The sequence below is a fragment of the Mycolicibacterium rutilum genome (genome assembly GCF_900108565.1).
Lineage (GTDB): Bacteria > Actinomycetota > Actinomycetes > Mycobacteriales > Mycobacteriaceae > Mycobacterium > Mycobacterium rutilum.
Genome location: NZ_LT629971.1, coordinates 5621995 through 5678608 on the forward strand (window position 1 = coordinate 5621995; position 56614 = coordinate 5678608).

A 56614-nucleotide genomic window follows, 5' to 3' on the forward strand; every position below is an offset into this window, starting at 1 on the left:
GCGGCGCAGGCCCGGGCGATGTGGGCGGGGCCGTCGGCGTTGACCGCATGCGCGCGGGCCTGATCGGCTTCGGCGGCGTCGACGGCGGTGAACGCGGCGCAGTTGATGACGACGTCGCCGCCCTCGACGAAACGCGCGGCCGCCGACGCGTCGGTGATGTCCCAGTCCGCCGAGGTCAGGGCCAGCACCTCGCGGCCCTGTCGGCGGGCCTGAGCTGCCAGGACGCGGCCGACCATCCCGCCCGCGCCCGCAATAACGATTCGGCCAGACTCGGAGAAAGACACGGTCACGAGTCTGGCACGCCGACTCCGGCTACCCGGTCAACGCCGCTGTCGCCAGTAGCCTGGGCTGATGCCCGGTCGAATGCTGCGCGTCATCGCTGTGTCGGCGGCCCTGGCGGTCGTCATCGGGACGGGCGTGGCCTGGGGCAAGATCCGCTCGTTCGAATCGGGCATCAACCACATCTCGCCGGTGGCGCTGGGCGAGGGCGGCGAGGACGGCGCGATCGACGTGCTGCTGGTCGGCATGGACAGCCGCACCGACGCCCACGGCAACCCGCTGTCGGCGGAGGAATTGGCCACGCTGCGCGCCGGTGACGACGAGGCCACCAACACCGACACGATCATCTTGATCCGCATCCCCAACAACGGGAAGTCCGCCACCGCGATCTCGATCCCCCGCGACTCGTATGTCGAGGCGCCCGGTGTCGGCAAGATGAAGATCAACGGCGTCTACGGGTCCGTGCACGCCGAGAAGATGATCGAACTGGTCGAGCAGGACGGCGAGGACCCCGCGCAGGCGCAGCCGCAGGCCACCGAGGCCGGCCGCGAGGCGCTGATCAAGACCGTCGCCAATCTCACCGGCGTGACCGTCGACCACTACGCCGAGATCGGCCTGCTCGGCTTCGCGCTGATCACCGATGCGCTCGGCGGTGTCAACGTCTGCCTGAAAGAGGCTGTGTACGAACCGCTTTCGGGAGCCGACTTCCCCGCCGGCTGGCAGAAGCTGAACGGTCCGCAGGCTTTGAGTTTCGTGCGTCAGCGCCACGACCTGCCGCGCGGTGACCTGGACCGGGTCACCCGTCAGCAGTCGGTGATGGCGTCGCTGGCCCACGACGTGATCTCGAGCAAGACGCTGTCGAGCCCGGCCACGCTGAACCGGCTCGAGGACGCCGTGCAGCGCTCGGTGGTGCTCTCCGACGGTTGGGACGTCATGCAATTCGCCGAGCAGCTGCAGAAGCTCGCCGCGGGCAACGTCGCGTTCGCCACCATCCCGGTGCTGCAGGAGAACGGCTGGAGCGACGACGGCATGCAGAGCGTGGTGCGGATCGATCCGGCCGAGGTCAAGAGCTGGGTCGACGGCCTGCTGCACGACCAGGACGAGGGCAAGACCGAAAAGCTCGCCTACACCCCGGACAAGACCACCGCCGAGGTCGTCAACGCCACCGACATCAACGGCCTGGCCGCCGCGGTGTCGGCGGTGCTGACCAACAAGGGGTTCACCCCCGGCCCCACCGGCAACCACGAGGGCGATCCGGTCAGCGGCAGCCAGGTGCGGGCAGCCAAAGCCGACGACCTTGGCGCGCAAGCCGTTTCGCAGGACCTCGGCGGACTGCCGGTCGTCGAGGACCCGACGGTGCCCGCGGGCGCGGTGCGGGTCGTGCTGGCCGCCGACTACTCGGGACCGGGATCCGACGGCACCGACCCGACGACCGCGACCGCCGATCCCGTCGCCATCGGTTCCACCGAGGCCGCGCCGCCGCCGTCGCCGATCCTCACCGCGGGTTCCGACGACCCGGCGTGCGTCAACTAGACGTGGCGACACTCAGTTCGGCGATCCTCGATCCGCTGATGGCATCGGACCCCGCCGGTCCGCGCATCACCTACTACGACGACGCCACCGGTGAGCGCATCGAGCTCTCGACGGCGACGCTGGCCAACTGGGCGGCCAAGACCGCCAACCTGTTACGCGACGAGCTCGGCGCGGGACCGGCCAGCCGCGTCGCGGTGTTGCTGCCCGCACACTGGCAGACCGCCGCGGTGCTGTTCGGAATCTGGTGGATCGGAGCCGAAGTCGTGCTGCCCGGCCCGGGGATCGAGGCCGACGTCGCGCTGTGCACGGCGGACCGGCTGACGGAAGCCGACGCCGCCGTGGGCATGGGCGAGGTCGCGGTGCTGTCGATGGACCCGTTCGGCAAGCCCGCCCCCGACCTGCCGGTCGGGGTGACCGACTACGCGACCGCCGTGCGGGTGCACGGGGACCAGATCACGCCCGAACGCTCGCCGGGACCGGCGCTGGCCGGCCGCAGCGCCGACGACGTGCTGGCCGCCGCCCGGGAATCGGCTGCGGCACAAGGTCTTACGGCAACAGACCGGGTGCTGTCGAGCGCGCCCTGGGGCAGCGCCGACGAGCTCGTGCGGAACCTGATCGCCGTGTTCGCCGTCGGCGCCTCGCTGGTGCAGGTCGCCAACGCCGACCCGGCGGCCCTCGACCGGCGCAGGCAGACGGAGAGGGTCACCCGCGGCTGACGCCGTCCATGACCTGGGTGTGCTGGTGCGGGTGCCCAAGCGTCCCGCCGACATCGCGCGCCGCATCGAGACCGCCCGCGCGCTCTATCACCGCCTGGCGTCGCTCCGGAACTGACGAGCGCCGTCAGCGGCGCAGCACGAAGGTCAACCGGTCCAGATAGGCGTCGACGTCGGCGATCACCGAACGCGTCGTGTGCACGCTGATCGCCACCGTGTCACCGATGCGGTGCACGCCGTGCGTCAGCCCCATCATCGGCATCAGCGACGGGTAGGACGCGGTGAGCACCACCGGGCAGCCGCCGAAGCTCAGATCTGCCTCCCCCCGCTCGACACTGGACACGACCGTGTTGCCACGCACCATCGACCAGTTGTCGTCGGGGTTTAGGCGCCAGACGCCCGCCCAGCGCACCGGTGCGGGCACCCCGTCGAAGGCCAGCCGCGCGTCGGCCGGCATCTGGGCGTCCCGTCGCCGAATGCTCATCAGGTCCTCGATGATGCGGGCATACCGTTCGGCCGTCGTCGGGGCGTCGGGATACAGGCCGACGCCGTGCACGGCGAAGTGGTTACGCGCCGTCGGCTTACCGGGTTTGGCGATCGCCACCTCGGCCGTGAGCGCCGACACGTCCTCACCCTGGTCCCTCAGGTGCCCGGCCAACGCATCCGACACCGCGACGAGCGCCCCGACCAACACCGTCGGGCCGGGGAGTTGGTCGCGGTGACACGCGACGGTCCGCAACACGCTCGGACCGTGCGGCCGGGCGTTGGTGCTCAGCGCCGGCACCGGCGGCTTCTCCGGCGGGAGCTCCCCGGATTCTCGGCGGCGCGCGAGCCGTTTGCGGACCCGGTACGCATCGACGACGTCACGCAGCGGACGGGTCCGGCCGGCCTGCTCGACCGGCACCGGCGCCGCCGCCCGCCCGAACAACTGCGCGGCCAGCGCCGCCGTGCGGGTGCCGTCACCGAGCGCATGCGTCATCTGCAGCACCACCACGGTCGCGACACCGTCGTGCCCCGGCACGTCGCGCACCTCGCGGAAGACGTGCAGACGCCAGGTGTTCCGCCGCGGGTCCAGTTGGCGCTGCATCAACCCGGCCAGCGAGTCGAGGACCTGCTGCCAACCCAGGCCGGCCGTCGGCCACACATCGACGCTGTGCGACCCGATCGGAGCCCCCGAAACCCAGTCGGGGAAGCGCAGATTGAGTGTGTGCGGCCGGACCCGCAGCCCGAAGTCGGCACACCGGCGCGCGCGCTCGAGCACGTCGTCGACGGCCTGCTCGACGGAATCGGGGGTGCCCGCGAACGCATAGGCCAGGAACTGGTCGGTGGCAAACTTCGTCGCCAGCCAGTACCACATCGCGTCCACCGGACGCATGGGTTCCACGGCCGCCGTCGGCGGCGGGGTCACCATGGTCTCCATGCCGTCCAGTCAACCAGTTCGCACCGGCCCCGGCACGGCCACACGTGGCGAGCAGCAGCACGCGCCGCTGAGCTAACATGCGGGGGCCGGGGCGAAGCAGGCGGCGACTGGTCAACGTGTCTTCGCAGCGGGCGATCGCGACGCCGTGCTGGACGAGGAGAAGAATTGACCAATCTTCCGCTGGTCGGTCACGCGCGTCCCGAAGTCCAGCGCATCCTCGACCGGTACGTCCATGCCTACCTCGGCGAGGCATCGACACTCGTGATCTCGGCATCGCGGTTCGATTCGGTGCACTCGCACGCCGGGTGGTCGGTGACCGACTGCGCGACGCGATTCGAGACGCTCCCGGGTTCGCCCGAGGCCCACGGCCCGACCGCACAACTGGTCATGGAGACCTCGGGGACGACCGGCGAACCGAAGCTGGTCCGCTACTCCAAAGACGTGATCCGTCGCTGCGCCGAAGCGATTGCCGAGCGCCTCGCGCTCACCGCCGATCGCGACTACGTCGCACTGGTCAATCCCCGCTTCGCCTACGGGATGTCGATCATCCACAGCCATCTGGCCGCCGGGGTCCCCGTACGGTTCTGCGCGCCGCCGGTATCGCTCGACGCGTGGACCGACTTCCGCCGCAGCCTGCGGCCGAACTCGTCGGTGTATCTCCTTCCGCACCAGTCTTTTCTGCTCGCCCAGGATCCGAGCTGGTCGTTCGAGGGCGCCGTCGAACTGATCTTCGCCGGCGGTGCGCTGACCGAGTCCATGGCGGCGAAGCTGCGGCCGTCGTTTCCCCACGCCGGTGTCACCAACATGTACGGACAGGCCGAGTTGGGCCCGCGCATCGCCATCGGCCACGCGACGCTCGCGGACTTCCGCGAGGGCGACGTCGGCACACCGCTGCCCGGCGTCCGGATCCGCATCACCGGCGAGGATCGCGTCGAGGTGGCCAGCGACTACCGGATGCTCTCCTACGTCGACATCGCGGGCGGCGCAGAACCGACCACACCCGAGTGGTGGCCGACCGGCGACATCGGCCGGCTCACCGCCGACGGCCATCTGCACGTGCTCGGCCGCAGCGCCGCCGACATCAACTTCCTGGGTAGCCGTATCGAGCTCTCGGGGCTGCGGCGGCTCGTGCGCGCGGTCGACGGGGTGCTCGACTGCCGCGCCTCGGCGGTGGAGCACGCGGTGTACGGTCAGCAGCCGTCGCTGCGGGTCCTCGTCGAGACGCCCGACCCGACGGCCGAACGTCGGATTCGCAGGGCCCTGGCCGCCGAGGTGGGTAGCAGCGCCTCCGCCGTACTCATCGACGTCGTCGATGTTGCAGGACTGCCGGATTCGGGAAAGCTCTGAGGGAACGAAAGGACGCCAGGTGGCCGCGGATTGGGACGACGTCAGACAACGGTTGCTCGACCGTGTCTTCTACAGCTTCGACGAGCGTGACGTCGAGGCGTCCCAGGATCTGCACGCCGACGGCTACCTCGACTCGCTGGCGGTGCTGGTCACCCTCGGCGTCCTCGAGGAAGAGGTCGGCGAGGGCGTCGCGGTGGAGGAGGCGAAGGTCTCCGACACCGCCTCGATGGCGGCGCTGAAGAACCTCTACCTGCGGCTGTGCGACAGGGTCACGTCAGCGGAGTAGCGCACGCGACATCACCACGCGCTGAATCTGATTCGTGCCCTCGTAGATCTGGGTGATCTTGGCGTCGCGCATGTAGCGCTCGACCGGGAAGTCGGTGGTGTAGCCGTAGCCGCCGAACAGCTGGACGGCGTTGGTGGTGACCTCCATCGCCACGTCGGAGGCGAAGCACTTCGACGCCGAGGAGATGAAGCCCAGGTTGGGTTCGCCGCGCTCGGCGCGGGCCGCGGCGGTGTACACCATCAGCCGCGCCGCCTCGATCTTCATCGCCATGTCGGCGAGCATGAACTGCACGGCCTGGAAGTCGCCGATCGGCTTGCCGAACTGCTTGCGTTCCTTGACGTATGCCACCGACGCGTCGAGCGCGCCCTGCGCGATGCCCACGGCCTGCGCGCCGATCGTCGGGCGGGTGTGGTCGAGGGTGGCCAGCGCGGTCTTGAAGCCGGTGCCGGGCTCGCCGATGATCCGGTCGCCGGGGATGCGGCAGTCCTCGAAGTACAACTCGGTGGTGGGCGACCCCTTGATGCCCATCTTCTTCTCCTTGGCGCCGACGGAGAAGCCGGGATCGTCCTTGTGCACCACGAACGCCGAGATGCCGTTGGCGCCCTTGTCGGGATCGGTCACCGCCATCACCGTGTACCAGGTGGAGTGCCCGCCGTTGGAGATCCAGCACTTGGCGCCGTTGAGCACCCACTCGTCGCCGACCGACTGCGCGCGGGTGCGCATCGACGCGGCGTCGCTGCCCGCCTCGCGCTCGGACAGCGCGTAGGACGCGACCGCGTCCCCAGCGGCGATCGACGGCAGTACCTGCTTCTTGAGCTCTTCGGACCCGCGCATGAGCAGACCCATCGTGCCGAGCTTGTTGCAGATCGGGATCAGCGACGACGAGGCGCACACCCGGGCCACCTCTTCGATCACGATGCAGGCGGCCACCGAGTCGCCGCCCTGGCCGCCGTACTCCTCGGGGATGTGGATCGCGGCCATGCCCGATGCGGTCAGCGCGGCCAGCGCCTCGTCGGTGTAGCGCGCCTTCTCGTCGACGTCGGCGGCGTGCGGGGCGATCTCCTTGTCGCACAGGTCGCGCATGACGGCGCGCAGCTCGTTGTGCTCGTCGGACAGCTGGAAGGCATCGAACGACGGGTTACTGATCGACATACATGCTCCTCGTTACTCGCCAGTAACTTTACTCTGGCCGACGACCGCGATGCGGCGTGGGCCAGGCTACTCCCCGCGCTGACCCCCGAGCAGGCGCTCTCGCAGCGCCGCGTCCTTGGCCAGCACGGTGTCGTGCAGGTCGGCCTGGAACTGCGCGACGCGGGCCCTCAGCGCGGTGTCGGCGGCGCCGAGGATGCGCACCGCGAGCAGCCCGGCGTTGCGGGCACCGCCGATCGACACCGTGGCCACCGGGACCCCCGCGGGCATCTGCACGATCGACAGCAGCGAGTCCAGACCGTCGAGGCGGGCCAGCGGGACCGGCACGCCGACCACGGGCAGCGGCGTGGCCGAGGCCACCATGCCGGGCAGGTGGGCCGCTCCCCCGGCGCCGGCGATGATGACCTCGATGCCGCGTTCGGCCGCGGTCTGGGCGTACTCGAGCATGCGGACCGGGGTGCGGTGCGCGGACACCACGCCCACCTCGAACGGCACGTCGAACTCGGCCAGCGCGTGCGCGGCGTCCTCCATCACCGACCAGTCGCTGTCGCTGCCCATGATCAGGCCGACGCGCGGCGCAGGAGCGCTACTCATGTGGGTCCCATCCGTCCGTCCATTCCGCGTGCGACAACCAGTGTGCCGCCCTGGTGGCGCGTTCGCGTACCGCGGCGACGTAGCCGTCGTCGTCCGCCGAGCCCGTCGCTGCGCCGATGATGTTGACATGGCCGATCTTTCGGCCGGGCCGCTCCGCCTTGCCGTACAGGTGCACCTTCGCGTCCGGCATCCGGGCGAACAGGTGGTGCAGCCGCTCGTCCATCGTCATCGCCGGACTCTGCGGCGCCCCAAGCACATTGGCCATGACGGTGATCGGGGCGATCGGCCCGGTGTCGCCGAGCGGATAGTCCAGCACCGCGCGCAGATGCTGTTCGAACTGACTGGTGCGCGCGCCGTCCATCGTCCAGTGGCCGGAGTTGTGCGGGCGCATCGCCAGTTCGTTGACCAGCAGCGCGCCGTCGACGGTCTCGAACAGCTCGACGGCCAGCACCCCGACCACCCCGAGCTCGGCGGCCAGCTTCAGCCCCAATTGCCCTGCCGCCGAACGCAAATCGTCGTCGAGCCGAGGCGCCGGGGCGATCACCTCGACGCAGATGCCGTCGCGCTGCACGGTCTGCACGACCGGCCACGCCGCGCCCTGGCCGAACGGCGAGCGCGCCACCAGGGCCGCCAGCTCGCGTCGCATCGCGACCTTCTCCTCGATGAGCACCTCGGCGCCGCCGGCCAGGTAGCGCTGCGCGGCGTCGCGGGCGTCGGCGACGTCGCGGGCCAGGGTCACGCCGCGGCCGTCGTACCCGCCGCGCGCGGTCTTGAGCACGACGGGCCCGCCCACCTCGGCGGCGAACGCGTCGACGTCGGCGAGGTCGCGGACCTGAGCGAACCGCGGCATCGGCGCCCCCAGTTCGGCCAGCCGCCTGCGCATCACGAGCTTGTCCTGGGCATGCACCAGCGCCGACGGCGGCGGCGCGACGTTGACGCCGCCGGCCACCAGCTCGTCGAGCAGGCCCGCCGGCACGTGCTCGTGGTCGAAGGTCAGCGCGGCCGCACCCGCGGCGACGCGGCGCAGTGCGTCGGGATCGGTGTGCTCACCGAGCACGACGTCGGGGCTGACCTGCGCGGCCGGGTCACCGGCGTCGACGGCGAGCACGCGCAGCGTCTGACCGAGCGCGATCGCCGCCTGATGGGTCATCCGGGCCAGCTGGCCACCGCCGACCATCGCCACCACGGGCGGCCCACTGGGGTTCTGCGACACGTCCCAATGGTGTCATGACCAGCCGCCCGGGCACCCGCCCGCATACCCGTCGCGACCTGCGCGGGTACGCGTAGGCTGCGTAATTTCCGTACACTGCCCTGTTGTGTCCTTCACCGATGCGACGATCGCACGGCTGCCGCGTCCGGTACGGCCGTACTTCGAACGCCATCACGAACTGATCAAGTTCGCGATCGTCGGCGCGACCACGTTCATCATCGACACGTCGGTGTTCTACACGCTCAAGCTGACGGTCCTCGAGCCCAAGCCGGTGACCGCGAAGATCATCGCCGGCATCGTCGCGGTGATCGCGTCCTACATCCTGAACCGCGAATGGAGCTTCCGCGACCGCGGCGGGCGTGAGCGCCACCACGAGGCGCTGCTGTTCTTCGGGTTCAGCGGGGTCGGCGTGCTGCTGTCCATGGCGCCGCTGTGGTTCTCCAGTTATGTGCTGATGCTGCGGGTGCCCGAGGTCAGCCTGACCGTCGAGAACATCGCCGACTTCATCTCGGCCTACATCATCGGCAACCTGTTGCAGATGGCGTTCCGGTTCTGGGCGTTCCGGCGCTGGGTGTTCCCCGACGAGTTCGGCCGCAACCCGGACAAGGCGGTCGAGTCGCTGACCGCGGGCGGCCTGGCCGAGGCGATGGAAGAGCATCACGAGCACCACGTGGCCGAGCAGGCCGACGAGGGGAATGTCACCCCGCTGCGGACCCGCCGCGCGCGGCGCCTGGCTCAGCTCGGCGACTCCTCCGAGCCCAGGGTGTCGAAGACTTCGTGATACAGCAGCGAGTGGACACGTTCCACTCGCGGGATGTCGTAGAACTCCAGCGGGTCCTGCGCGGCTGACTCGATGATCAGCGTGCCGGTGCGCAGGATCCGATCGAGCAGACCGTGCCGGAACTCGACGCTGTTGATGCGCGCCAGCGGGATGTCGATTCCCGACCGGGTCAGCACGCCGTGCCGGAACATCACCCGGCGGTCGGTGATGACGAAATGTGTTGTCCACCAGTTCAGGAACGGCCACACCGTCAGCCACCCGACGATCACCAGCCAGATCGCGGCGATGACGATCAGCACGACGTTGCGCGCGGTGGGTTCCCAGTCGGTTTGGTTGACGTAACCGGCGCCGAACGCGGCCAGCGCGGTCACCACCAGCAGGATCAGGATCGGGCCGATCAGCCGTTTCCAGTGCGGGTGGCGGTGCAGCACCACCTGCTCCTCGGCGGCCAGCACGTTGTCCGGATACCCCATGATCAGCACTTTATCGGGGAAACTGATCTTGGCATGCGCGAAACAGCCGGCAAAACGCGGGCGGGCGCATTGCCGAGGCAGCCGATGACCCGACCCGGAACGCGATGTCTTTCTAACTTAAAGTTGCGTCATGCGAGAGGTCCTGACGCGCAAGGCGTTCACCGCGGTCGACACCCTCCTGTCGTCGGGACGGGCGGTCGCGCGCCGGGCGCTGGGCGCCGCCCGGCAAAACGGTCAGCGCTACGTGGACCTTCAGGATCGCGCGTGGGCGACCGATATCGCGTTGTCGCGGCAGATGCTGCGGAACATGCAACAGGCCAAGTGGGGTGATCTGCTCTGGGGTGAGGACTGGGCGTCGGGCCAGGTGCCGCTGATCCACTGGAAGGGCGTCCCGAACATCAAGGACCCCTACGACCTGGCGCTGGTGCCCCTGCTGCTGTCCGAACTGAAGCCGGCCACCGTCCTCGAACTGGGCAGTTACGTCGGCGGCAGCGCCCTGTGGATGGTCGACCTGCTCGAGAGCTTCGGCGTGGACTCGCAGATCGTGTCCTTCGACATCGACATCAGCCGGGTCGTCGTGGAGCACCCGCGGATCCAGTTCGTCCAGGCCGACTGCACGAAACCCTCGACGTTCGACGGGCCGTGGTTCGACCTGCCGCATCCCTGGCTGGTTATCGAGGACGCGCACGTCAACACCTACGAGATGCTCGAACACTTCCACCCGCACCTGCGGCCCGGCGACTATCTGATCGTCGAGGACACCGCGTTCATGATCGACAAGTACCAGGCCCTCGAACGCTTCGCCGGCAACCATGCCGGCGACTACAAGGTCGACACCCGGTTCACCGACCTGTGGGGCTACAACGGGACGTTCAGCTTCAACGGCTATCTGCGGCGGATGTGAGCATCACCGCGGGCAGCCGCCGCTGACCGGCTTGTCGGCGAACCGGTCGGCCAGCCAGGCCAGCGCCGCGGTGACGTCGATGTCGTGGTGGTCGCTGCCGGGCTGGAACTGTGTCTCGACGGTGCCGCCGATGCGGCACGCCCGCGCGATGGCGTCGCGGGTCCACTGCTCGTCGATCGAGGCGTCGCGGCCGCCGAAGGCGACGAACAGCGGTGCGCTCAACGGTCCCTGGGGCACCGCCCAGTCGCGCAGGTAGCCGCGCAACCGATCGGCGGCCTGCGGTGTCGCGGGCGCGAGGTCGCCGGGCCGCACCGCGCCCTCGGCCTCCGGCCTGCGGTCCTCGACGTCCCCGCGGCACGCGGTCAGCACGTCCCAGTACTGCGCGACGGCGCCGCGGCGGTAGTCGTCGCGGGCCAGGTCGGGATGGATGCGGGCCAGCGCCTCGAGCGTGGTGGCCAGCGACCGGGTCTGGTCGATGGTCATCGTCCCGGCGAGCGCCTTGTCCACCAGGCCCGACATGTCGGCGGCCGGTGCGATCGCGGCCGCGCCGACGAGGTCGAGTTCCGGCGCGTAGCCGGCGGCCTGTTCGTCGGCCGACCAGGCCGCCGCGCCGCCCTGCGAGGCGCCGAACGCCGCCCACCGCGACGACACGCCTGTGAAGACGTGCCGCAGGGCGCGCACCGAGTCGATCACGTTGTACCCGGCGGTGCGGTGGTCGAAATAGCGGTGCGGCCCCGGTGTGCCCAGCCCCGCGTAGTCGGTCACCGCGACCGCGTAGCCGCGGTCGACGAGCCCGCCGACGAACCCGATCATGCCGCGCAGCGTCGGGGATTGCGACGGCGCGCACTGCTCGTCGATGCCGGTCGTGGGGTGGGCGAACCCGATGACCGGCCAGCCGCCGGCGGGCGGCGGGCCCGCAGGAACGAAGACCATGCCGGTCACGTCGGTCTGGCTGCCGTCGGCCGCACCCGACCGGTAGGTGACCGACGCGCGCTGCATCCGGCGCTTACCCGAAGCCGTTGCGGCGGTGGGTAATTCACGCACCGTGACCACCGAACCGGGACCGGGGGTGTCGGCGGCGGACGGTCGGTCGTCGGCCGCACCGCGCAGCCGTGGCCAGATCACCACACCGGCGGCCACGATCAGCACCGCGGCGACCAGGGCGATGGCCCACCGATTCCGTCGCATCCGGCCCCGCCTACGCCTGGGGCCGCAGGTGCACGATGTCGCCGGCCGAGATGGTCACGGCCTTGCCCGCCGTGTCGACGAGCAGCCTGCCCTCGTCGTCGACGTCGACCGCGGTCCCGACGATCTCCTGATCACCCGGCAGGATCGCGCGCACCCGCTGACCGAAAGTCGCGCTCTGGGCGCGGTAGTCGCGGTGCAGGGCGCTGTCGGCGCCCGCGTTCGCCCGCCACGCCGCGAGGCGGTCACCGAGCGCGCGCAGCAGGTCCGCGACGATGCGGTGACGGTCCGGGCGCGTCACGCCCAGCTTGGTCAGCGACGCCACCCCGTCGAGCGGCACCTCGTCGGCGGCCAGCGAGACGTTGAGGCCGACCCCGATCACCACCGCCTGCTGGCCGGGCGCGACCTCGGCGAGGATGCCCGCCAGTTTGTCGTCGCCGGCCAGTACGTCGTTGGGCCACTTCAGCGCCGCCTCGACGCCGAGCGCGGCGACGGTGTCGATCACCGCCACCCCGGTCATCAGCGGCAGCCAACCCCACGCGCGGGTCGGCACACCGGACACGTCGACGCCGACGGACATGATGACCTGCGCGTGCGGCACGCCCGACCAGCTGCGGCCGCGCCGGCCGCGGCCCGCGGTCTGGTGCTCGGCGATCAGCACCGCGCCGTCGATGTCGTCGTGTTCGGCCCGCGCAAGCAGGTCGGCATTGGTGGACCGGGTCTCGGCGATCACATCGAGGCGCCGCCACACCGGCCCGAGCACGTCGGCGCGCAGCGCGGCGCCGTCGAGCGGGACGCGGTCAGCAGTCATTGGGCGCGGGTTTCCCGGCGAAGCGGTCCGCCATCCAGTCGAGCATGTTGAGCGCGTTGGCGGGGTTGTGCCCGGCCTGGGGATCGAACCGCACCGTGATGACGCCGCCCATCGTGCAGGCCCGTTCGATCGCCCCGGCCGTCCAGGCCGCGTCGATGTAGGGGTCCTTCCCGCCGTACCACACGTAAAGCGGTGCGCTGAGCGGCTTTTGGGGAAGCGCCCAGTCCTGCAGATAACCGCGGAGCCGGTCGGCGGCCTGCGGGTCGCGTGGCGCGAAGTCGCCGCCGCCCAGCTGTTTGACCGCGGTGCCGCGCCGGTACGCGCCGGCTTCGGTGCAGTCGGACAGCACGTTCCAGTAGTGCGCGGCCGCGCCGCGCCGGAAGTCGTCGCGGTCCAGGTCGGGATGCAGCCGCGCCAGCGACTCGACCACCATCTGCATGACCGGCCGCTGCTCGGTGGTCAGCGTGCCCTGCGCGGCCTTGTCCACCAGCCCCGAGATGTCCGCGGCCGGTGAGGACGCCAGCGCGCCGACCAGTTTCAGGTCGGGCGCGTAGGTCGCGGCGAGTTCGTCCGATGCCCACGCCGCGCCGCCGCCTTGGGAATCGCCGAGCGCGGCCCACCGGTCGGACACGTCCGGAAAGGTGTGGCGCAGCGCGCGCACCGCGTCGATCAGATTGCGTCCCGCGGTCGCCGAGTCCGAATAGGGATGCACGCCTTTGACGCCGAGGCCTTGGAAATCGGGCAGTGCGACCGCGTAGCCGCGCCGCGCCAGCACCCGCACCACGTTGACCAGATTGGACAGCGTCGGCGACAGCGACGGCCCGCACTCCCCCTCGATGCCCAGGGTGCCGTGCCCGAACGCCACCACCGGCCAGCCGCCCGCGGGGGCTTGGCCGCGCGGGGTGAACACCGAACCCGACACCACGGTCGGCGCGTCGTCGTCTCCGGACGTCGAGCGGTACACCACCCGGGCCGCGACGAAGTCGCGACCCTCGATCGTGCGGGTGACGCCCGGCATGGTGGTCGCGGTGATCAACGACCCCGGCCCGGAATCGGTGAGATCCGCGGACTGCACGGGCACCGGAGGGCCGCCCGAGGACGGGAACTGGTTCAGGAAGCGTGAGACCACGACGGTCGCGATGGGTTGCAGGTTGGCCGCCGCGACGACCCCGAGCACCACGACGATGACGACACCGGCCCACAACGCTGTCGCGCGCAAACCGCCGCCGCGTTGGTTATTCATGACCTCCGTAGTATGGCCGACGGCGCGCGGTCAGTACGCGCCGGAGCCGACGGCCACCGTGCGGATCGTCTTGGCCGCGATCAACAGGTCGTTGGTGATCGACCAGTTCTCGACGTACGAAAGGTCAAGGCGCACCGAGTCTTCCCACGACAGATCCGAGCGTCCGCTGACCTGCCACAGCCCGGTGATCCCCGGCAGCACCAGCAGCCGGCGCCGGACCTGGTCGGTGTAGGTGTCGACCTCGCGGCGCAGCGGCGGCCGGGGGCCGACCACGCTCATGTCGCGCCGGAGCACGTTGATGAACTGGGGCAGCTCGTCGATGCTGTACCGGCGCAGCAGCTTGCCGATCGGGGTGACGCGCGGATCCTCGCGGATCTTGAACAGCACGCCGCCCGCGCTCTCGTTGATGTGGATCAGGCTGTCGATCTGCTTGTCGGCGCCGTCGACCATGGTGCGGAACTTGATCATCTGGAACGGCTCGCCGTCGAGGCCGATGCGCTCGGAGCGGTAGAACACCGGTCCCTTGCTGGTCAGCTTGATGGCGATCGCCGCGAGCAGCATCACCGGCAGCGCACACATCAGCACGGTGATCGACACGCAGACGTCGAAGGCGCGCTTCTGCAGCTTCTTGGTGCCGCTGTACTGCGGCTTCTCCACGTGGATCAGCGGCAGGCCGGCGACCGGCCGCAGCGTCAGCCGCGGCCCGGCCACGTCCACCACGCCCGGCGACACCACGAGGTCGACGCCGAGCTTGTCCAGATCCCAGGACAGCTCGCGGACCCCTTCGGGGCCGAGGTGGTCGGTGGTCGTCAGCGCGACGGTGTCGGCGCTGGTCTCGAGGATCGCCTCGTGCACCTGGTGCTCGTCGCCGAGGACCGGGATCGAGCCCACGCCCGGAACGTCGAAGGTGCCGCCGCTGGGACGCCCGGTCAGGCACACCCCGACGACCGAATATCCGTACCACCAGCCCCGCGACAGCGACTGCACGAGGCTGCGCACCGCGCGGGCATCCCCGACGGCCAGGACGTTCTGCACGCACTTGCCCTTGAGCCGCTTGCGGGCCAGCACGCGGCGGCACAAGCTACGGCTCAGCAGCAGGCCGAGCAGCCCGAGGGGCAGCGCGACGGCGAGATAGCCACGTGCATATTCCGGCCGCAGGATCATCAGCCCGACCGCGATCACCCCGACGGTAGCCAATGTGGCCGAGAACACACGGCGGTATTCCTCGACGCCCGCGCCGATGATGCGGGGCGACCTGGTCCGGTAGGCAGCGAGGAGGCCGAGCCAGATCCCGGCGACGATGATCGACAGCATCGAGTAGTAGGAGAAGACCGCGTAGTAGGCCGTCGGCGCGTTCAAAACGCTTTCCGGACGGCCAAGTCGCACGACCTGGGCGACGATCATGGCCACGACGACCACGACGGCGTCGGTGGCGATGAGGGCTCGGCGGTACCGCTGTTGCCAGGCCATCGCGGTCGCGGCGCGCACCTCGGTCAAGCGAGCGTTCGCGGGTGCGAAGACCTCTTCTGCCACCGACACGGCTCGACCTACCTCCTGTTTGCTGGCGGTTCCGCAGCTAATTGCGCTCGCTGCTGCTGGTTCACTATGTCAAAGTTTGCTTGACTACGCCACATATTCCGCAAAGTGGCTGGTCAAGAGCAATCGCCCTGTATTGCTGCCTTCGCGAAGCCAGCAAATTGATAGGCGTAGGTCAGCTCCCACTCGGGAACCGAGAAGTCATAGGACCTCGGCACCGCCGTCATGACGGTATCGTCAGCGTGCCCGGAATAGCACTGCCGAAACACGAAGCGTGCGCGGGGCAGGTGATAGCGCCACGTCACCACGATGATCGTCTCCCAGGACCGCTCGTCGGCCAGCTCGCGCATGGCGATCGCCTCGCCCCTGGTCGTCAACAGGTCCGGCCGCACGCAGATCACCTCGACGCCCCGCTCGCCGTCACACACCCGGCTCATCACGTCGTCGTCGGCCGGGTACGGGTTCGACAAGACTACGGTTCCGGCCCAGCCTGCGCGCGCCAACGCGATCCCGTGCTCCTCCCGGCCGTCGTGTTCACCTGCGAGAACCAGAATGGCGTCGGCCTTCTGCAATTCGTCGCCGGCGGCGTTGGTGAACAACACGAAACCCGCCACGGTCAGGTCGATCAGCACGATCACGACCACCACCGCAACGGCCTCGAACGCGATGCGGGCGGTGTCAGTCGATCGCATACTCCGCGAGCCTGTCGGCGCACATCTGCTGGTAGGCGGTCCACATGCCCAGGCCCATCCGCCGCTGGCCGTCGGCGTTGTAGTGCCGGTCCGCGCCCCCGTTGATGCAATTCCGGGCGCCGGGAATGAACGCGGTGTGAGCAAGTCGATTGGGCGTGTCGACATGCACGGCATTGACCGCTGAATAATCCTTGTGGCTCAGTTCCATCTCCTCGGGAACCATTTGCCCGAGCAATACAGGCAACCCAGTTCCGTAGCGAGACCGCAAGTCGTTGATCATGTAATCAAGCTTTGCTTGGTAGACCGATCCGGCCATCAGCGGTACGTCGGTCTCCCCCTGATGCCACAGCACCACCGGGACCTCGCTGCCCGGGTACCGGGACAACACCGTGTCGATAGCGGACACGGCGCGCTGGTAGAGGTTCACCCGGGTGCGGGTGTCGGCCGGATCCCAGGTGTAGCCGTTCTTGGGGGTGAACGACGTGTCACCGCGGGCGCCCGGGATCAGCAGCACCGTGCGACCCGTCGCGTCGGCCAGGTGCCGGGCGAAGGTCGTGCCGAAACCGAGACCCTTGGCCGGGATCTCGTGCAGCAGCGGGTCGACGGCGAGCACGGCGCTGCCCTTGGACGGTCCGCACATCGCCCACTGGTGCACCCGCGGGTGCGGTTTGTCGAGGCCCTCGAGGTCGAGACCCACTCCCATGCCGAACGCGTTCGACTGGCCCAGCACCGGCACCACGAGGTAGGGCGTGTTCGGCGGGTCGACCGGTGTGCCGCGCGGGGCGATCAACCGTTTGACGACGCACTTGGCTTCCACCAGCAGCTGCCGCCACAGCGCGCTGTCGCCGTCAGGGTTGCGTTGGGCACTCATCGGTCACCGGCTTGTTCGCGAACCGGTCGGCGATCCAGCCGAAGTGGTCCGTCAGGTCGACACCTCCGTGCCCCTTCGTCGGGTCGAGCCGCCATGACACCTTCCCGCCCAGCGCGCACGCGCGGGCTAACGCGTCGGTGGTCCATTGTTCGTCGATGAACTCGTCTCGTCCTGAGTAGACCACTGCAAGGGGTGCCGACAACGGCCGATGCGGTAGCGCCCACTTCGCGAGCAGGGAGCGCAGCCGGTCGGCGGCGGCGGTCGAGGCCGGCACCAGGTCCTCGGCGCGCAGTTCGTCGGCGGCGGCGTCGCGGTCGGCGACCATCGGACCCGAGCACGCGTTGAGGATGTCCCAGTACTTCGCGGCCGCGCCGCGCCGGAAGTCGTCGCGGTTCAGGTCCGGATGCAGCCGCGCCATCGACTCCACGATCGCGACGAACACCAGCTGCTGGTCGGCGGTCATCGTGCCGTCGCGCGCCTTGTCGACGAGCCCGGCCACGTCGGCCGACGGCACGTACGCGACGGCGCCGACCAGGTCGAGGTCCGGTGCGTAGCCGGCGGCCTGCTCGTCGGCGGCCCACACCGCCCCGCCGCCCTGTGACCCGCCGATCGCGGCCCACCGGTTGGACACGTCGGGGAACGTGTGGCGCAGCGCGCGCACCGAGTCGATGATGTTCAACCCCGCGGTGCGCGGATCGGGATAGGGATGCACGCCCTCGTGGCCGAGGCCCTGAAAGTCGGCGAACGCGACCGCGTATCCGCCGGAGACCAGCGCCGCGATCGGTTCGCCCATCCCGAGCAGCGTGCCCGACAGCGACGGCGCGCAGGGTTCGTTGATGCCCGTGGTGCCGTGGCCGAACGCGATCACGGGCCACCCGCCGGGCGGGGGTGCGCCCTTCGGGGTGAACACGCTGCCCGACACCTCGGTCTCGGCGCCGGTGTCGCCCGACGTCGACCGGTACACCACCCGCGCCGAGTTCACCCGCTGGCCGTAGTGGGTGTGCGAGAACTCGGGCATCGTCATCGCGCTGATCAGCGAGCCGGGCCCGGTGCCCGACAGGTCGGCGGTCGCGATCGGCTCGGGCTGGCCGGGCGCGGGTTCGCGCCACGACGCGACCAGATTCCAGGCCACCGGGACCAGGCCGATGACGAGGACGACGGCGGCCGCGATGCAGACGCCGATGACGATCTTGCGGAGCATCACGCCCATCGGGCTCGGTAGCGCTTGGCCCAGTTCATCGCGGGCTGCTCGACGAGGTAGTACGTCACCGTGGACACCGCAAGGGTCACGGCGAGGACCAGCGCGGCGTTGCGCAGCATGCCCGGCACCGTGTCGCCGGCCATCAGCCCCCACCGGCCGAGCACGATCATCAGTGGGAAGTGCAGCAGGTAGGCCGACAGCGACACCTTGCCCACGAACCGCATCGGGGCGGTGTCGAGGACCTTCGCGATGCCCGACGCCTCACCCCTGGCGAGCGGGGCGACGATGATCAGGATCGCCAGCGCGCAGGCCACCGCGATGCCCGACGTCGCGTACGGGTTCGCGGTCGCGATCAGGAACAGGAACACAGCGGTCGTCGGCAGCATGGCCAGCACGCTGAGCAGCCGGACCTTGCGGCTGATCCGCTCGCCGAACGCCTTCTCCTCCATCGCGACCACCACGACCGCCGCGATCATGCCGAACGCGAAGGTGTCGGCGTTGGTCAGGAAGCACTTGGTGAACACCGCGACCCAGTTGTCGCCCCATTGGATGACGGTCGGGTCGGTGAGGCCGGAGGCCTCGATCGCCAACGGCACGAATGCGCGCCCGATGAACCCGATGACGATCAGGATCAGCGGTGCCAGCAGCGCCAGCCGCAGCGGCCGGATGGCGGTGCGCTTGCGCAGCGCGAAGAGCAGCACACCGAGCAGGGGCAGCGACGCGTAGAACGCGTACTCCAGCGTCAGCGACCACGACGGGTTCAGGCCGGTCTGGAAGTACTGCGGGATGTAGGACTGCATCAGCGTGAGGTTGGCCAGCAGTTGCCACGGGTCGGTGATCATCCCGGTGCCGTCCTCGGTGCCGAGCGGCTGCATCGAGGCGTTGCCGATGTAGGCCGCCTGCAGGACGAAGTTGACCAACAGGAAGATCGCCAGATAGCCCGGCAGGATTCGGGCGATGCGGTGCAGCGCGAAGTTCTTCGTGCTCGGCAGCCGCGCGGCCGGGCGTTCCTTGCACAGGTTGCGGGTGTAGGGCAGGAACAGCAGGAACCCGCTGAGCGCGTAGAAGAAGATCAGCGACAGCCCGAGCAGGTTGGTCTTCCAGGCCGCTGCGGTGTCCGGCGAGTAGTGCACGGTGACGTGCATGATCGCGACGCCCAGGCAGGACAGCCCGCGCGCCCCGTCGAGACCGATGATCCGCGCCCGGGTGCCCGCGACGCCGAGGTCGGCGGGGGTGGTCGCGGTCCGCGGTTCGGTGGTCATCTGTCGTCTCCGGTGGTCACTGTCCGTCTCCGGTGGTGTCGCCGCTCACGGTCGGCTCCTGTTCGGTGGGTTCGGCTCCGCTGTCGTCGTAGGTCTCGTTTCCGGTCGCCGCTGGTTCGGTGGCGTCGATCCCGGCCTCGGCCTCAGCCTGGTCGGGCGGCGGCGCGGTGAACTCGGCGCACGTGTCGGTGGCGGGCAGCCCGGCGAACCGGGCGGCCAGCCACGCGAACGTCAACGACACGTCGAGGTCGTGGTGCCCCCTGTCGGGTTGGAACTGGATGTCGATGACGTCGCCCATCGCGCATGCCGCGGTGAGTGCACGTCGGGTCCATGATTCCGGCAGCAACTCGTCTTTGCCACCGAACGCGACCATCATCGGCGCGGTCGCCGGCTGGCGCGGCAGGCTGCGCTCGCGCAGATACGCCTCCAACACCGCCTGCGCCTCGGGGGTCGCGGGCCGCAGATCGTCGGCGGTGATGGCGTCGATCGCGGCGACGCGGTCCGCGACGTCGGCGTCGTTGCACGAGGACAGCACGTCCCACTTGTCGGTGACTACGCCGCGGCGGTAGTCGTCGAGGTTGAAGTGCGCACGCTCGCGCTGCAGCGAATACAGCAGCAGCTGCAGCGCACCCTGCTGTTGTTTGGTCAGCGTTCCGGCGCCCGCGTCGACCGCGAGCCCGGTCAGGTCGGTCGGCGGCGACAGGCTGACGGTGCCGAGCAGCGCGAGCCCGGCGCCGTACTGCCCGGCGAGTTCGTTGGCCGCCCAGGCCGCCTGGCCGCCCTGCGACAACCCGACGGCCGCCCAGCGATCGGAGACGTCGGGGACGAGTCGACGCGCGGCGCGCACCGCGTCGATCACGTTGTGGCCCGCGGTCACCGGTTCGAGGTACGGGTGTCCGCCGTCGCTGACGCCGAGCCCCTGATAGTCCGGCACGGCGACGACGTAACCGCCGGCCACCAACGCCTCGACCGTCGCCGACGCGCCGAGCAGGGTCGACGACCGCGACGGCGCGCAGTCGGCGTCGACGCCGGTGGTCGGGTGGCCGTAGATGATGACGGGCCAGCCGCCTGGCGGGGGCTGGCGCGACGGCACGAACACCGTGCCGCTGACGTGGGTCGGTTCACCGTTGAGGCCGGTCGAGGTGTACTCCATCCGGGCGGCCAGCGACGTCACCGATTTCAGCCGGCGGTCGATGTTGGGCAGCGTGCGGGCGGCGATCAGCGCGCCGGGCTGTTCGCCGGCGCCGCTGGTGTCGGGGCGCAGATCCATCCCGGCGGCCGCGTCGTCGGGCGGTGCGGGCGGGGTTTCGGGTCGCTGGCAGCCGGCCACCACCAGGCAGACCGCGAGCAGTCCGCACAGCGAGGCCACCAGCGGGCGCCGGATCATTCGTGGCTCACCGCGCCGAAGTCGTCGATGACGCGCCCGACCTGGCGGCGGTCCAGCAGCGTGTCGCGCACCAGTCCGACGGCGAGCACGAGCAGCGCGCTCACCGCCAGCCCGACCGCGGCGGCCTCGGCGACCATGGTGCTCATCGACCCCGGCCGCGCCACGGTGGCGCCGTCGTCCACCGTGACCAGTTCGGTGTCGGCGGTCTCCACGGTGGCCAGCTGCTTGGACAGCGCGACCATGTTGTCGGCGACGGCCTCGGCGGTTTCCTTGGCGCGCTGCGGATCGGTGCCCATCACCGAGACGTCCAGCAGCACCTGCGTGTCCGGCAGCACGGAGATCCTGGCGGCCAGCTCGTCCGGGGTTTCGGCCAGCCCGAGCTGTTCGATCGTGCGGGTGGTGACCTGACCGCTGCGCGCGAGCTCCAGATAGGTGGGTGCGCGCATCGCCGCGTTGAGCTGCCCGTAGTAGGCGTCGATCGTCGTCGCGTTGCCCGGCGTGATCACGAACAGTTTGGTGGTCGCCTGGTACAGCGGCGGGCCTGCGTACCAGTGCAGCCACCCCGCCAACCCGGAAAGGATTGTGGCGCAGAGGATTATCAGCCAGCCTCCGGCCAGGATGCGCAGGTAGTCCCGTACCCGGGGGACGAACGCCGGCGACTTCACGTGACCCCCTGGCAGGAGTCGGCGAGCTGCTGGCCGTCGAACCGTCCCATCAGCCAGCTCAGTGCACTGTTGATCACCTGGTCGTTGACCGGCTTGGTGTCGCCGATACGCCGCATCACCTCGACCGCGTCGCCCTGCTTGCACGCCGCGACGACCGCGTTGTCGATCCCGGTTCCGGGCACCACGGTGTCACCGGTCCCCCAGATCACCAGCACCGGTGCGGATCCCGGTGTCGGCAGCGGCGACGGAAGAGCGGCCTCGCTGAGCCGCCTGCGCAGATCGTCGGTCGCGGCGAGATCGCGGGGACGCAGGTCGTCGGGCGCGATCCGGTCGAGTGCGCGGACCGCCTCGGTCGGGTTCCCCGGAGCGCAGTCGAGGATCTCGTTCCAGCGCTGGCGCGCCAACCCGCCCCGGTAAGCGTCCAACTGGAAACCGGGAGAGGCGGCCAGGCTCTGCAGCACCATCATGTAGAGCCGGACCTGTTCACCCTTGGTCAGGGTGCCCGCCGCCGCGGCGTCGGCCAGCGGGGAAAGGTCGGCGTACGGCGACACCGCCACCGCCCCGACCATCTCCATGCCGTTGCCGTAGCCGCCGGCCCGCTCGGCGGCCGCCCACGCCGCGAGCCCGCCCTCGCCGACCCCGAAGGCCGCCCATCGCGAGCTCACCTCCGGGGACACCCGGCGCACGGCGCGTGCCGCGTCGATCATGTTGTTGCCCAGCGTCGCCGCGTCGATCACCGAGTGGCCGGGCCCCTCGAGGCCGAGCCCCTGGAAGTCCGGCAGCGCCACGGCGAAGCCGCGGGACAGGAAGGTGACCATCTGCGCGGCGTAGCCCCAGAAGTCGGGGGCGCGCGACGGTGCGCACTTGTTCATCACCCCGGTCATCTCGTGACCGAACGACACCACCGGCCAGCCGCCGGGCGGAGGCGTGCCCGGCGGAACCGCGACCACGCCGGTGACCTGGGTGGGTGTCCCGGCGCCGGAGGTGGACCGGAACACGACCTTGACGGCCGCGGCGTTCGCGCTGTCGAACGACGCGTTGTCGACGACCGGTTCGACCCGCACCAGCGAGCCGGGTCCGTCGTCGGTCAGGTCCGGCGGCGGCAGCGCCGGCGCGCCGGCGAACTGCGGGGTCAGTTCACGCGACGGCCGGTCGTAGGTCGTCGGCGGGGAGGTGTCGCTGTGGCCGCAACCCGACAGCAGCGCCGCCACCACGGTGGCGAGCGCCGCACTGGTGCGCCATCGCACGCTCAGGAGGACCCGTGTCGGGACCGCGACGTCTGCTGCGGTCCGGCGCTGCCCACCAGGCGGCCCTCCCCGATCTTCTCGGTGTCACCGGTGGCGGCACCGAAAGCCGCACCCCCGCGGCGGTTGTCGTCGGTCGTGCGGCTGCTCGCCGTGTCGCGGGCGCCGCGGTCACGGCCGGGGTGGTTGCGCAGCTGGTCGAACGTCACCACGGTGCCGAGCACGGTCACGTTCGCGCCGCGCAGCGCGGTCAGCGCCCGCCGCAACGACGTGCTGGTCGTGTGCCGCAGCCGGGCCACCAGCAACGCGCCGTCGGAGAGCGCGCCCACCACGGCGCCGTCGCTGCACTCGTCGAGGGCCGGCGTGTCGACGACGACGTAGTCGAAGGACTCGGCGAGCTCGTCGAGCAGGCCCTCGCTGTAGTCGGTGGCCCACAGTTCACCCGGGCGCGGCGCGGCCGGTCCGGCGGGCAGCAGCGAGATGGTGTGGTTGCCGACGGGGATACCGCGAACAAGTCCGTCGTCCACGTTGTGTTCGCCGACCAGGAGCGTGGACAGCCCCTTGGTCTGCGCGGCGTTGCGCATCGGCACGGTCAGCGGCAGGCGCGACGCGAGCGTCGGGTTGCGCAGATCGCCGTCGACGAGGACCACCGACTTGCCGGTCTCGGCGAACGCCGCGGCGAGGTCGACGGCCACCGTGCTGCGGCCGTCGCCGCGCGACGGGCTGGTGACCGCGACGACCTTGGGCGCGCGCTCCCCCTTGGCCGTCGTGCAGAAGCGGAGGTTGGTGCGCAGCTCGCGGACCGCCTCGGGATACGCCCCGTCGCTGGTCAGGTCGACCACAGCCGTCCTGGTCCGCACGCGGCTCGCGGGCAGCGCCCCGATCACCGACGAATCAGCTTGGCGCTCAACGGATTCCCGGCCACGCAGCCGCTTGTCGAACACACCGATCAGGATCGCGGCGATGATGCCGATGGCCAGGCCGGCGAGCGCACCGAGGCCGATCCGCAGCGGGAGGCTCAGCCCGGCGGGTTCGGTCGGGTAACCCGCCTCGTCGACGACGATGGCGCCGGCCGCCGGGGTGCCGCCGCGGCGCGAGGTCTCGAGCTCGCTGACGAGGTTGACGAGTTGGTCGGCGACGGCGTTGGCATACGACTGCGCCTGGGCGGGATCAGGGTCGGTGACGCTGACCGACAGCAGCACCGTCTTGGGTCCCGCGGCCGCGGAGATCTTCGCCCGCAGCTCCTCGGCGGAGATCGGCGCCTTGAGTTGGTCGACCGCGCGTGCAGCGACCTGTTCGCTGGTTGCCAGCGAAGCGTAAGAATTCACCCGGTCGATGGAGAACAGATTGTTCTGGTACGCCTCGGTTGCCGTGGTGCCATTCTGCGTCGCTACGAAAAGCGTCGCCGTCGACTGGTACTGCGGCGTGATCAGCTGCGACGTCGCGAAGCCGACGAGCCCGCCGAGGACCGTGAGGATCGCGATGACCCACCAGTACCTGGCGAATATCCGCAGGTATTCCCTGATCTCCAATGCCGTACCCCTCATTACTCTCGTCGCGACGTTTGACAGGCTAGCCCTCGGGCACCGGATATCCCGAGCAGACACGGACGGCTGGCGGTTTGAGCTTAGCTGGCGAAGCTGAGAACATGGCAATCGTGAACGCCCGCGGCGATCTGCCACGCAATCTTCTCGTAGGCCTGGCGATCGTTGCTGTGGCTCCGTTAATGGCCTGGTTGGCCGTTTCCATGGGCCGGTTGGCGTTGTTGGCCGTCATGGGCGTGATCGCCGCGGTCATCGCCATTTATGTCGGGCTTCGCCACCCGCTGTGGTTGTTCTGGGCGCTCGCCTTCACCACCGGCGCGCTGCCGTTCGGCCAATTCCCTGGCGTCAACCTGCCGTTCTATCTGCCGCTGGCGTTCGGCGTCGTCCTCGCCGTTTATCTGCACCCCAGAATGGCGCGCGGAATGCATCCGCTCGAGGTCGCGACCTGGGCGCTGATCGTGTTCTCGGTGATCTCGATGCTGGTGACCAGCATCAGCATCACGAGCATCATCATGATCGTCCGGTGGGCGCTGGTCACGCTGGTGGCGGTGGCGCTGATGCGGTTGGACAACGAGGACCTGGCGAAGTTCGGCCGGATCTTCGTCTACGGCTCGGTGCTCAACGCGCTGTTCGGGCTGTACATCGTGGCGCTCGACCGGGATCAGAGCGCGTTCCGCTACCTGCGGATCTTCGGGTACGCGCCGGAATACACCGCGCCCCGCTTCGCCTACTCCGAAGGCGGTGCGGTTGCGCTCATCCGGCTCGGCGGCACCTCGGTGGACCCCAACGGGGAGGGCATCGCGTTGGCCGCCGCACTTGCGGTGTCGTTCATCGTGTTACGGGGCTGGACCCGGATCTGGCTGACCGGCATCCTCGGCCTCGCGCTGCTGCTGACACTGAGTCGGGCGTCGATCTTCAGCGTCGTCGTCGGGTTCCTGCTGGTCCTGGTGTTCCACAAGATGCGCACCCGCGACCGCGTGCTGAGCCTGGCGGGGCTGAGCGCCGTCGTCGTCGCCGCGGCGTTGACCCCGTCGATCCGGGAACGGTTCGTCAGCGCGTTCTCCAGTGACGACCGCGGGGCCACCGACCGCATCGATTCGCTGCGCGAATTCCCGCACACCATGTCGGGGAATTGGTGGTTCGGGCTCGGTTGGGACCGGCCCGAATACACCGACGGGAATTTGGCGTTCGTGCTCAACCACGTGTCGAATGCGCCGCTGTTCACGATTTACCGCGGCGGGATCTTCACCGGAATCGTTTTCGTGACCATCGCGGTGATGGGCTGTGTCTACGGATACCGCGCAATTCGCTCGAATTCGATGCCCGCCGCCATTTTCGGCGGAATCTTCATCGGATTCTGTGTGGTGGCGCTGCAACTCGACCATCCGGTGGCCGGTAGTCCGCCTGCCCAGCTGAAATTCGCTATCTTCGTCGCATTCCTGGTCTACCTCGATCGGGAGCGAAGCAAAGCGCCGCGACACGACGTTGATCTTGAACGGGAAAAGGATCTCGTTCCGGCACACTGAGTGCGCATTCGCGTTCTCGTGAACGCGATCCGGTCATCGGAGGTCTCGTGCGCGCTCACCGCATTCGGCGGCCCCACCGCATCCGCACTCTGATCGTCGCGCTCGTCAGCGGCGTCGTCACGGTCGCCGCGGTGGTGATCGGAATGCCATCCGACGCGCCACGGCGAGTGGTGGTGGCGCCGAGCGCCAACATCGAGCCGCGGCCCACCACGATCGGCTTCGCCGACGCCGACGTCTACGGGATGAGCCAGGCCGACGTCGACCGCACCATGCGCGCGATGGGCAACACCAACGTGGGCACCGTGCGGTTGATGATCCCGTGGGCCGGCGTGGAACCGATCCAGAACCAGCTCAACTGGTCGATGGTGGACAAGACGGTCAATTCGGCCGCGGCGCGGGGCATGTCGATCCTCGGCTTCATCAACTCGACGCCGGCGTGGGCGGTGGGGCCCGGTGGGCTGCCGATCAGCGGCAGGCCGGCCTCACCGGCGGTCTACGGCGAGTTCGCGGCGAAGGTGGCCGCCCGGTACAAGGGCAAGATCGCCGCGTACGAGATCTGGAACGAACCCAACTCGGCGCAGTTCTACTCCCCCACCCCGGACCCGGCCGGCTACACCGAGCTGCTGCGCGCCGCCTATCCGCGGATCAAGGCCGTCGACCCGTCGGTCACGGTCATCGGCGGGGTGGTCGGCTCGGTCGTGGACTGGGGCAACATCACCTGGAATCCGGTGCGGTTCGTGCAGGGCATGTACGACGCCGGGGCCGCGGACTACCTCGACGCGCTGTCGTTTCACCCGTACCACTATCAGCTGAAGTTCTCCGACGGTGTGCCCGTTGCCAATTCGGCCGCCCAACAGCTGATCGACATGCGCCAGATCATGGTGGCCAACGGCGATTCGGGCAAGAAGATCTGGGCCACCGAGTACGGGCAGCCGACGTCGGTGGTCGACGAGGCCGGCCAGACCGCGTTCCTCAAGGACATGTGGACCAAGTGGCAGGAGATGCCCTACACCGGCCCGCTGTACCTGTACACCACGCGCGACCGCAAGACCGGCAGCACCAGCGACCAGGACACGTTCGGGCTGCTGCGCACCGACTGGACGCCCAAGCAGGCGCAGCAGGCGCTGCAGTTCGCCATCCCGGCCGGGCCGGCGAAATCGCCTGAGTTCACACGGTTCGCGGCGGTCACCGACGCCGCGCACGGGACGGTGCTCAGCCCGGTCTTTCGCGCGGCGCCGACGGTGTGGGCGCAGCTGCGCACCGTCAACGCGCTGTTCGAGATGCCCTCGGGCATGGTCACGTCCCCGCGGGCGGTGGCCCGGGTGGCTCTGGCCCGCAAGGGTGTGCCGAAGACGCCGTTCGCCAACGGCTTCCAGGATTTCGACGCGCCGAACGCGTTCCGGGTGTGGTGGTCGGAGGCCACCGGCGCGCACTGGGCGAGCGCCGCGTTCGCCCAGGCGTATGTGCCGCAGTTAGGGCTGGCGACGAGCGACGAGACGTATCTGAACGGTCTGAACCGGGTCGATTTCGAGCACGGCTACATGACCTGGCAGCCGTGGATCGGCATCAAGGTCTACCTCAACTGAGCGGCGTCTTAGGTCTGCGGTACACCGCGATCGAGAAGCAGATCAGCAGCAGCGCATCGGTGATCGACGTCGCGATGGCCGCGCCGATCGCCCCGCTGAACGCCAACGCCGCCACCAGTGCGAGCTTGACCGGCACCAACCCGACCGCCGACGCCAGCCTCAGCAGGTCACGGCGCTGCGTGTAGAGCACCACCTGGAACACCGACACCACGACCCTCAGCCCGGCGAACAGCGACATGATCATCATCGCGACCGCCAGTTCCCTTGGCGCGGGCCAGAACCACATCACGACGCCGACGGTGAGCACCGCGGTGGCGCCGACCACCGCCAGCACCAGGGTGTTGCGCAGCGGCGGCCCGGCCGAGACGTCACCGTCGGCCTCGCGCAGCTTCTCGTGATAGCTCATGCCGAACGACTGGCCGGCCGCCGCGACCGCCGCACACACCACCCAGGTGAGCGTGTAGTAGCCGACGGTGGTGCTGTTGGTCAGCGCGCCGAGCAGCAGCACGTCGCCCTGCAGATACAGTGCGGTGCCGAGCATCTCGCCGGTCAGCGCGGCCATCAGCCGCGGACTGCCGGGCAGCCCCGGCCGGTGCCCCCACACCAGCCGCGCGCCGAGCACGATGATGACCAGGTAGGGCACGCACCACAGCAGGCTCGCGGTGAGCAGCTGCGGATCGGGCGCGACGAACAGGTAGGTCGCGCCGAGGCCGACGGCCACCAACTGGCGTGCGGTGTCCATTCGCCAGAACTTGTCGGGGTGGCCGTCGCGCGCCAGGCGGCTCTTGACCACGTTGAAGGTGATCTCGCCACCGGCGACGATGATGCCGAACCCGGCCACGTAGCTGATCGGCAGCAGCAGCAGGCCGGTCGCGATCAGCGTGACCCCGAGTAGGTAGCGCGTGGTGCGTTCGGCGAGGAACCGCTCCTCGGACTCGCGGATCGCGCGCACCGAGAACGAATTGTCCAGCGACGGACCGACGATCGAGTTGAGCGCCACCGCCATGCCGTACATGCCGTAGTCGCTGATGCCGAGGTGGCCGACGAGCGCGGTGACCCAGAGCAGGCCCAGGCCGCGGGTGCCGTAGATCCAGAACATCGACACCAGCGTCTTGGCGATGTTGCCGAGGCTGCGTGTGGTGGCCATCCGGTCAGCGGCCCCCGGGCGTGGGCCCGCTCAGCAGGTCCTGCCAGGCGGCCGCGAACGACTCGGCGATCCGCTCCGGGGAGCGGGCGTGCCGGCACTTCTCGGCGTTGGCGCCGATTTCGCGCAGCCGCGCCTCGTCGTTGACCAGCGCCACGATCGCCGCCGTCAGTTCGCCCGCGACCTCGGCGGGCGTCGCGTCGGTGTCGGTGCGCACCACGACGGCCCCGGTCGACTCGCCCAGTTCGGTCAGCGCGCCGTAGGCCGTGCAGACCACGGGGGTCCGGTAGGACGTCGCGTGCGCGACGGCACCCGACGCCGGATACGTCTCGGCGTACCAGTGCCGCTTGTTGTAGGGGATGACGATCGCGCGCACGGATTCGAAGAACGCGTCCTCATCGGGGCCGTCCACCGGGCCGACGATCTCGACACCCGCACTGGGCTTGAGGTTCTCGGTGCCGCGGCCCGCCACGCGGATCAGGATGTCGTCGGGCAGCGCACGGCGGATCCGCTCGATCTGCTCGAAACCCTTGCCCCGGTACACGTGCCCGAAGAACCCGACCGCCTTCTGCCGATCCTCGGCGGGCAGCACGTCGCGCCGCTTCTTGACCAGGTGTGGGACGTAGACGACGTTGGTGCGCGGATAGGTGATGGTGATCGACCGCGAGCCGATCTCGCTGAGCGCGAACAGGGTTCGGCGACCGTTGACTGCGCCCTCCAACGCACGCAACACCGGGCGCAGCGGGTAGTGCAATGCGTGCATCAGCACCCGGTGCTCGGCGACGAACCGGGTGCGCGCCGGCCACCAGGTGCCCTGCGGCGGGTCGTGCACGGTCGCGGTGACCGGCAGGGTCTTGTGCCCAACGATCGACCAGAACGGGCCAACGCCGCCTGCCGCGAGTTCGGCGTGTACGAGCACGCGTCCGCCCGGGGCGTCGCGGGCCGCGTCGGCCACCGTCTTGCGGTACCGCGCGATGTCGCGCACCCCGTCGCCGCCGGGGCCCGCGGTGCGCACCTCGACGACGTCGCCGAAGTAGGGCCGCACCGCACCGACGAAATGTTCCGAGTAGTCGCCGACGGCGGTCTGCCCCTCGGCCGGACCCACGAAGACGAGGCGGAAGTCTGCGAGCAGCTTCGACATCGCCGCGTCATGTCCCCCGCGCGCCGCGCAGCGCCTCCGCGCTGCGCTTGCCGGTCGGCTTCGCGGGGTTCCCGGCGACCACGTCGAGTTCGGCGATGTCCTTGATCACCAGCGAGTGCGCCGAGACGACGGCACCGCGGTGGATGAGGCTCGGCAGGATCATCGCCCGGTTGCCGATCCACACGTGGTCCTCGACGACGGTGGGGATCGGCACCGGCAGGAAGTCCGGATGGTTGATGTCGTGTCCGCCGCCGAGCAGGTGCACGTCGTCGGAGATCTCCACGTTGTCCCCGATCCACAGCCCGCCCCTGGCGTCGAGCAGGCACCGTGGCCCGATCACGGTGTCGTCGCCGATGGTGAGGAACTCGATGTTGAGCACCTTGGTGTTGCGCCCGATCTTCGTGCGCTTGCCGATGTCGGCGCCGCACCGACGCAGGAACCCCTGCCGTGCGCGCTGGCTCGGCAGGTGGCCGAAGACGAGGTTGTAGCCGAGCTCGGCGAGGTAGTTGAACAGTTTGCGCCGGAAGGTCATGCCCTCCTGCAGGATGTCGATCACCCGGCCCTCGTCGTTGTACACCCACTCCGGTGGAGGCGGGATCTTCAACGTCGGCGCGGCCGCGACCTTGCGGGCCACGTCCTCCGGGTCTGCGGTATCCGGTTCCTTTGGCACCGACCTACTCCTGTTCTTCGAGACTGGGATCGCTGGATGGCTCGACTCAGCCGTCCCGGCGCTTTCGCCTCCGGTCGAGCATGCGCGACCACTCCCTCGCGTAGGCCGCGGCGGTCTGTTCGGCCGAACGTTCACCACGTACCCGGTCGGCGTTGGCGGCCAGTGTGCGCATGCGCCCGTCGTCGTTGAGCAACGACTGGATGGCCGGCGAGAACCCGGCGGGCAGGGTCTGCGGGAACGTCGTGCCCATCGGCACCACGACGGCGCCGGTGTCCTCGTTGAACTCGGCCAGCGAGCCGTATCCGGTGCAGACGATCGGGGTCTGGTAGGCCAGCGCGTGCGCGGCGACCGAGGACGCCGGGTAGGTCTCTGCGTAGAAGTGCCGCTTGCCGTACGGAATCGCGATGGCGCGCACCGACTCGAAGAACGCGTCCTCATCGGGGCCCTCGACGGCACCGAGGATCTCCACCCCGTCCTGGCGGGGCAACGACTCGGTGCCGCGCCCGGCGACGCGGATCACGATGTCGTCGGGCAGCTCCCGGCGGATCCGGGCGATCTGCTCGAAACCCTTGCCGCGATAGACCAGTCCGAAGAACCCGACGGCCTTCGGCCGTTCGTGCGCGGGTTTGATCGTGGGCCGCTCGGCCACCAGGTACGGCACGTAGGCGGTATTGGTCTTCGGATAGGTCATCTCGATGGACAGCCGGCCGATCTGGCTGAGCGCGAAGATCGTTCGCCGCCCGTTGACCGCGCCCTCGATCACCCGCGACAACGGCCGCAGGGGGTAGTGCATGCCGTGCATGAGGTACTTGTGCTGGGCGACGAACCGGGTGCGCGCCGGCCACCAGATGCCCTGCGGCGGGTCGTGCACCGTCGCCGAAACCGGAACGTCGCGCAGGCCCGCCGTCGACCAGAACGGTCCGACTCCGCCTGCGGCCAATTCGGTGTGCACCAGCACCCGTCCCGGCCGTCCTTGCGCGACAGCGCTTTTGACGGCCCGACGGTGTTCGCGGATGTCGGCCAGGCTCTCCTTGCCCGGCGCGAGCGTGCGGCGTTCGACGACCTCGCCGAAGTGCGGGCGCAGCGCGCGGATCAGGTTCTCCGCGTAGTCGCCCACCGCGGTCTCGCCGTCGGCCGGACCCACGAAGACCAGCCGGTAGTCCTTGAGGTCGGCCATGGTCACCAGAACGGCGCGCGGAACCTGCCGCTGTACTTCAGTGCCTCCGGGTCGCGTTTGGCGATCACCCGCGCCGGGTTGCCACCGACGATCTCGAGCGCACCGACGTCCTTGATCACCACCGCTTGGGCGGCCACCACGGCACCGCGGCCGATGTGGCACGGCAGCGTCATGGCCCGGCTGGCGATCCACACGTAGTCCTCGACCACCGTCGGGTTGGGCACCGGCAGGAAGTCGGGGTGGTTGATGTCGTGCCCGCCACCGAGCATGTGCACGTCGCTGGCGAGAATCACGTTGTTGCCCAAGTAGAGACCGGCGCGCGCGTCGAGCATGCAGCGGGCCCCGACGCAGCAGTCCTCACCGATGGTCAAAAATTCGATGTCGAGGATCGTGGTGCCCCGGTTGACCGACGAGCCCTTCCCGATCGTGGCGCCGAACAGCCGCAGATACGCCAGCCGCACGTGATGCGACGGGATGTAGGTGATCAGCATGTTGTAGAGCAGCTGCCCGACGCGGTTGCGCGCCTTGCGGAACAGCCCCATGTCCTGCATGCGGTAGTTGTCGACCCGGCCGTCGGGGCGCAGGTCGTATTTCGGCGACGGCGGGATCCGCAAGCCCGGTGCCGCCGCGAGCTTGCGGGCGACGATCTGCGGATCGGTGACGGCCGGCGGTCGACTCACTGGGCGTGCTCCTGTTCCGGGTCCTCGGCGCGACGGTCAGGTCGCATCGACAGCTGCCAGCTCGTCGACGGCCGCATGCAGTTTCTCGGCGAAGCGTTCCTCGGTGAACTGCTCGACGTGGCGCCGGATCTTGTCCGGGTCGAAGGTCGCGTTCTCGAACCGGTCGAGCGCGGCGGCTATCGCGCGCGGTTCGGGCTCGTCGAAGTACATCCCGGTCACACCCTCGTCGATGGTGTCCAGGAAACCGCCGAAACGCAGTGCGACGCTGGGCCTTCCCCATACCCCGGCCTCGATCGGGGTGAGCCCGAAGTCTTCGTAGCTGGCGGCCAGCAGCGCGCGGCAGTTCTTGTACAGCCACGCCATCTGGCCGTCGGTCAGGTCGGAGAGCATGGTGACGTTCGGCGTCTTCATCGCGGCCAGCCGCTCGGCGTCGGGCCCCTTGCCGACCACCACGAGGCGCCGGTCGGTGTCTTTGAAGGCCCGCACGATCACGTCGACGTTCTTGTAGGGCAGCAGCCTCGAGACGACGAGATAGAACCCCTCGTCGTCGGCGGGCAGCTGCGGCACCGGCTCGGTGGTGAAGCTCTGCGACATGGCGACAGGGGCGAACAGCACGTCCGAGTCGATGCCGTAGGTCTCCTTGATGCGGCCCTGGATCAGCGTCGAGATCGCCAGGTACTTGTCCGATCCGTGCGCCATCCGGCGGTCCCACGCCTTGAGGTAGGGCGCGGTCAGCGCCAGCCCGGCCCGCTTGAGCAGGCCGCTGTCCTCGCCGAGGTACTTGTCCGACAGGTACAACCACCGCGCGGGCGAGTAGCAGTAGATCAGCTTGCGGCCGCGGGTGCGAAAGCCGTGCGCCCAGCCGCTGGTGCTGGTGAGCACGATGTCGGCGTCGACGAACACCGAGTTGGCGACGGCGGGCAGCACCGGCAGGAAGGCGCGGTGGTGTTTGCGCGCGAGCCCGACCTTGTTCAGCCCGGAGACCCGCACGTCGAGATCAGCGAACTCCGGGTAGGTGGTCGACGGCTCGTAGAGCATCGTGTAGATCGGTGCGTCGGGGAACGCTTTGCTCATCGAGAGCACGATTTTCTCCGCGCCACCCAGCTGCGTCAGGTAGTCGTGCGCGATCGCCACCTTGGGGCCGTCGACCCCGTCATATTTGCGATTCGATTGCACGCTGATAAGCCCCTTGAACGGCGAGTTGGTCGTTTGCCGACGAATAGCTACATGTCTGATCCGATCGGAACGGCACTAATAGAACCGCAAATCGGTCGTGGTCACAAGCTAATCTGCGCTGACACCATATACGCGTGCGAGAGCCGCGACGTGGACGACGCACCGCGGCGCGTCTCCCGCGAGCGGAATCGTCGCAGGTAGAGCGGCTGACCGGGCGGGAACCTGGGGTTTCGTCGATGACCGCGGCGCATTCGTGGATATCGCGGCGCGGGCCTTCGCTGGGCGTCGTCTCGCGGAGCGAGGAAACCCGTTCACCGGGTATAGTGTGGCGTTCAGCAAATAACCTCCGGAAGTGATCACATGGGAATTGACGACTTCGCCAGCACGGTGATGAGCCGTGACGGCCAAGTTGGATACACCGACCTCGACACCCTGTGGAAGGGCTACGACGCCTTCGTCCACGACCTCGCGCAACGCGAGGGCGTCAAGCGGGTGGCCGAACTCGGCGGTGGCGCGAACCCGATCATCGGCGACGCCGAGCGGTGGGGATTCGCCGATCACCGTGTGGTGATTGACATTTCGGCCAACGAGCTCGCCAAGTCCGCCGGTGACATCGAGACGCGGGTGGCCGACCTGTGCCAGCCGATCACCGAGGAGCACAACACGTACGACCTGTTGTTCTCGAAGATGTTGTGCGAGCACCTGCCTGACGCGCGCACGTTCCACCAGAACTGCTTCAACCTGTTGCGGCCGGGCGGCTTGTCGGTGCACTACTTCCCGACGCTGTTCACGTTCCCGTTCGTGGTGAACAAGCTGATCCCGGAGAAGGCGGCGCTCGCGGTCGTCGACAAGCTGCAGCCGGGCCGGCTGCAGATGGGCAACATGGACAAGTTCCCGGCCTACTACCGGTGGACGACGGGCCCGACCAAGCGCGCGATCCGTCGGTTCGAGAGCGTCGGATTTCAGGTCGAGCAGTGGCACGGGGCGTTCGGGCATCACTACTACCACGTGATCAAGCCGCTCGACGCGATCGAGCGCGCCAAGACCCGGTTCCTGCTCAAGCACCCGGTGCCGGCGCTGACGAGCTTCGCCGCGGTGGTCCTGCGCAAGCCTGCTTAAGGAGACATTAAGGCCGTTCGTTAGCATCGTCTTTCATGACGAGCGTTAGCGAACAGTCGGTCGAGCCGTCGGGCGAACACGAGATCGACATCCACACCACCGCGGGCAAGCTGGCCGATCTGCGTAGGCGGGCCGAGGAGACGCTGCACCCGGTCGGTGAGGCGGCGGTCGAGAAGATCCACGCCAAGGGCAAGCTGACCGCTCGCGAGCGCATCCTGGCGCTGCTCGACGAGGGTTCGTTCGTCGAACTCGACGCGCTGGCCCGGCACCGCAGCACCAATTTCGGGCTCGCCGACAAGCGCCCGTTCGGTGACGGCGTGGTGACCGGCTACGGCACCATCGACGGCCGCGAGGTGTGCATCTTCAGCCAGGACGTCTCGGTGTTCGGCGGCAGCCTCGGCGAGGTGTACGGCGAAAAGATCGTCAAGGTCCAGAATCTGGCTATCAAGACCGGCCGCCCGCTGATCGGCATCAACGACGGCGCCGGCGCCCGCATCCAGGAGGGTGTGGTGTCGCTGGGCCTGTACAGCCAGATCTTCCACAACAACATCCTGGCCTCGGGCGTGATCCCGCAGATCTCGCTGATCATGGGCGCCGCGGCTGGCGGCCACGTGTACTCCCCCGCGCTGACCGACTTCATCGTGATGGTCGACCAGACCAGCCAGATGTTCATCACCGGTCCCGACGTCATCAAGACCGTCACCGGCGAGGACGTCACGATGGAGGAGCTCGGCGGCGCTCACACCCACATGGCGAAGTCGGGCACCGCGCACTACGTCGCCTCCGGTGAGCAGGACGCGTTCGACTATGTGCGGGAACTGCTGAGCTACCTACCGAGCAACAACCACGCCGATCCGCCGCGGTTCTCCGAGCCGGTGCCCGAGGGCCCGATCGAGGAGAACCTCACCGAGGAAGACCTCGAGCTGGACACGCTGATCCCGGATTCGCCGAACCAGCCCTACGACATGCACGAGGTGATCACCCGCATCCTCGACGAGGACGAGTTCCTCGAGGTGCAGGCCGGTTACGCGCAGAACATCATCGTCGGGTTCGGCCGCATCGAGGGCCGGCCGGTGGGCATCGTCGCCAACCAGCCGACGCAGTTCGCCGGCTGCCTGGACATCAACGCCTCCGAGAAGGCGGCGCGGTTCATCCGGACCTGCGACTGCTTCAACGTGCCGATCGTGATGCTCGTCGACGTGCCCGGCTTCCTGCCCGGCACCGGCCAGGAGTACAACGGCATCATCCGGCGCGGCGCCAAGCTGCTCTACGCCTACGGCGAGGCCACGGTCGCCAAGATCACCGTGATCACCCGCAAGGCCTACGGCGGCGCGTACTGCGTGATGGGGTCCAAGGAGATGGGCGCCGACGTGAACGTCGCCTGGCCGACCGCGCAGATCGCGGTGATGGGCGCGGCCGGTGCGGTCGGGTTCGTGTACCGCCAGCAGCTCTCCGAGGCGGCCAAGAACGGTGAGGACGTCGACGCGCTGCGCCTGCAGCTGCAGCAGGACTACGAGGACACCCTCGTCAACCCGTACGTCGCCGCCGAGCGCGGATACGTCGACGCGGTGATCCCGCCGTCGCATACGCGCGGGTACGTGGCGAACGCGCTGCGGCTGCTGGAACGCAAGATCACGCAGACGCCGCCGAAGAAGCACGGGAACATCCCGCTGTGAGCGGAGCGAACGATCCAGCTTCAGTGAGTGATGCAATCGAGAAGGCGGCCGACGTGAGCGACGAGAAGCACGAGGCGCACATCCAGGTGCTCCGCGGTCAGCCGACCGACGAGGAGCTGGCCGCGGTGCTCGCCGTGTTCGCCGCCGCCTCCGGGGCGCCGGCCGAACCCCGCGAGCAGGAAGAGAACCTGTGGGGCCACCCGGTCGACCGGCTGCGGTATTCACCGTTCAGCTGGCAGAAGGTGACCCTCGTGGAACGGACGCACATGCGCCGTCGATGACGCGGGTCATCCTCGCGTCGGCGTCGTCGGGCCGCCGAAAAGTGTTGCGGCAGGCCGGAATCGATCCGCTGGTCATCGTCTCCGGCGTTGACGAGGACGCGGTGGCGGCGAGCCTGCCTGCGACCGCGACCCCCGCCGACGTGACCGTCGCGCTGGCGACCGCCAAGGCCGACGCCGTGGCCGCCGAGCTGGATCCGGCGCTGGCGGCCGACAGCGTGGTCATCGGCTGTGATTCGATGCTCTTCCGCGACGGCGAGTTGGTCGGCAAGCCGGCTTCGGCCGCGGCCGCGCTGGCCGGCTGGCGCACGATGGCCGGGAGCTCGGGCGTGCTGCACACCGGCCATTGCGTGCTGCGACTCGACGGCGGCGCGGTGGTGCACCGCGTCGCCGAGGCGGCCGCGACCACTGTCCACTTCGCGCGTCCCAGCGACGAGGACCTGACTGCCTACATCGACAGCGGCGAGCCGACGGCCGTGGCGGGCGGGTTCACGCTCGACGGCCTGGGCGGCTGGTTCATCGACGGCGTGGACGGCGATCCATCGGCGGTCATCGGCATCGGACTGCCGCTGATGCGCTCACTCCTCGAACGCTGCGGGCTGTCGGTCGCGCGGCTGTGGTCGGCCAATCCGGTCGGCGACTAGCTGTCAGCACACCGACGTCTTCGCGGCATCGACGTCATTTGATGTTGCTGAAAGGAACAAGGCGGCTTTGCACAGCGGCCTGATATTGACGCTCGGACCGTCCCACGCGATTGATCGCCGATTCGTCACAATGGACAAATAACGAAGTTATCCCGGCGCTGCGGCATCCCCACCATTAATTTGCGACCGCGTCAGCCCCCGCCTGCGGCAAACTCGATGCAGCGACAGCGGCATCGACCGTGCACAACGGCCCCGGCCGTTCCGGCCAGGATGCTGTCCCCCGCGCCCGCCGACCGCCCCGACCGCGGGCCCGTGGCACCGCGCCGGCACCATGAATTGCCTGATCATGAAGCATCCGGCAGCACAGCGGTCGACGAGGCCGCCATTCTCCCCGGCCTGCGACTGTGGTAATTCCCTCGGCGATCAGCCGAACCGGCCATGCTGCGGTAATGTCGCTGAAACCTCATCCCAGCGAACTCGGTGTAGTGACGAAGACATTCGCTGATGTTGATTTCAGAGTTCAGTTCGCAGTTCGCAGACCGGCGTGTCGCCAATTCCGGTGACGGCACTCCAAACCCGAAATGGCTCCATATTGCGGAATTGTCTGGAAAGATGTCATTATCTTTGCCAATCGGTTCTGACGCGCAGCCGCGGCAACCTATCTCCGGGCTTCTCCGGGAAAGGACTCTGCAATGGGTGGGAGACACAACGTGCACAAAGAGCGCAGCCATCGCGTCCGCGCTGCCGTCGCCATGGGCGCCCTCGCCGCGGCGGGGGCCGCGTTCGGCACCGAGGCACTGAGCACCGCGCCGGAGTTGCCGGCCAGACCGATCGGCGCCTACGCGACGCCGAACACCCTCTACGCGGAGACCATCCGGCTGGTGAACTCGTCGGAGCCGCTGCTCTTCGGCTCGGCCGCCGCACCGGCGCCGGCCGGCGGCGCAGACGGTGACGGGCCCGCAACTCAGGCAGCGGCCGCTCCGGCGTTCAATCCGGGCAAGGCGCTGTTCGACGGGATCGTCGACTACTTCACCTATCCGGTCCACTACGACGATCAGGCGATCGCCGGCTTCCCGCACTCCGCGCGAATCTATTTCGAGCGGCCCTGGACGATGGTGACCACGCCACTGGCCACGATCTCTGCGGCCCAGGCGTGGACCAACGTCGGCGCCGGCTACATGGCCAAGATGAACCTGATCGGCCCGACGATGGACGCCACGTTCCAGCGCGCCGTGCGGGAGATGGCGGCGATCAACACCGCGCAAGATCCGTTCGCGGTGGCCCAGGACGTCGTGCGTGTGTTCGTCCGCAACGGCGAGGCGCCGGGTGAGCACGGCGGCGTGCTCTTCGGCAACGGCGCTGCCGGTGCGGCCGGCCAGGACGGCGGCGACGGCGGCCTGTTCTTCGGCTCCGGCGGGCGCGGCGGCGACGGCGAGGACGGCCAGGACGGCGGAAACGGCGGCCGCGGCGGGTTCTTCGTCGGCAACGGCGGCGAGGGCGGTGCCGGCGGTGACGCCACCGGTACCGGCGACGTCACCGCGGGCAACGGCGGCCGCGGCGGCGCCAGCGGCTTCTTCGTCGGCACCGGCGGCGTCGGCGGCGCGGGCGGAACGGCCACGTCGACCGACGGCACCGCGACCGGCGGGACCGGCGGCGCGGGCGGCGACGCCGGTGTCATCGGCAATGCCGGAGACGGCGGCGCGGGCGGCACCGCGACAGGTGTCACCGGCGCGGTCGGCGGCGACGGCGGCGGCGGCGGCCACCACGACATGCTCAGTGGCTTCGGCGGCATCGGCGGCCGCGGCGGTGACGCGACGACCGAGACCGGAGACGCCACCGGCGGCGACGGCGGCGACGGCGGCCGCACCGGCATCGACGGCAACAGCGGCACCGGCGGCAACGGTGGCAACGCCTCGACGGGTGCAGGAACCGCAACCGGTGGCGACGGTGGCGACGCCGGCGACGCCGGATTCAACGGCAACACCCAGATGACCGGCGGCCCGTACCGCAACCAGGGTGGCGACGGCGGCAACGCCACGGTCGGTATCGGTACCGCAATCGGTGGCGCCGGCGGTGACGGAGCCAGTTCCGGATGGGACGGCGACGGCGGTCGCGGCGGTACCGGCGGCGACGCCACCGTCAACGAAGAAGGCGACGCGCAGGGCGGAGCAGGCGGCAACGGCGGAGCCGGCGGCTGGCAGGCGGCCAGCGGCCGCGGCGGCCACGGCGGCGACGCGACCAACAACGGCAGCGGCGACGCCACCGGCGGCGCGGGCGGCAAGGGCGGCAGCGGCGTCTTCGGCGTGTTCGACGCGCCCGGCGGCGTCGGCGGCAAGGGCGGCAACGGCACCGCGGCCGACGGCACCGGCACCGGCGGCGCCGGCGGCACGGGTGGTATCGGGCAGGGCGGCGGCGCGCACGGCGGCGCAGGCAAGGCCGGCACCGGCAGCGGCGACAGCGGCGACTCGGGCGGCGACGACGACTGAGCACGGCAGCACGCGAAAGGCCGGGAACCGCAACGGTTCCCGGCCTTTTCGCTGTGGCGGCCCGGCTACATCAGGTCGTTGGCCGGTTTGTCGTCGCGGTGCTCGCGATACCAGGCCACGGTGCGCTCCAGGCCGTCGTCGAGGCTGACCCGCGGTGACCACCCGAGCCCGCGCATCTTCGTCACATCGGGGCAGCGTCGCCGCGTTCCGCCCTTGGGCAGTTCACCGGGACGGATGTCGAGATCGATGCCCACGATCTTGCCGATCCGGCCGGCCAGCTCGCGGATGGTGATCTCGTCCTCGCTGCCGATGTGGTAGATCTCGCGGTGCCCGCCCTTGTCGTACATCGTCAGGATGCCGTCGACGCAGTCGTCGACGTAGAGGAACGACCGCGTCTCGGTGCCGTCGCCCTGGATCGGGAACGTGCCGTCGCCGGCGTCCTTGGCGGCCAGCGCGCGCATGATGAACTGCGGCTCTACGTGCTTCCAGCCCATGTCGGGCCCAAAGATGTTGTGCGGACGGAAGATCTGCACCTTGCGGTAGTGCTCGCGGCCGTAGTTGAACGCGATCAGCTCGCTGACGATCTTGCCGCCGCCGTAGGAGTACCGCGGGTTGAGGCTGTCGGGCAGCATCAACGGGATCGTCTCGGGGGTCGGGATCACCGCGGGCGTCTGGTAGACCTCGGCGGTGGAGGCGAACACCAGATCCGGCACGCCGGCCGCGCGTGCGGCGTTGGTGACCGCCAGCGCGCCCAGCATGCCGACCTCGAGCACGAGTTCGGGGTTGGTGTAGAAGTTTTCGGTGCCGTTGACCGCCGCCAGGTGCATGACCACTTCCGCGCCGGCGAACGCCTTCTCCAGCGCCGCCTGGTCACGCACGTCGCAGGTGAACAACTCGACGTCGTCGGCGACACCCGCGAATCGCTTGGCGTCACCACGAACCATGTTGTCGACCACCGCGACGTCCCAGCCGTCGGCGACCATCCGCTTGGTCAGGTATGCACCGATGAAGCCGCCGCCACCGGTGATCACCGCGCGTCTAGACATCGACCGGCACCCATCCGCTGTTGCCGACCGCGAAGTACGAGTCCCCCAGTTCGGACTTCGGCAGATGGCTGAAGTGGTTCCAGTAGTCGAAGATGAACCCGTCCGGGCTGATGAACTCGCTGATCGTGCGCGGCGAGATCTGGCCGAGCGACGGATGGTTGTTGCCGATCACCACGACCGACGCCCCGCTCACCGCGTCCCCGAACCGGTTGAACACCCGGTCGTCCGGAAACTCCGCGGCCAGCACTTCCGGGGAGGTGACGGGGTCGTACAGGCCGATCTCGGCTTCCGGATGCGCCTTGCGCAACTGGTCGAGCACCTTGATCGACATCGACCCGCGCAGGTCGCTGGTCTCGGGCAGGCCCTTGAACGCCATGCCGACCAGGCTGATCTTCAGCGGTCCCCGCTCGGACAGCTTGCGGCGGTTGATCTCGGTGCTGATGAAGCGGACCGTCTCCTGCGGTTGGCGCTCGTTGATCATCCGGCCCGCGCTCGTCATCTCCAGGTGGACGCCGCGGGTGCGGGCGCTCTCCATCAGGATGTGCGGGTCCTTTTCCAGGCAGGGCCCGCCGACAAGACCCGGCATCGGGATATTCGTGCGGCTGTAACCGAGTTTGCCGGAGGCAATGACTTCGTGCGCGTTGACACCGAATGCATCACATAGCCGGGCGACTTCATTGGCGAATGCGAATTGCACATCGCGGAACGTATTGCTGACCAGTTTGATGATCTCGGCGGTTTCCACCCCGGAGACCTGGACGATGGAATTCGTCAACCGGCGGAACAACGCCGCGGCCCGGTCGGCGACGGCCTGTTCGTCGGCGCCGACGATCTGCGGCAGTTCGCGCAACTCCTGCAGTGCTTTGCCCTCGAGGGTGCGCTCGGGGCACATCGCGATGTCGAACTGCTTGCCGCTCTCGGCCAGCGCCGGCGCGACCACGTCGCGGGTGGTGCCGACCTTCACCGTGGACCGCAGGATGACCAGCGCACCATCGCGCATGTTGGCGGCGATGTCGCGGGCGGCGGCCTCGATCATGTCGACGCGGGCCACGCCGTCCGCGGACAGCGGCGTGCCGACCGTGATGATGTAGGTGTCGCAGGTGAACGAACCGTCGAACCGTTCGGCCGCGCGCAGTTTGCCCGAACGGGTCACACCGGACAGCGCGTCGGGCAGACCGGTCTCGGTGAAGTGCGGGATGCCCTGGTTGGTCATCTCGACGATTTCTGGCCGCGTCTCCACGCCGATCACCGAACTGCCGGACTCCGCGAGCACCGTCGCCAGGGTCAATCCGACATAACCGAGCCCGACTATTCCCACGTCGTATTTTGCTGGCTCAGACATAGGCCTCTCATTCCCATCTGCTGGAGAAGTTTGCGGCATCGCGTCACGACGATACGTTGCCCACACTGATTTCGCGTAATTGAAAGCGCTTTTTAAACGTCAGCGTCAATTAGCAAGACGTTGCCGGCGGTCTCACTGTAGCCGCGCGCTGCCCCTCAGACCCGGATTCCGGCGCGTACCAGATCCTCGAACGACCGGTGCGGTTTGCGGGTCTCCCAGTGCGCCCGGTTCGCCTCGTAGAGGTCGTTGCCCGCCTTGACCGCCACGTCGCGGTCGAGCAGGTGGCGCCGACATTCGGCGATGAACTGCTCCTCGTCGTCATAGGTGGGCAGGTCGAACAGCGCGGGCAGCGACCCGACCGCGGGGCTGGTGCCGATGACCGGCAGCCCCTTGCTGATCGAGTCGAGGATCTTGACCCGCACGCCACCGCCGGTCTTGATCGGCGCCATCAGCGCCCGGCAGGTGCGGAAGAAGCCCGGCAGATCCTCGACGAACCCGAGGTCGCGCACGCCCGGCGGGTAGACCGGGTCCTTGGCGCCGGGCTTCTTGGGGCCCGCGATGCACAGCTCGGCGCCCGGGATGCCCTCGGCGATCCGCGGCCACAGCTGCAGCGCGTAGAGGAAGCCTTCCTGGTTCGGCGGCCAGTCCCGCACGCCGACGAAGCCGAGGCGCGGTCCGGTCGCCGAGACGTCGATCTTCTCCGAGGGCGGCAGCGTCACGTCGAGCCAGCGCGCCCGCGGCTGACCGTTGGCGCGGTACATCTCGGCTTCCTCGATGTCGTAGGTGCCGACGGCGTCGGCGGCCTTGGCCACCCGGATCTCGTCGCGCAGCAGCCGGGGCTCCTCGATCTTGCCGAGCAGTCCCCTGGTCGACAGCCACACCTGGGACTCGGTGTTGATGGTGTTGATGATCAGGCCGCGCCGCCCGGCATGGCTGCTGCGCAGGAAGGATTCGGCCATATAACTGTGCTCGGCGACGAAGACGTCGGAGTCGACGCCGTCGATCGCGGTGACCAGCTCGTCGAAGTCGAACCGCACGTGCGCCAGGCTGCGGCGCTTGGTCAGCGAGCGGGCCAGGATGCGGGCCTTGTCGACCGGCGGTTTGCGCACCCGGGTCAAAGGCAGTCCACCGGGTACGAGATCGACTGTGGCCGAACCATTCTCGGCCGACAGGCACAACGCAGCGACGTCGAAGGAGTCGGCGGCCAGGCGCATGGCGACCCGGGACAGCTCGATGTCGCCGCCGTGCTGGGTCGCGGGGTCTTTCGACAGCAGGAAGGTCACCTTGGTCATCGGTCAGCCAATCGGTCGGTTCGGGAGACGGGCACGCGCGCTAGGAGAACAGCGGGCGGTAGCCCGCGGTGTAGGCCAGGGCCTCGGGATCGCGCTGCCCGATGACCTTGAGGGGATCGCCGCCGACGACTTCGCATTCCTCGATGTCGCGCATCACCGTCGCCTGCCCGGCGATCACCGCGCCGCGCTTGATGTGCGAGGGCAGGACCATCGCGCGGCTGGCGATCCAGGCGTAGTCCTCGACGACGGTGGGCACCGGCACGTGCCGCAGGCCGGGGTGGTCGATGTCGCGGCGGGATCCGATGATGTGCACGTCGCTGGCGATCGTGACGTTGTTGCCGATGAACAACCCGCCGCGGGCGTCGAGCAGGCAGCGCCAGCCGATCGCGGTTTCGTCGCCGATGGTCAGGTACGCGATGCCGTAGACCAGGGTGCCGCGCATGATCGCGGATTTCTCGCCGATGGTGGCCCCGCAGGCCCGCAGGAAGCCCTGCCGCACGGTGTGCGACGGCACATGGGTCAACACCAGATTGAAGATTTGCTCGCCGAGCCGGTCACGCAGCCGCCGCAGCGCGCCGGGCGGGGTGGCGGGCGGCACCTTCAGGTTCGGCGCCGCGGCCCGCCTGCGGGCCACGTCATCGGCGGTGACGTGCGGTGCGTGCGGTTCTAAGCTCACGTGCTCCTGCTCCCGCGGTCGGTGTGGGCGCCGGCTGCGACGGTGTCGACGCCGCGCCTGGCGGGGGTTAGCCAATGACTGAAGGAAAACTCCCCGGACTTCATACCGTAGAAGGTTTGCCACAACAAGCAAGCGCTGAGCCGACCGCGCGTCGTCGGCTGCCTGGGTAGGCTCTGCTTTGTGCCATTGCCTGCCGATCCAGATCCCGCCCTGCAGTCGTACGCCCACCCGGAACGCCTGGTCACCGCCGACTGGTTGTCGGCGAACCTGGGCAGGCCGGGCCTCGCGATCGTCGAGTCCGACGAAGATGTGTTGCTCTACGACACCGGCCACATCCCCGGCGCGGTGAAGATCGACTGGCACACCGACCTCAACGACCCGAACGTGCGCGACTACATCACCGGCGAGCAGTTCGCCGAGCTGATGAACCGCAAGGGCATCTCCCGCGACGACACCGTGGTGATCTACGGCGACAAGAGCAACTGGTGGGCCGCCTACGCGCTGTGGGTGTTCACCTTGTTCGGCCACCCCGACGTGCGGCTGCTCAACGGCGGCCGGGACCTGTGGATCTCCGACGGCCGCGAGACCACTTTGGACGTGCCGAACAAGCAGTCCACCGGCTACCCCGTCGTCGAACGCGACGACGCGCCGATCCGCGCCTTCAAAGAGGACGTGCTGGGCGCACTCGGTTCGCAACCGCTGATCGACGTGCGCTCGCCGCAGGAATACACCGGCGAGCGCACGCACATGCCGGACTACCCGGAAGAGGGTGCGCTGCGCGGCGGGCACGTCCCCACCGCGCGGTCGATCCCGTGGGCCAAGGCCGCCGACGACAGCGGCCGGTTCCGCAGCCGCGCCGAACTCGAGGAGCTGTACGGCTTTTTGAGCTCCGACGACAAGACGATCGTGTACTGCCGCATCGGTGAACGCTCCAGCCACACGTGGTTCGTGCTGACCCACCTGCTGGGGTTGCCCGGCGTGCGCAACTACGACGGCTCGTGGACCGAGTGGGGCAACGCGGTGCGGGTCCCGGTGGCGGTCGGGGAAGAGCCGGGCGAAGCACCGTGAGTATGCCGGCCGCGTTGGCCGAGGTGGTCTCGGACTTCAAAGAGGTTGAGGGACAAGACAAGCTGCAACTCCTGTTGGAGTTCGCCAACGAGCTGCCGCCGCTGCCCGCCGACCTCGAAGAGGCCGCGATGGAGCCCGTGCCGGAGTGCCAGTCGCCGCTGTTCCTGCACGTCGACGCCGACGACCGCGCGCATGTGCGGCTGTATTTCAGCGCTCCCGCCGAGGCGCCCACCACCCGGGGATTCGCCGCGATCCTGGCCGCGGGCCTCGATGACCTGCCCGCCGACGAGATCCTGGCGGTGCCCGACGACTTCTATTCCGAGCTGGGGCTGGCGAAGCTGATCAGTCCGCTGCGGCTGCGCGGCATGTCGGCGATGCTCACGCGCATCAAGAAGCGGCTGCGCTGACGCCAGCCGGGGCAAATTGGTTACTCACGGGTAAGGGACCGGCTCGCCGAGACCTCAGCAGAGCCGCATAAACTCCCTCCGATACATTCTTAAAGACGTTTCTTAAAGAACTTGCCGTCAGGAGGGCCAGTGGCCAGTCACGCCAGCTCGAAGATCTCCAAGGTGCTGGTCGCCAATCGTGGAGAGATCGCCGTCCGGGTCATCAGGGCCGCCAAGGACGCCGGGCTCGAGAGCGTGGCGGTCTATGCCGAACCCGACGCCGACGCCCCGCACGTGCGGCTGGCCGACGAGGCGTTCGCCCTCGGCGGGCAGACCTCGGCCGAGTCCTACCTGGTGTTCGAGAAGCTCCTCGACGCCGCGGCCAAGTCCGGCGCCAACGCCATCCATCCCGGCTACGGATTCCTCTCGGAGAACGCCGATTTCGCCCAGGCGGTCATCGACACGGGGCTGATCTGGATCGGGCCCAGCCCGCAGTCCATCCGCGATCTCGGCGACAAGGTCACCGCGCGCCACATCGCCGCGCGCGCTCAGGCGCCGCTGGTGCCCGGCACGTCGGATCCGGTCAAGGACGCCGACGAGGTCGTGGCCTTCGCCAAGGAGTACGGCGTGCCGATCGCGATCAAGGCGGCGTTCGGCGGCGGTGGCCGCGGCATGAAGGTCGCCCGCACCATCGAGGAGATCCCCGAGCTCTACGAGTCGGCGGTCCGCGAGGCCGTCGCGGCGTTCGGTCGCGGCGAGTGCTTCGTCGAGCGCTACCTCGACAAGCCGCGCCACGTCGAGGCCCAGGTCATCGCCGACCAGCACGGCAACGTGGTGGTCGCGGGCACCCGTGACTGCTCGCTGCAGCGCCGCTTCCAGAAGCTGGTCGAGGAGGCGCCGGCGCCGTTCCTGACCGACGCGCAGCGCAAAGAGATCCACGAGTCGGCCAAGCGCATCTGCAAGGAGGCCGGCTACTACGGCGCGGGCACCGTCGAGTACCTGGTCGGCCAGGACGGCCTGATCAGCTTCCTCGAGGTCAACACCCGCCTGCAGGTCGAGCACCCGGTGACCGAGGAGACCTCGGGCCTCGACCTGGTGCGCCAGCAGTTCCGCATCGCCAACGGCGAGCCGCTCGACATCACCGAGGACCCGACGCCGCGCGGGCACTCGTTCGAGTTCCGCATCAACGGTGAGGACGCCGGCCGCGGCTTCCTGCCGGCTCCGGGCCCCGTCACCAAGTACGAGCCGCCGACCGGCCCGGGTGTGCGGCTGGACTCGGGCGTGGAGACCGGTTCGGTCATCGGCGGCCAGTTCGACTCGATGCTGGCCAAGCTGATCGTCACCGGCGCCACCCGCCAGGAGGCGCTCGAGCGGTCCCGGCGCGCGCTGGCCGAGTTCACCGTCGAGGGCCTGGCCACGGTGATCCCGTTCCACCGCGCCGTGGTGTCCGATCCCGCGTTCATCGGCGACGAGAACGGCTTCACCGTGCACACCCGCTGGATCGAGACCGAGTGGGACAACACCGTCGAGCCGTTCACCGGCGGCGACCCCATCGAGGAGGAGGACACCGTCCCCCGCCAGACGGTGGTGGTCGAGGTCGGTGGCCGCCGCCTGGAGGTCTCGCTGCCCGGCGATCTGGCGATCGGCGGCGGCGGCGCGCCCGCGGGCGGGTCCAACGTCGTGCGTAAGAAGCCCAAGGCCCGCAAGCGCGGCTCGCAGGGCGGTGCGGCCGCTTCGGGTGACGCCGTGACCGCGCCGATGCAGGGCACCGTGGTCAAGGTCGCCGTCGAGGAGGGCCAGGAGGTCTCCGCGGGTGATCTCGTCGTGGTGCTCGAGGCGATGAAGATGGAGAACCCCGTCACCGCCCACAAGGACGGCACCATCACCGGGCTGGCCGTCGAGGCCGGCGCCGCGATCACCCAGGGCACCGTCCTCGCCGAGATCAAGTAGGCCAGTCTTCCGCCGAGCAGACGCAAAATGCCCCTGAAACGCGTGTTTTCTGGGCATTGTGCGTCTGCTCGCGCATAAGAGGCGCCCATCATGGAGCCCGTCGAGATCAACGCCGGCGCCTGGTATCTGCGCGCGCTGCGCGACGACGAACTGATCGACGACCGGCCGGCGCTCGCGGAGATGGGCGAGACCGACCCCGACTACGTCACCCGCTGCCGGGCGCGCTGGGCCTCCGACACCGGCTACTCGTGGGCGGTGTGCGAGCCGACGACCGGCGAGATGCTCGCCGAGATCACCGTCGACCCGCAGATCCCGGTGCTGCACAAGCGTTTTCGGGACGGCCACGGCGACGCCGCGGCGATCGCCGAGCAGTCGGTGCGCCGGTTCGCCGCGGCGATGCTCGGTGTCACGCTCAGCTGACGTCGATGTCGCGGCCGCTCGCCAGGTCGGCGCACTCCACCGCGACGACGTCATCGCGGCCGGCCAGATAGGGCCGCGCACCCTCGTCGCCGCGCAACCGGCCCAGCAGGTCGGGCCAGTGGGCGCGGGCGATGACCACGGGGTGACCCGGCCGACCTTCGTAGCGGGCCCGCGCCAGGCCCGACGTCGAGGACAGCGCCGCGGCCACCACGCGGCGCACCACCTCGGGCCCCACATCGGGGGTGTCGACGGTGTGCACGACCGCGTAGTCGGCGTCGACCGCGGACAGTCCGGCGCGCAGCGACGCCGACAGGCCGTCCGCCCACGCCTCGGCGAACACCGAACGCGCTGGTGGCGGCACCTCGACCAGCGCTGCGCCGAGCACCACCACCACGTCGTCGCACCCGCCGTCGTGCAGCGCGCCGACGGCCGTCGTCAACCATTGCCCCTCGGCGGCAAGGACTTTCGGCATACCGAACCGACTACCCGCGCCCGCGGCCAGCAGTACCCCGGCGACCGTCGTGGACATACCGACAAGTGTGCGGGGCGCACCGGCGGTTCGCCAAACGCGCGTTATTGACGCCAAAGATGACGGAAGGCGCGCCGCTGACCTGCGGCTATGACGACATCACACGATTGATTGTGCGGGGTGGACAAGGGGCGTAGGGTTCAATGCAGGTTGAGTTCACAGCCGCTTACGTCATCGACGTGCAGGGTGAAAACTCCCGCCACTGCTGCGAAGGCTTTGAACACGCAGGGCCCCAAATTTTGACGTGAACCACAGTACGAATCCCGTATTCACTGATGGAGTCACATATGTCTGCTATTTCCCATTTTTCTTCTCCTCAACCGGTCGACCCGTCGACCGAACCGAGCGAGTGCCACACCGCCCATTTCGCCACCCGAGGGCTGGAACCGGGCACGACGGTCGTCGCTGCATACGGTGAGATCGACGCCGCCAACGCGCTGGAGTTCGTCGACTACGCACTGCGCGACGGCGAGCACATCGAGCGACTGGTGGTCGACCTGACCGGAGTCGACTTCTTCGGCACCGCAGGGTTTTCCGCGCTGCACACGCTCAACGTGCGCACTGCGGGCCAGGACATCTACTGGGCGATGACACCGAGCGTGTCGGTCAAACGGCTGCTGCGCATCTGCGATCCCGACGCCGCCCTGCCGGTGTTCGACAGCGTGCAGGCGGCGGTCGACGCGGTGCGGGGCCGCCCGGCGCCGCTACTCAAGCTGGTCCCGTAGCCGCATCAGCGACTTCGCCAACAGCCGCGACACGTGCATCTGCGAGATGCCCACGCGCTCGGCGATCTGCGTCTGGGTGAGCGACTCGAAGAACCGCAGCAGCAGCACCGTGCGTTCGCGCTCGGGCAGCGCGGCGAGCAACGGACGCAGCGCCTCGCGGTTCTCGATCTGGTCCAGTCCGAGGTCGACGTCACCGAGGGTGTCCGCGATCGCGGGCGCATCCTCGGTGCCGCTGCCCCCGCTGTCGATCGACAGCGTGTTGTAGGAACTGCCGGCCACCAGGCCCTCGACGACCTCGTCGCGGTCCATGTCGAGTTCGGCGGCCAGCTCAGAGGCCGTCGGGGCGCGGCCCAGCCGCTGTGAGAGCTCTGCGGTCGCGGCGCCCAGTCGCAGATGGAGCTCCTTGAGCCGGCGCGGCACCTTCACCGACCAGCTGTTGTCCCGGAAGTGCCTGCGGACCTCGCCCATGATCGTGGGCACCGCGAACGACACGAAGTCCGAACCGGCCTCCACGTCGAACCGGATCACGGCGTTGACCAGCCCGACGCGCGCCACCTGAACGAGGTCTTCCCGCGGTTCGCCGCGGCCGTCGAACCGGCGGGCGATGTGATCGGCCAACGGCAGGCAGCGTTCCACGATGCGGTCGCGCTGGCGTTGGAACTTCGGCGAATCCGCCGGCAGTTCCTTCAACGCACGGAACATGTCGGCGACATCCGCGTACTCAGAGTTCGATCGCGACGACGAACCCTGCGACGTCGACGGGCTCACTGCAGCGTGCTCGCTCGCCTCGTCGTCATGGAGATCCCGAATACCTGCGTCTGATCGGGCCCCTGGCCGTCCTCGAACGTGGTGACCTCGTCGGTCAGCGAGCTCAGCACGTGCCAGCTGAAGCTGCCCGGGGTCAAGACGTCGGAGCTCTTACATGTCGTCGACGCGTCGATCACGACGGCGTCGTCGCGGGGATCGATGACCAGAAGCAGTTCGGAGTTCGGCACCGCGGACCGGATGAGGCGGGTGCACGCTTCGTCGACCGCGAGTCGCAGATCGGCGACGGCGTCGAAGTCCAGATCCTCGAATGTCGCCACCGCGGCGACGAGGGTGCGCAGCACAGCAAGGTTCTCGAGCTCGGCGGCGACGCGGAGTTCCACCGACCGCGCGCCGTGCCCGTTCTTCTTGTTCACAGCTGTGTTGGCAACGTCGGCCATTTGACCTCCCGGCATGTCGAGGCGAGATTACCCCAGGCTTTGGTCCCGCTAACCACGAGGACTCCGGTTGCCCCGCAACAGCCACGTGTGCCATCGGCCGGTCCGGGTATTAGCTCTGGCATGGAGAAGTTGCGACCACGAAAATCCCGCGCGCGGTGAAGCCGACAGTGACGCACAGCGTTCTGCGGGCGCGACGAAACCAGACCTCTCCATGGTGGATGTGCTGTACCCCCGACTCCTCGGATGCCAAACATGCGACTGCGGCGTAGCGACGTCAGCGGTCCGGGGCTGCGGCGGGTGCGGCGAGGCCGCGGGTTCTCCTACCACCAGCCCGACGGGAGCCCGGTCACCGATGAGGTGACGCTGCAGCGCATCAAGGACCTGGTGATCCCGCCGGCGTGGCGGAACGTGTGGATCTGCCCGCAACCCGCCGGGCACATCCAGGCGGTCGGCACCGACGCCGCGGGGCGCCGCCAGTACCTGTACCACCAGCAGTGGCAGGAGGAGCGCAACGAGGAGAAGTTCGACCGGGTGCTGCAGATGTCGGCCGCGCTGCCGGAGATGCGCAGGCGCATCGCCGCGGACCTGCGGGGCCGCGGCCTCACCCGCGACCGCGTGCTGGCCTTGGCGCTGCATCTGCTCGACCTCGGCTACTTCCGCGCGGGTTCTGAGCAGTACGTCGAGGAGAACAACTCCTACGGCATTTCCACGCTGTTGTGTGAGCATGTCACGCTGCAGCGCACCGCCATCGAGTTCGACTTCCCGGCCAAGAGCGGGGTGCGGCGCACCCTGACGATCGACGATCCCGAAGCGGTCCGCTCGGTGCGCGCGCTGCTGCGCCGACCGCAGCGCACCGAGCGGCTGCTGGTGTGCCGCAACGGTTCCGGCTGGACCGATCTGCACTCCGACGACCTCAACGCCCGGTTCAAGGAACTCGTCGGCGACGAGTACACGGTCAAGGATCTGCGCACCTGGCACGGCACCGTGCTGGCGGCGGCCGCCTTCGTCGACGCCGACCCGCCGGTCAACAAGACCGTGATCAAGCGGGTGGAGTCGGCGGTGATGAAGGAGGTGGCCGCGGAACTCGGCAACACCCCCGCGGTGGCGCGCGCGTCCTACGTGGACCCGCGGGTCGTGCAGGCCTACGAATCCGAACAGACGATCGCCGCCGCGGTGCGGCGTTCCACGCGGATGAAGATGCTCGCCGACCGCCAGGAGGTGCTCGACCGCGGCACCGCCCGGTTGATCCGCAAGGTCGCCAAAGGTCAATAACCCGAGCGGGTTCCGTTGCCCACGTACCTCAGCCCGGCGTCGGCCAGCGCGGCGGCGTCCAGCAGGTTGCGGGTGTCGAGGACGACGGCGCCGGGCGCCTGTTCGGCGATCGCGGTCCAGTCCAGTTCGCGGAACTCCGGCCACTCGGTGAGCACGACGATCGCGTCCGCGTCCTTGGCCGCCAGGTACGGGTCGTCGACCGGGGTGACCGCGGCGGCTCGCAGCCGGGACTGGTCCAGCGCGCCGAGCCGCGGGTCGTAGCCGGTGACCGTGGCGCCCGCGCGGCTCAACGCGGCGCCGATCGTCAACGCGGGCGAGTCGCGCACGTCGCTGGTGCCTGCCTTGAACGTCAGGCCCAGCGCGGTGAGCCGCGCCCGGTGCAGTGGGACCCGCAGCGCGCGGCGCAGCGCCGCGGCGATGTGGTCGGGCTGGGCGGCGTTGGTGCGGCGGGCCGACTCGATCTCGGGCAGTGCGACACACGCCCGCCTGCCGGTGTGCAGGATCGCGGCGGTGTCCTTCGGCAGGCACGAGCCGCCCCATCCCGGCCCCGGCGCCAAAAAGTGCGGGCCGATGCGCACGTCGGCACCCATGCTGCGGGTGACATCGGTGATGTCGGCACCCACCGTCCCGCACAGCCGCGCCAGTGAGTTCGCATACGAGATCTTCACCGCCAGGAACGCATTGCTCGCATACTTCGACAGCTCCGCGCTCTCGGGGTTCATCACGAACGTCTGGGCGTGGTTGCCCAGGACGCCCGTCACCACGGCGGCCGCGTCGGCGTCCTCGGTGCCGACCACGATGCGGTCGGGGTTGCGGAAGTCGTACACCGCGTGGCTCTCCCGCAGGAACTCCGGATTGGACACCGCGCGGATGCCCGCGGAGCGCACCCGCTCCCCGACCCGACGGGTGGTGCCGACCGGCACCGTCGACTTCAGCACCAGCACCGCCCCGGCGGCGAGCACCCCGGCGAGTTCGTCGACGACGTTGTCGACGGCGGACAGATCGGCCGAGCCGTCCGGTCCGCTGGGCGTGGGCACGCAGACGAACACCACGTCGCGGTCGTCGAGACCTGCGCAGTGCGAGGCGAATTCGAGGGTGCCGCCGGCGAGTCCCTGGCGCAGCAGCTCGGGCAGGCCGGGTTCGTCGATGTGCGCGACGCCGTTGCGCAGCTGTTCGACGCGGTCGGGGTCAACGTCGACGCAGACCGTGTGGTGCCCACGTTCGGCCAGGCAGACCGCGGTCGTCAACCCGACATAGCCGGCGCCGACGACACCGGCGCGCACGGCGGTCATGCGCAGTCCTCGAGTAGGGTCGCGGTGGCCTCCAGCACCCGCGAGACGGTGATCAGCAGCAGGCCGCTGTGCGGGCGGTCACCGTGTGGATCGCCGACATCGCCTGCCCAGACGGCGATGTGGGGGCCGGTGCCCTTGGGTCCCCACCGCGCGGGCGGGGTCGGACCGAACAGCAGCACCGAGGGCGTGCCGGTCGCTGTGGCGATGTGACCGACACCGGTGTCGCCGCAGATCAGCAGGCGGCAGTCGCTGATCAGCGCCACCAGCTCGAGCAGTTCCAGCCGGCCGGCGAGCACGGCCGACGGCGGCAGACCGGCCGCGGCGGCCACCGTGTGCGCGAGGTCGACCTCTCCGCTGTCGCCGGTGATCACCACCTCGCAGCCCTTGTCGCGCAGTGCGGCCGCGACGGCGGCGAACCGGTCCGCCGGCCAGCGTCGCGCGGCGAACGCCGCGCCCGGGTGGACCACCACCACCGACGACCGGTCGGGATAACCGTCCGGCCGGTCGATACCCAGATCGGATGTGTCGCAGGGTATTGCGGCCCACTCGAGCAGCGCGCACCAGCGGTCGACCTCGTGCAGGTCCGGACGCCACGGCGGCCCGTCGACCTCCGGGAACGCGGGATGCCGGTGGCTGAGCAACCGTTGCGGCCGCAGCGCGAGCAGGTCGGCGGTGCTCTCGGGCCCGCTGCCGTGCAGATTGACTGCGAGCGCCGGGGCTTCGGCACGCGGGCGCAGACCTCCGAGCCCCGGGGTCGGGTCGACCTCGTCGACGGCGCCCGAGAGCAGCGCCAGTTCGGTGTAGCGCTGCGGTGCGGCGAGCACGATGTGAGCGTCCGGGTGGGCACGGCGCAATCCGCGCAGCGCCGGGATGCCGGTGAGCAGGTCGCCCAGGCCCAGCGCGCGCAGCACCAGGATGTCGCGGCTCACGGCCACGAAGACTCCGTGGACGCGCACACGACGAGTTCACGTACCTCGCAGCCCGCCGGTTGGGACAGCGCGAACACGACGCTCTCGGCGACGTCCTCGGGTTGGTTGAGTTTCGCGTCGGGCGGCGGCTTGTACTGCTCGTCGCGGCTGTCGAAGAACGCGGTGTGCATGCCGCCGGGGATCAGGGTCGTGACACCGACCTCGCCGGCGAGTTCGGCCGCCAGCGCCCGGGAGAAGCCGATCACGCCGAACTTCGACGCGCAGTACGCCGTCGCGTCGCTGACCGCCTTGATGCCCAGCGTCGATGCGCAGGTGACGATCCGGCCGCGGGTGGTCTTCAGATACGGCAGCGCCGAGCGGATCACGGCGGCGGTGCCGAGCAGGTTGACGTGCACGACCCGTTCCCAGTCCTTGACGGGAACGTCGCCGAGCTTTCCGCAGGCGTCGGTGCCGCCCGCGGTGAACACGCCGTGGAGTTGGCCGTCGCACTGGTCGGCCAGTGCGCGCACCGCCGCGTCGACGGCGTCGGTGTCGGCGAGGTCCGCCCGAGCGAACGCGAAACCGTCCTGCGGGTCGTTGCGGTCGATGATCAGCGGTGTTCCCCCGTGTCGGGCAACGGCTTTCGCGGTGGCGGCGCCGAGTCCCGAGGCGCCGCCGGTGATGATGACATTGCCCAGCGTGGTGTCGAGTCCCATGTGGTGTTCCTTCCGGTCAGGACCGCGCGGCGGCGATCAGGTTCGATGACGAATAGCCCGCGACGGTGGGCAGCAGCACGACCTCGCCGCCGTGCCTGCGCACCACGGCCGCCTCGGGCAGATCGGTCTCGGCGTAGTCGCCGCCCTTGACCCAGACGTCGGGCTGTAGCTGGTCCAGCGCGGCTTCGGGTGAGTGTTCGTCGAAGATCACCACCGCGTCGACGCAGGCGAGTGCTGCGAGCACCCGCGCGCGGTCGTGATCGGCGACGACCGGCCGACGCGGACCCTTGAGCGCGCGCACCGACGCGTCCGAGTTCAGCAGCACCACCAGCGCGTCGCCGAGGTCGCGCGCCTGCCGCAGCAGCCGGACGTGGCCGGTGTGCAGCAGGTCGAAGCACCCTCCGGTGGCCACGAGCCGGCCACCCCTGCGGCGCAAGCGGTCCCGTACCTCGGCGATGTCGCCGGTGATGGCGGTCGACTGCACGTCGTCGGCGCTGCCGCCGGGTACGGCCGCGCTGGACACCCCCACCGCACCGCCGGCGGCGACGAACCGGCTGGCCGCCTCGACCGCGTCGGCGACCGCGCCGTGGACGTCCTTACCGTCGGCGAGCGCCAGTGTCGCGGCGATCGCGAACCGGTCGCCGGCGCCGCAGGTGTCGCCGTGCCCGCCCCCGCCGACGGTGTCCGGCACGGCGTGGTGCGCGCTGCCGTCGACCGTGGCCACCAGCGCGCCCCGCGGCCCGAGCGTCACACACACCGCGTCGGCGTCCCAGTGCACACGCAACGACTCGGCCGAGTTGTCTCCCGCCTCAGCCTGATTCGGCGTCACCAGTCGGCAGCCCGCGACCGGGGGCTCGCCGCGCGGATGCGGGTCCCACACGACCGGCACCCGCCCGGCGACACGGCCCAGCAGTTCGCGGATCTGCGGGTGGGCGGTCACTCCCCTGCCGTAGTCGGCCACACACACCGCCCGCGCGTAGCCGAGGATCTCGACGACCTGGGCGGGCAGCGGATCAGCGGCGGCCGAGCCCTCGCCGTGGTCGACCCGCAGCATCGACTGGCCCGCGGCGCGAATCCTGGTCTTGCAGACGGTGCTTCCCGACATCGGCAACGCGACGACGGTCACGCCCGCCTCGGCCAACAGGTCGGTCAGGGCCCGCCCGTCGGGGTCGTCGCCGACCGCGGTCACCAGCACCACGTCGCGGTCCGCGCGGGCCGCCAGCACGGCGGCCAGGCCTGCGCCACCGGGACGCCGCCAGATCCGTTCGGTGTCGACGACCGGTACGGGCGCCTCCGGGCTCAGCCGGGTGGCGCTGCCCTCGATGTCGACGTCGAGCATGGAGTCGCCGATGATCACCAGCGGTCTACTCATGGAATCCTCCCAGCAGCACGTCGTCGAGCGCGATGCACAGCGCGTGCACCAGCAGCAGGTGGATCTCCTGGACTGTCGCGGTGCTGGGCGCCTCGACGCAGACCGCGTCGTCGCACATCGCGGCGAGCGGGTTCGGTTGTGGTCCGGTGAACGCCCAAGTGGTCAAACCGGTTTCGTGCGCGGCCTTGACCGCCGCGAGCACGTTCGGGCTGGTGCCGCTGGTGGACAGCGACACCAGCACATCGCCGGGTCGGCCGTGCGCCCGCACCCCACGGGCGAATATCTCCTCGACGCCGTAGTCGTTGGCGATCGCGGTCAGCGCCGAGGTGTCGGCGTGCAACGAGATGGCCGACAGGGGGATCCGCTCGTCGCGGAATCTGCCGACCAGTTCGGCGGTCAGGTGCTGGGCCTCGGCCGCGCTGCCGCCGTTGCCGCAGGCCAGCACCCGGCCGCCGGTGGTGAGCACGTCGGCCAGCCGTCGTCCCCAGGCCTCCAGGCGCGGCACCTCCGGGCCGATGTGGTCGACCGCCTGGGACAGTGCCGACAGGTGCGTTTCGATCATCGGTGACATTGCTGTCCTCCAATCCTGTTGACCGCGTCGAGCAGGTCATCGTCGGTGATGCCGTCGAGGCAGGGATGTCCGTCGACCGGGCACACGCGGGCCCGGGTGAGCCGGCACGCGGCGTCCTGGTCGCCAAGCCGGATGACGCGATCGCCGTAGGGGCTCCACTGCGAGGCCGGGACCACCGGAGCGAACAGCGACACCACCGGCGCCCCGACGG

At 69.5% G+C, this 56614-nt stretch carries 56 protein-coding genes (2 of these 56 running past the window's edge); 19 read left to right on the forward strand and 37 right to left on the reverse strand.

Annotated elements, in window-relative coordinates; translation table 11 throughout:
- Window positions 1-236, reverse strand: the start of a protein-coding gene (gene rfbD, locus BLW81_RS27380) for a dTDP-4-dehydrorhamnose reductase (protein WP_235632362.1). 607 nt of this gene lie to the left of the window's left edge; only the first 236 of its 843 coding nucleotides appear in the window; its start codon is at window positions 234-236; its stop codon lies off the left edge, out of view.
- Between the two features lie 115 nt (window positions 237-351).
- Between rfbD and BLW81_RS27385 the strand changes: the two genes are divergently transcribed.
- Both BLW81_RS27385 and BLW81_RS27390 read left to right on the forward strand, forming a co-directional pair.
- Window positions 352-1812 carry an LCP family protein gene (locus BLW81_RS27385; RefSeq protein WP_083409921.1) on the forward strand — a complete coding sequence of 487 codons (1461 nt, stop codon included), beginning with the start codon at window positions 352-354 and terminating at the stop codon, window positions 1810-1812.
- 2 nt (window positions 1813-1814) lie between these two features.
- A complete protein-coding gene (locus BLW81_RS27390; protein ID WP_083409922.1) occupies window positions 1815-2528 on the forward strand; it encodes a TIGR03089 family protein in 714 nt (237 codons plus the stop codon).
- 124 nt (window positions 2529-2652) lie between these two features.
- On the opposite strand, the gene BLW81_RS27395 is transcribed toward BLW81_RS27390, so the two are convergent.
- The gene (locus BLW81_RS27395; RefSeq protein ID WP_235632111.1) at window positions 2653-3945 is read right to left on the reverse strand and encodes a wax ester/triacylglycerol synthase domain-containing protein; all 1293 of its coding nucleotides are present in this window, start codon (window positions 3943-3945) and stop codon (window positions 2653-2655) included.
- A 165-nt stretch (window positions 3946-4110) separates the two neighbouring features.
- Here BLW81_RS27395 and BLW81_RS27400 point away from each other — a divergent pair, with 165 nt between their 5' ends.
- Entirely contained in the window at window positions 4111-5292 is a 1182-nt protein-coding gene (locus BLW81_RS27400; protein WP_083409923.1) for an AMP-binding protein, read from the forward strand.
- 19 nt (window positions 5293-5311) lie between these two features.
- Window positions 5312-5578, forward strand: a complete 267-nt coding sequence (locus BLW81_RS27405; protein ID WP_083409924.1) for a hypothetical protein — start codon at window positions 5312-5314, stop codon at window positions 5576-5578.
- Here BLW81_RS27405 and BLW81_RS27410 read toward each other — a convergent pair.
- The 3 genes from BLW81_RS27410 to BLW81_RS27420 all read right to left on the reverse strand — a co-directional run bounded on the left by BLW81_RS27410 (window position 5567) and on the right by BLW81_RS27420 (window position 8498).
- On the reverse strand, window positions 5567-6730 hold the full coding sequence (locus BLW81_RS27410; protein WP_083409925.1) for an acyl-CoA dehydrogenase: 1164 nt from the start codon (window positions 6728-6730) through the stop codon (window positions 5567-5569). The two genes, BLW81_RS27405 and BLW81_RS27410, sit on opposite strands and share 12 nt — an antisense overlap.
- Window positions 6731-6796: 66 nt before the next feature.
- A complete protein-coding gene (purE, locus tag BLW81_RS27415; RefSeq protein ID WP_083409926.1) occupies window positions 6797-7321 on the reverse strand; it encodes a 5-(carboxyamino)imidazole ribonucleotide mutase in 525 nt (174 codons plus the stop codon).
- A complete protein-coding gene (locus BLW81_RS27420; protein WP_235632363.1) occupies window positions 7314-8498 on the reverse strand; it encodes a 5-(carboxyamino)imidazole ribonucleotide synthase in 1185 nt (394 codons plus the stop codon). Before BLW81_RS27420 ends, purE begins: the two co-directional genes overlap by 8 nt.
- 139 nt (window positions 8499-8637) lie before the next feature.
- Here BLW81_RS27420 and BLW81_RS27425 point away from each other — a divergent pair, with 139 nt between their 5' ends.
- Window positions 8638-9312 (forward strand): GtrA family protein, encoded by a 675-nt coding sequence (locus BLW81_RS27425; RefSeq protein ID WP_083409928.1) that lies wholly within the window; start codon window positions 8638-8640, stop codon window positions 9310-9312.
- Here the strand turns inward: BLW81_RS27425 and BLW81_RS27430 are convergent.
- A complete protein-coding gene (locus BLW81_RS27430; protein ID WP_083410862.1) occupies window positions 9267-9785 on the reverse strand; it encodes a PH domain-containing protein in 519 nt (172 codons plus the stop codon). The two genes, BLW81_RS27425 and BLW81_RS27430, sit on opposite strands and share 46 nt — an antisense overlap.
- 130 nt (window positions 9786-9915) lie before the next feature.
- Here BLW81_RS27430 and BLW81_RS27435 point away from each other — a divergent pair, with 130 nt between their 5' ends.
- Complete coding sequence (locus tag BLW81_RS27435; RefSeq protein ID WP_083409929.1) at window positions 9916-10689, forward strand: CmcI family methyltransferase; 774 nt, start codon at window positions 9916-9918, stop codon at window positions 10687-10689.
- 3 nt (window positions 10690-10692) lie between these two features.
- On the opposite strand, the gene BLW81_RS27440 is transcribed toward BLW81_RS27435, so the two are convergent.
- From BLW81_RS27440 to BLW81_RS27495, 12 genes are all read right to left on the reverse strand, one after another.
- Window positions 10693-11877 (reverse strand): lipase family protein, encoded by a 1185-nt coding sequence (locus BLW81_RS27440; protein ID WP_083409930.1) that lies wholly within the window; start codon window positions 11875-11877, stop codon window positions 10693-10695.
- A gap of 10 nt (window positions 11878-11887) precedes the next feature.
- Window positions 11888-12685: a biotin--[acetyl-CoA-carboxylase] ligase gene (locus tag BLW81_RS27445; protein WP_083409931.1), complete on the reverse strand. Its 798-nt coding sequence runs from the start codon at window positions 12683-12685 to the stop codon at window positions 11888-11890.
- Window positions 12675-13928: a lipase family protein gene (locus tag BLW81_RS27450; RefSeq protein ID WP_083409932.1), complete on the reverse strand. Its 1254-nt coding sequence runs from the start codon at window positions 13926-13928 to the stop codon at window positions 12675-12677. Before BLW81_RS27450 ends, BLW81_RS27445 begins: the two co-directional genes overlap by 11 nt.
- Window positions 13929-13958: 30 nt before the next feature.
- Complete coding sequence (locus tag BLW81_RS27455; protein ID WP_083410863.1) at window positions 13959-15398, reverse strand: sugar transferase; 1440 nt, start codon at window positions 15396-15398, stop codon at window positions 13959-13961.
- Window positions 15399-15580: 182 nt separating this feature from the next.
- Window positions 15581-16156 (reverse strand): YdcF family protein, encoded by a 576-nt coding sequence (locus BLW81_RS27460; RefSeq protein WP_083409933.1) that lies wholly within the window; start codon window positions 16154-16156, stop codon window positions 15581-15583.
- Window positions 16143-17027 carry a sialate O-acetylesterase gene (locus BLW81_RS27465; protein WP_083409934.1) on the reverse strand — a complete coding sequence of 295 codons (885 nt, stop codon included), beginning with the start codon at window positions 17025-17027 and terminating at the stop codon, window positions 16143-16145. The genes BLW81_RS27460 and BLW81_RS27465 overlap by 14 nt, the downstream gene beginning before the upstream one ends.
- On the reverse strand, window positions 17005-18237 hold the full coding sequence (locus BLW81_RS27470; protein WP_235632113.1) for a lipase family protein: 1233 nt from the start codon (window positions 18235-18237) through the stop codon (window positions 17005-17007). Before BLW81_RS27470 ends, BLW81_RS27465 begins: the two co-directional genes overlap by 23 nt.
- Window positions 18228-19490: an acyltransferase family protein gene (locus BLW81_RS27475; RefSeq protein WP_083409935.1), complete on the reverse strand. Its 1263-nt coding sequence runs from the start codon at window positions 19488-19490 to the stop codon at window positions 18228-18230. The genes BLW81_RS27470 and BLW81_RS27475 overlap by 10 nt, the downstream gene beginning before the upstream one ends.
- A gap of 16 nt (window positions 19491-19506) precedes the next feature.
- Window positions 19507-20877, reverse strand: a complete 1371-nt coding sequence (locus BLW81_RS27480; RefSeq protein WP_083409936.1) for a lipase family protein — start codon at window positions 20875-20877, stop codon at window positions 19507-19509.
- Window positions 20874-21542 carry a YveK family protein gene (locus BLW81_RS27485; protein ID WP_157897854.1) on the reverse strand — a complete coding sequence of 223 codons (669 nt, stop codon included), beginning with the start codon at window positions 21540-21542 and terminating at the stop codon, window positions 20874-20876. The genes BLW81_RS27480 and BLW81_RS27485 overlap by 4 nt, the downstream gene beginning before the upstream one ends.
- Window positions 21539-22789, reverse strand: a complete 1251-nt coding sequence (locus BLW81_RS27490) for a lipase family protein (RefSeq protein ID WP_083409938.1) — start codon at window positions 22787-22789, stop codon at window positions 21539-21541. The genes BLW81_RS27485 and BLW81_RS27490 overlap by 4 nt, the downstream gene beginning before the upstream one ends.
- A gap of 2 nt (window positions 22790-22791) precedes the next feature.
- Entirely contained in the window at window positions 22792-24318 is a 1527-nt protein-coding gene (locus BLW81_RS27495; RefSeq protein WP_083409939.1) for a tyrosine-protein kinase domain-containing protein, read from the reverse strand.
- A 116-nt stretch (window positions 24319-24434) separates the two neighbouring features.
- Between BLW81_RS27495 and BLW81_RS27500 the strand changes: the two genes are divergently transcribed.
- Together BLW81_RS27500 and BLW81_RS27505 are read left to right on the forward strand one after the other, a co-directional pair.
- Window positions 24435-25856: an O-antigen ligase family protein gene (locus BLW81_RS27500; protein ID WP_083409940.1), complete on the forward strand. Its 1422-nt coding sequence runs from the start codon at window positions 24435-24437 to the stop codon at window positions 25854-25856.
- Between the two features lie 47 nt (window positions 25857-25903).
- Window positions 25904-27442: a glycoside hydrolase family protein gene (locus BLW81_RS27505; RefSeq protein WP_083409941.1), complete on the forward strand. Its 1539-nt coding sequence runs from the start codon at window positions 25904-25906 to the stop codon at window positions 27440-27442.
- On the opposite strand, the gene BLW81_RS27510 is transcribed toward BLW81_RS27505, so the two are convergent.
- From BLW81_RS27510 to BLW81_RS27535, 6 genes are read right to left on the reverse strand one after another with little or no spacing between them, the layout of a single operon-like run.
- On the reverse strand, window positions 27435-28589 hold the full coding sequence (locus tag BLW81_RS27510) for a lipopolysaccharide biosynthesis protein (protein WP_083409942.1): 1155 nt from the start codon (window positions 28587-28589) through the stop codon (window positions 27435-27437). The two genes, BLW81_RS27505 and BLW81_RS27510, sit on opposite strands and share 8 nt — an antisense overlap.
- A gap of 4 nt (window positions 28590-28593) precedes the next feature.
- Window positions 28594-29727 (reverse strand): glycosyltransferase, encoded by a 1134-nt coding sequence (locus BLW81_RS27515; protein ID WP_083409943.1) that lies wholly within the window; start codon window positions 29725-29727, stop codon window positions 28594-28596.
- A 7-nt stretch (window positions 29728-29734) separates the two neighbouring features.
- On the reverse strand, window positions 29735-30397 hold the full coding sequence (locus BLW81_RS27520; protein WP_157897855.1) for an acyltransferase: 663 nt from the start codon (window positions 30395-30397) through the stop codon (window positions 29735-29737).
- Window positions 30398-30443: 46 nt separating this feature from the next.
- Entirely contained in the window at window positions 30444-31574 is a 1131-nt protein-coding gene (locus BLW81_RS27525; RefSeq protein ID WP_173839685.1) for a glycosyltransferase, read from the reverse strand.
- A gap of 2 nt (window positions 31575-31576) precedes the next feature.
- The gene (locus tag BLW81_RS27530) at window positions 31577-32254 is read right to left on the reverse strand and encodes an acyltransferase (protein WP_083409946.1); all 678 of its coding nucleotides are present in this window, start codon (window positions 32252-32254) and stop codon (window positions 31577-31579) included.
- Between the two features lie 36 nt (window positions 32255-32290).
- Window positions 32291-33430, reverse strand: coding sequence for a glycosyltransferase (locus tag BLW81_RS27535; protein ID WP_083409947.1), 1140 nt, complete (start codon window positions 33428-33430; stop codon window positions 32291-32293).
- A gap of 360 nt (window positions 33431-33790) precedes the next feature.
- Here BLW81_RS27535 and BLW81_RS27540 point away from each other — a divergent pair, with 360 nt between their 5' ends.
- From BLW81_RS27540 to BLW81_RS27560, 5 genes are all read left to right on the forward strand, one after another.
- A complete protein-coding gene (locus BLW81_RS27540) occupies window positions 33791-34549 on the forward strand; it encodes a class I SAM-dependent methyltransferase (RefSeq protein ID WP_083409948.1) in 759 nt (252 codons plus the stop codon).
- A gap of 35 nt (window positions 34550-34584) precedes the next feature.
- On the forward strand, window positions 34585-36225 hold the full coding sequence (locus BLW81_RS27545; RefSeq protein ID WP_083409949.1) for an acyl-CoA carboxylase subunit beta: 1641 nt from the start codon (window positions 34585-34587) through the stop codon (window positions 36223-36225).
- A 23-nt stretch (window positions 36226-36248) separates the two neighbouring features.
- On the forward strand, window positions 36249-36506 hold the full coding sequence (locus tag BLW81_RS27550; protein ID WP_083409950.1) for an acyl-CoA carboxylase subunit epsilon: 258 nt from the start codon (window positions 36249-36251) through the stop codon (window positions 36504-36506).
- Entirely contained in the window at window positions 36503-37147 is a 645-nt protein-coding gene (locus tag BLW81_RS27555; RefSeq protein ID WP_083409951.1) for a Maf family protein, read from the forward strand. The genes BLW81_RS27550 and BLW81_RS27555 overlap by 4 nt, the downstream gene beginning before the upstream one ends.
- A 692-nt stretch (window positions 37148-37839) precedes the next feature.
- Window positions 37840-39633 carry a hypothetical protein gene (locus tag BLW81_RS27560; RefSeq protein WP_157897856.1) on the forward strand — a complete coding sequence of 598 codons (1794 nt, stop codon included), beginning with the start codon at window positions 37840-37842 and terminating at the stop codon, window positions 39631-39633.
- Between the two features lie 65 nt (window positions 39634-39698).
- On the opposite strand, the gene BLW81_RS27565 is transcribed toward BLW81_RS27560, so the two are convergent.
- From BLW81_RS27565 to BLW81_RS27580, 4 genes are all read right to left on the reverse strand, one after another.
- Window positions 39699-40679 (reverse strand): NAD-dependent epimerase/dehydratase family protein, encoded by a 981-nt coding sequence (locus BLW81_RS27565; RefSeq protein WP_083409953.1) that lies wholly within the window; start codon window positions 40677-40679, stop codon window positions 39699-39701.
- The gene (locus BLW81_RS27570) at window positions 40672-42021 is read right to left on the reverse strand and encodes a nucleotide sugar dehydrogenase (protein WP_083409954.1); all 1350 of its coding nucleotides are present in this window, start codon (window positions 42019-42021) and stop codon (window positions 40672-40674) included. The genes BLW81_RS27565 and BLW81_RS27570 overlap by 8 nt, the downstream gene beginning before the upstream one ends.
- 155 nt (window positions 42022-42176) lie before the next feature.
- Window positions 42177-43313, reverse strand: a complete 1137-nt coding sequence (locus BLW81_RS27575) for a glycosyltransferase (protein ID WP_083409955.1) — start codon at window positions 43311-43313, stop codon at window positions 42177-42179.
- Between the two features lie 40 nt (window positions 43314-43353).
- On the reverse strand, window positions 43354-43989 hold the full coding sequence (locus BLW81_RS27580; protein ID WP_235632114.1) for an acyltransferase: 636 nt from the start codon (window positions 43987-43989) through the stop codon (window positions 43354-43356).
- Window positions 43990-44169: 180 nt separating this feature from the next.
- On the opposite strand from BLW81_RS27580, the gene BLW81_RS27585 reads away from it, so the two are divergent.
- From BLW81_RS27585 to BLW81_RS27600, 4 genes are all read left to right on the forward strand, one after another.
- On the forward strand, window positions 44170-45057 hold the full coding sequence (locus tag BLW81_RS27585; RefSeq protein ID WP_083409956.1) for a sulfurtransferase: 888 nt from the start codon (window positions 44170-44172) through the stop codon (window positions 45055-45057).
- A 2-nt stretch (window positions 45058-45059) separates the two neighbouring features.
- On the forward strand, window positions 45060-45464 hold the full coding sequence (locus tag BLW81_RS27590; protein ID WP_173839756.1) for a SufE family protein: 405 nt from the start codon (window positions 45060-45062) through the stop codon (window positions 45462-45464).
- A gap of 129 nt (window positions 45465-45593) precedes the next feature.
- Entirely contained in the window at window positions 45594-47393 is a 1800-nt protein-coding gene (locus BLW81_RS27595) for an acetyl-CoA carboxylase biotin carboxylase subunit (RefSeq protein WP_083409958.1), read from the forward strand.
- A 90-nt stretch (window positions 47394-47483) separates the two neighbouring features.
- Window positions 47484-47813, forward strand: coding sequence for a hypothetical protein (locus BLW81_RS27600; RefSeq protein ID WP_083409959.1), 330 nt, complete (start codon window positions 47484-47486; stop codon window positions 47811-47813).
- Here BLW81_RS27600 and BLW81_RS27605 read toward each other — a convergent pair.
- Entirely contained in the window at window positions 47806-48342 is a 537-nt protein-coding gene (locus BLW81_RS27605) for a nucleotidyltransferase family protein (RefSeq protein WP_083409960.1), read from the reverse strand. The two genes, BLW81_RS27600 and BLW81_RS27605, sit on opposite strands and share 8 nt — an antisense overlap.
- Window positions 48343-48629: 287 nt before the next feature.
- On the opposite strand from BLW81_RS27605, the gene BLW81_RS27610 reads away from it, so the two are divergent.
- A complete protein-coding gene (locus BLW81_RS27610; protein WP_083409961.1) occupies window positions 48630-49067 on the forward strand; it encodes an STAS domain-containing protein in 438 nt (145 codons plus the stop codon).
- On the opposite strand, the gene BLW81_RS27615 is transcribed toward BLW81_RS27610, so the two are convergent.
- Both BLW81_RS27615 and BLW81_RS27620 read right to left on the reverse strand, forming a co-directional pair.
- Complete coding sequence (locus BLW81_RS27615) at window positions 49047-49835, reverse strand: RNA polymerase sigma factor SigF (RefSeq protein ID WP_083409962.1); 789 nt, start codon at window positions 49833-49835, stop codon at window positions 49047-49049. The two genes, BLW81_RS27610 and BLW81_RS27615, sit on opposite strands and share 21 nt — an antisense overlap.
- Window positions 49832-50272 carry an ATP-binding protein gene (locus BLW81_RS27620; RefSeq protein ID WP_083409963.1) on the reverse strand — a complete coding sequence of 147 codons (441 nt, stop codon included), beginning with the start codon at window positions 50270-50272 and terminating at the stop codon, window positions 49832-49834. Before BLW81_RS27620 ends, BLW81_RS27615 begins: the two co-directional genes overlap by 4 nt.
- Before the next feature lie 252 nt (window positions 50273-50524).
- Here BLW81_RS27620 and BLW81_RS27625 point away from each other — a divergent pair, with 252 nt between their 5' ends.
- Window positions 50525-51544 (forward strand): DNA topoisomerase IB, encoded by a 1020-nt coding sequence (locus BLW81_RS27625; protein WP_083409964.1) that lies wholly within the window; start codon window positions 50525-50527, stop codon window positions 51542-51544.
- On the opposite strand, the gene BLW81_RS27630 is transcribed toward BLW81_RS27625, so the two are convergent.
- The 6 genes in view from BLW81_RS27630 to BLW81_RS27655 are tightly spaced (at most 16 nt apart) and all read right to left on the reverse strand, a layout consistent with a single transcriptional unit that may run on beyond the window.
- Window positions 51538-52836 carry a UDP-glucose dehydrogenase family protein gene (locus BLW81_RS27630; protein WP_083409965.1) on the reverse strand — a complete coding sequence of 433 codons (1299 nt, stop codon included), beginning with the start codon at window positions 52834-52836 and terminating at the stop codon, window positions 51538-51540. The genes BLW81_RS27625 and BLW81_RS27630 overlap by 7 nt on opposite strands.
- Window positions 52833-53771 (reverse strand): glycosyltransferase family 9 protein, encoded by a 939-nt coding sequence (locus BLW81_RS27635; RefSeq protein WP_173839686.1) that lies wholly within the window; start codon window positions 53769-53771, stop codon window positions 52833-52835. Before BLW81_RS27635 ends, BLW81_RS27630 begins: the two co-directional genes overlap by 4 nt.
- Entirely contained in the window at window positions 53762-54460 is a 699-nt protein-coding gene (locus BLW81_RS27640; RefSeq protein ID WP_083409966.1) for an SDR family oxidoreductase, read from the reverse strand. The genes BLW81_RS27635 and BLW81_RS27640 overlap by 10 nt, the downstream gene beginning before the upstream one ends.
- Window positions 54461-54476: 16 nt before the next feature.
- Window positions 54477-55832, reverse strand: a complete 1356-nt coding sequence (locus BLW81_RS27645) for a PfkB family carbohydrate kinase (protein WP_083409967.1) — start codon at window positions 55830-55832, stop codon at window positions 54477-54479.
- Entirely contained in the window at window positions 55825-56394 is a 570-nt protein-coding gene (locus BLW81_RS27650; RefSeq protein ID WP_083410867.1) for a D-sedoheptulose-7-phosphate isomerase, read from the reverse strand. Before BLW81_RS27650 ends, BLW81_RS27645 begins: the two co-directional genes overlap by 8 nt.
- A protein-coding gene (locus tag BLW81_RS27655) for a glycosyltransferase family 9 protein (protein WP_083409968.1) crosses the window boundary here: on the reverse strand, window positions 56391-56614 show its 3' end. The gene runs 802 nt beyond the window's last position; the window shows 224 of its 1026 coding nt (coding positions 803-1026); the start codon falls outside the window, past its right edge — the gene reads right to left on this strand; its stop codon occupies window positions 56391-56393. Before BLW81_RS27655 ends, BLW81_RS27650 begins: the two co-directional genes overlap by 4 nt.

Bases quoted from the DNA above. Each gene is read 5' to 3' on its own strand.
- BLW81_RS27385 (WP_083409921.1), top strand. From the start codon at position 352: ATGCCCGGTCGAATGCTGCGCGTCATCGCTGTGTCGGCGGCCCTGGCG.
- BLW81_RS27395 (WP_235632111.1), bottom strand. From the start codon at position 3,945: ATGGAGACCATGGTGACCCCGCCGCCGACGGCGGCCGTGGAACCCATG.
- BLW81_RS27410 (WP_083409925.1), bottom strand. From the start codon at position 6,730: ATGTCGATCAGTAACCCGTCGTTCGATGCCTTCCAGCTGTCCGACGAG.
- purE (WP_083409926.1), bottom strand. From the start codon at position 7,321: ATGAGTAGCGCTCCTGCGCCGCGCGTCGGCCTGATCATGGGCAGCGAC.
- BLW81_RS27420 (WP_235632363.1), bottom strand. From the start codon at position 8,498: ATGGTCGGCGGTGGCCAGCTGGCCCGGATGACCCATCAGGCGGCGATC.
- BLW81_RS27430 (WP_083410862.1), bottom strand. From the start codon at position 9,785: ATGGGGTATCCGGACAACGTGCTGGCCGCCGAGGAGCAGGTGGTGCTG.
- BLW81_RS27435 (WP_083409929.1), top strand. From the start codon at position 9,916: ATGCGAGAGGTCCTGACGCGCAAGGCGTTCACCGCGGTCGACACCCTC.
- BLW81_RS27440 (WP_083409930.1), bottom strand. From the start codon at position 11,877: ATGCGACGGAATCGGTGGGCCATCGCCCTGGTCGCCGCGGTGCTGATC.
- BLW81_RS27445 (WP_083409931.1), bottom strand. From the start codon at position 12,685: ATGACTGCTGACCGCGTCCCGCTCGACGGCGCCGCGCTGCGCGCCGAC.
- BLW81_RS27450 (WP_083409932.1), bottom strand. From the start codon at position 13,928: ATGAATAACCAACGCGGCGGCGGTTTGCGCGCGACAGCGTTGTGGGCC.
- BLW81_RS27455 (WP_083410863.1), bottom strand. From the start codon at position 15,398: ATGGCCTGGCAACAGCGGTACCGCCGAGCCCTCATCGCCACCGACGCC.
- BLW81_RS27460 (WP_083409933.1), bottom strand. From the start codon at position 16,156: ATGCGATCGACTGACACCGCCCGCATCGCGTTCGAGGCCGTTGCGGTG.
- BLW81_RS27465 (WP_083409934.1), bottom strand. From the start codon at position 17,027: ATGAGTGCCCAACGCAACCCTGACGGCGACAGCGCGCTGTGGCGGCAG.
- BLW81_RS27470 (WP_235632113.1), bottom strand. From the start codon at position 18,237: ATGGGCGTGATGCTCCGCAAGATCGTCATCGGCGTCTGCATCGCGGCC.
- BLW81_RS27475 (WP_083409935.1), bottom strand. From the start codon at position 19,490: ATGACCACCGAACCGCGGACCGCGACCACCCCCGCCGACCTCGGCGTC.
- BLW81_RS27480 (WP_083409936.1), bottom strand. From the start codon at position 20,877: ATGATCCGGCGCCCGCTGGTGGCCTCGCTGTGCGGACTGCTCGCGGTC.
- BLW81_RS27500 (WP_083409940.1), top strand. From the start codon at position 24,435: ATGGCAATCGTGAACGCCCGCGGCGATCTGCCACGCAATCTTCTCGTA.
- BLW81_RS27510 (WP_083409942.1), bottom strand. From the start codon at position 28,589: ATGGCCACCACACGCAGCCTCGGCAACATCGCCAAGACGCTGGTGTCG.
- BLW81_RS27515 (WP_083409943.1), bottom strand. From the start codon at position 29,727: ATGTCGAAGCTGCTCGCAGACTTCCGCCTCGTCTTCGTGGGTCCGGCC.
- BLW81_RS27525 (WP_173839685.1), bottom strand. From the start codon at position 31,574: ATGGCCGACCTCAAGGACTACCGGCTGGTCTTCGTGGGTCCGGCCGAC.
- BLW81_RS27540 (WP_083409948.1), top strand. From the start codon at position 33,791: ATGGGAATTGACGACTTCGCCAGCACGGTGATGAGCCGTGACGGCCAA.
- BLW81_RS27545 (WP_083409949.1), top strand. From the start codon at position 34,585: ATGACGAGCGTTAGCGAACAGTCGGTCGAGCCGTCGGGCGAACACGAG.
- BLW81_RS27555 (WP_083409951.1), top strand. From the start codon at position 36,503: ATGACGCGGGTCATCCTCGCGTCGGCGTCGTCGGGCCGCCGAAAAGTG.
- BLW81_RS27560 (WP_157897856.1), top strand. From the start codon at position 37,840: ATGGGTGGGAGACACAACGTGCACAAAGAGCGCAGCCATCGCGTCCGC.
- BLW81_RS27565 (WP_083409953.1), bottom strand. From the start codon at position 40,679: ATGTCTAGACGCGCGGTGATCACCGGTGGCGGCGGCTTCATCGGTGCA.
- BLW81_RS27570 (WP_083409954.1), bottom strand. From the start codon at position 42,021: ATGTCTGAGCCAGCAAAATACGACGTGGGAATAGTCGGGCTCGGTTAT.
- BLW81_RS27575 (WP_083409955.1), bottom strand. From the start codon at position 43,313: ATGACCAAGGTGACCTTCCTGCTGTCGAAAGACCCCGCGACCCAGCAC.
- BLW81_RS27590 (WP_173839756.1), top strand. From the start codon at position 45,060: ATGCCGGCCGCGTTGGCCGAGGTGGTCTCGGACTTCAAAGAGGTTGAG.
- BLW81_RS27600 (WP_083409959.1), top strand. From the start codon at position 47,484: ATGGAGCCCGTCGAGATCAACGCCGGCGCCTGGTATCTGCGCGCGCTG.
- BLW81_RS27605 (WP_083409960.1), bottom strand. From the start codon at position 48,342: ATGTCCACGACGGTCGCCGGGGTACTGCTGGCCGCGGGCGCGGGTAGT.
- BLW81_RS27610 (WP_083409961.1), top strand. From the start codon at position 48,630: ATGTCTGCTATTTCCCATTTTTCTTCTCCTCAACCGGTCGACCCGTCG.
- BLW81_RS27620 (WP_083409963.1), bottom strand. From the start codon at position 50,272: ATGGCCGACGTTGCCAACACAGCTGTGAACAAGAAGAACGGGCACGGC.
- BLW81_RS27625 (WP_083409964.1), top strand. From the start codon at position 50,525: ATGCGACTGCGGCGTAGCGACGTCAGCGGTCCGGGGCTGCGGCGGGTG.
- BLW81_RS27630 (WP_083409965.1), bottom strand. From the start codon at position 52,836: ATGACCGCCGTGCGCGCCGGTGTCGTCGGCGCCGGCTATGTCGGGTTG.
- BLW81_RS27640 (WP_083409966.1), bottom strand. From the start codon at position 54,460: ATGGGACTCGACACCACGCTGGGCAATGTCATCATCACCGGCGGCGCC.
- BLW81_RS27645 (WP_083409967.1), bottom strand. From the start codon at position 55,832: ATGAGTAGACCGCTGGTGATCATCGGCGACTCCATGCTCGACGTCGAC.
- BLW81_RS27650 (WP_083410867.1), bottom strand. From the start codon at position 56,394: ATGATCGAAACGCACCTGTCGGCACTGTCCCAGGCGGTCGACCACATC.